The organism is Amycolatopsis thermalba (genome assembly GCF_003385215.1).
Taxonomy (GTDB): Bacteria; Actinomycetota; Actinomycetes; order Mycobacteriales; family Pseudonocardiaceae; genus Amycolatopsis_E; species Amycolatopsis_E thermalba.
Window position 1 is genome coordinate 1 of sequence record NZ_PQHW01000029.1, and the last position, 55,797, is coordinate 55,797.

The 55,797-nt window shown below is 71.8% G+C and carries 57 protein-coding genes (1 of these 57 only partly in view); 33 read left to right on the forward strand and 24 right to left on the reverse strand.

The annotated features are described in order from the left end of the window. Positions 1–218: 218 nt before the first annotated feature. Positions 219–986, reverse strand: a complete 768-nt coding sequence (locus tag D0D15_RS14250) for an SDR family NAD(P)-dependent oxidoreductase (protein WP_094004857.1) — start codon at positions 984–986, stop codon at positions 219–221. A gap of 47 nt (positions 987–1,033) precedes the next feature. Here D0D15_RS14250 and D0D15_RS14255 point away from each other — a divergent pair, with 47 nt between their 5' ends. The 3 genes from D0D15_RS14255 to D0D15_RS14265 are packed head-to-tail and all read left to right on the forward strand — an operon-like array spanning position 1,034 to position 4,514. Beyond that, the gene (locus D0D15_RS14255; RefSeq protein WP_094004858.1) at positions 1,034–2,287 is read left to right on the forward strand and encodes an acyl-CoA dehydrogenase family protein; all 1,254 of its coding nucleotides are present in this window, start codon (positions 1,034–1,036) and stop codon (positions 2,285–2,287) included. Next, a complete protein-coding gene (locus D0D15_RS14260) occupies positions 2,284–3,579 on the forward strand; it encodes a phosphotransferase family protein (RefSeq protein ID WP_115944492.1) in 1,296 nt (431 codons plus the stop codon). Before D0D15_RS14255 ends, D0D15_RS14260 begins: the two co-directional genes overlap by 4 nt. Next, positions 3,576–4,514, forward strand: a complete 939-nt coding sequence (locus tag D0D15_RS14265; protein WP_094004860.1) for an SMP-30/gluconolactonase/LRE family protein — start codon at positions 3,576–3,578, stop codon at positions 4,512–4,514. The genes D0D15_RS14260 and D0D15_RS14265 overlap by 4 nt, the downstream gene beginning before the upstream one ends. 269 nt (positions 4,515–4,783) lie before the next feature. On the opposite strand, the gene D0D15_RS14270 is transcribed toward D0D15_RS14265, so the two are convergent. From D0D15_RS14270 to D0D15_RS14275, 3 genes are all read right to left on the reverse strand, one after another. Continuing rightward, complete coding sequence (locus D0D15_RS14270; protein WP_094004861.1) at positions 4,784–5,464, reverse strand: hypothetical protein; 681 nt, start codon at positions 5,462–5,464, stop codon at positions 4,784–4,786. A 3-nt stretch (positions 5,465–5,467) separates the two neighbouring features. Then, positions 5,468–5,605: a hypothetical protein gene (locus D0D15_RS36315; RefSeq protein WP_167481506.1), complete on the reverse strand. Its 138-nt coding sequence runs from the start codon at positions 5,603–5,605 to the stop codon at positions 5,468–5,470. Positions 5,606–5,672: 67 nt separating this feature from the next. Continuing rightward, positions 5,673–6,293: an L-threonylcarbamoyladenylate synthase gene (locus tag D0D15_RS14275; protein WP_115944493.1), complete on the reverse strand. Its 621-nt coding sequence runs from the start codon at positions 6,291–6,293 to the stop codon at positions 5,673–5,675. Positions 6,294–6,613: 320 nt separating this feature from the next. Between D0D15_RS14275 and D0D15_RS14280 the strand changes: the two genes are divergently transcribed. Then, positions 6,614–7,321 carry an SDR family oxidoreductase gene (locus tag D0D15_RS14280; protein WP_094004863.1) on the forward strand — a complete coding sequence of 236 codons (708 nt, stop codon included), beginning with the start codon at positions 6,614–6,616 and terminating at the stop codon, positions 7,319–7,321. A 1-nt stretch (position 7,322) separates the two neighbouring features. On the opposite strand, the gene D0D15_RS14285 is transcribed toward D0D15_RS14280, so the two are convergent. Then, entirely contained in the window at positions 7,323–7,994 is a 672-nt protein-coding gene (locus D0D15_RS14285; protein WP_244214957.1) for an IclR family transcriptional regulator, read from the reverse strand. Between the two features lie 89 nt (positions 7,995–8,083). On the opposite strand from D0D15_RS14285, the gene D0D15_RS14290 reads away from it, so the two are divergent. From D0D15_RS14290 to D0D15_RS14340, 11 genes are all read left to right on the forward strand, one after another. After that, complete coding sequence (locus D0D15_RS14290; RefSeq protein WP_233157185.1) at positions 8,084–8,515, forward strand: nuclear transport factor 2 family protein; 432 nt, start codon at positions 8,084–8,086, stop codon at positions 8,513–8,515. Next, a complete protein-coding gene (locus D0D15_RS14295) occupies positions 8,512–9,318 on the forward strand; it encodes an SDR family NAD(P)-dependent oxidoreductase (protein WP_208646175.1) in 807 nt (268 codons plus the stop codon). Before D0D15_RS14290 ends, D0D15_RS14295 begins: the two co-directional genes overlap by 4 nt. Continuing rightward, positions 9,311–10,087, forward strand: coding sequence for an SDR family NAD(P)-dependent oxidoreductase (locus D0D15_RS14300; RefSeq protein ID WP_094004865.1), 777 nt, complete (start codon positions 9,311–9,313; stop codon positions 10,085–10,087). The genes D0D15_RS14295 and D0D15_RS14300 overlap by 8 nt, the downstream gene beginning before the upstream one ends. Further along, positions 10,084–11,490 carry an FAD-dependent oxidoreductase gene (locus D0D15_RS14305; protein ID WP_115944494.1) on the forward strand — a complete coding sequence of 469 codons (1,407 nt, stop codon included), beginning with the start codon at positions 10,084–10,086 and terminating at the stop codon, positions 11,488–11,490. Before D0D15_RS14300 ends, D0D15_RS14305 begins: the two co-directional genes overlap by 4 nt. A 28-nt stretch (positions 11,491–11,518) precedes the next feature. Then, positions 11,519–12,841: an MFS transporter gene (locus D0D15_RS14310; protein ID WP_094004867.1), complete on the forward strand. Its 1,323-nt coding sequence runs from the start codon at positions 11,519–11,521 to the stop codon at positions 12,839–12,841. A 36-nt stretch (positions 12,842–12,877) separates the two neighbouring features. Continuing rightward, a complete protein-coding gene (locus D0D15_RS14315; protein WP_094004868.1) occupies positions 12,878–13,402 on the forward strand; it encodes a MarR family winged helix-turn-helix transcriptional regulator in 525 nt (174 codons plus the stop codon). Between the two features lie 63 nt (positions 13,403–13,465). Continuing rightward, the gene (locus tag D0D15_RS14320; protein ID WP_094004869.1) at positions 13,466–14,656 is read left to right on the forward strand and encodes a homogentisate 1,2-dioxygenase; all 1,191 of its coding nucleotides are present in this window, start codon (positions 13,466–13,468) and stop codon (positions 14,654–14,656) included. Continuing rightward, positions 14,626–15,486: a hypothetical protein gene (locus D0D15_RS14325; protein ID WP_115944495.1), complete on the forward strand. Its 861-nt coding sequence runs from the start codon at positions 14,626–14,628 to the stop codon at positions 15,484–15,486. The genes D0D15_RS14320 and D0D15_RS14325 overlap by 31 nt, the downstream gene beginning before the upstream one ends. Further along, positions 15,483–16,664 carry a fumarylacetoacetase gene (fahA, locus tag D0D15_RS14330; RefSeq protein WP_094004871.1) on the forward strand — a complete coding sequence of 394 codons (1,182 nt, stop codon included), beginning with the start codon at positions 15,483–15,485 and terminating at the stop codon, positions 16,662–16,664. The genes D0D15_RS14325 and fahA overlap by 4 nt, the downstream gene beginning before the upstream one ends. A 197-nt stretch (positions 16,665–16,861) precedes the next feature. Continuing rightward, entirely contained in the window at positions 16,862–18,433 is a 1,572-nt protein-coding gene (locus D0D15_RS14335) for a molybdopterin-dependent oxidoreductase (protein ID WP_233157186.1), read from the forward strand. Between the two features lie 114 nt (positions 18,434–18,547). Continuing rightward, positions 18,548–19,216, forward strand: coding sequence for a fasciclin domain-containing protein (locus D0D15_RS14340; RefSeq protein ID WP_094004872.1), 669 nt, complete (start codon positions 18,548–18,550; stop codon positions 19,214–19,216). Positions 19,217–19,345: 129 nt separating this feature from the next. Here D0D15_RS14340 and D0D15_RS35925 read toward each other — a convergent pair whose 3' ends face one another. Further along, complete coding sequence (locus tag D0D15_RS35925) at positions 19,346–19,729, reverse strand: hypothetical protein (RefSeq protein ID WP_158224406.1); 384 nt, start codon at positions 19,727–19,729, stop codon at positions 19,346–19,348. A gap of 82 nt (positions 19,730–19,811) precedes the next feature. Between D0D15_RS35925 and D0D15_RS14345 the strand changes: the two genes are divergently transcribed. The 5 genes from D0D15_RS14345 to D0D15_RS14355 all read left to right on the forward strand — a co-directional run bounded on the left by D0D15_RS14345 (position 19,812) and on the right by D0D15_RS14355 (position 23,431). Then, positions 19,812–21,581: a caspase family protein gene (locus D0D15_RS14345; RefSeq protein WP_158224407.1), complete on the forward strand. Its 1,770-nt coding sequence runs from the start codon at positions 19,812–19,814 to the stop codon at positions 21,579–21,581. A gap of 279 nt (positions 21,582–21,860) precedes the next feature. After that, positions 21,861–22,013, forward strand: a complete 153-nt coding sequence (locus D0D15_RS35930) for a hypothetical protein (protein WP_158224408.1) — start codon at positions 21,861–21,863, stop codon at positions 22,011–22,013. A 105-nt stretch (positions 22,014–22,118) separates the two neighbouring features. Beyond that, positions 22,119–22,346: a hypothetical protein gene (locus D0D15_RS14350; RefSeq protein ID WP_094004874.1), complete on the forward strand. Its 228-nt coding sequence runs from the start codon at positions 22,119–22,121 to the stop codon at positions 22,344–22,346. Positions 22,347–22,698: 352 nt separating this feature from the next. Beyond that, the gene (locus D0D15_RS35935; protein WP_158224409.1) at positions 22,699–22,836 is read left to right on the forward strand and encodes a hypothetical protein; all 138 of its coding nucleotides are present in this window, start codon (positions 22,699–22,701) and stop codon (positions 22,834–22,836) included. A gap of 379 nt (positions 22,837–23,215) precedes the next feature. Beyond that, positions 23,216–23,431 carry a hypothetical protein gene (locus D0D15_RS14355; RefSeq protein ID WP_094004875.1) on the forward strand — a complete coding sequence of 72 codons (216 nt, stop codon included), beginning with the start codon at positions 23,216–23,218 and terminating at the stop codon, positions 23,429–23,431. Positions 23,432–23,458: 27 nt separating this feature from the next. Here the strand turns inward: D0D15_RS14355 and D0D15_RS14360 are convergent, their stop codons facing one another. From D0D15_RS14360 to D0D15_RS14370, 3 genes are all read right to left on the reverse strand, one after another. Next, complete coding sequence (locus tag D0D15_RS14360) at positions 23,459–24,175, reverse strand: anti-sigma factor (RefSeq protein WP_094004876.1); 717 nt, start codon at positions 24,173–24,175, stop codon at positions 23,459–23,461. Between the two features lie 125 nt (positions 24,176–24,300). Next, a complete protein-coding gene (locus tag D0D15_RS14365; protein WP_094004997.1) occupies positions 24,301–25,272 on the reverse strand; it encodes an SAM-dependent methyltransferase in 972 nt (323 codons plus the stop codon). Between the two features lie 112 nt (positions 25,273–25,384). Further along, complete coding sequence (locus D0D15_RS14370) at positions 25,385–26,104, reverse strand: FadR/GntR family transcriptional regulator (RefSeq protein ID WP_094004877.1); 720 nt, start codon at positions 26,102–26,104, stop codon at positions 25,385–25,387. Positions 26,105–26,250: 146 nt separating this feature from the next. Between D0D15_RS14370 and D0D15_RS14375 the strand changes: the two genes are divergently transcribed. From D0D15_RS14375 to D0D15_RS14385, 3 genes are read left to right on the forward strand one after another with little or no spacing between them, the layout of a single operon-like run. Next, entirely contained in the window at positions 26,251–27,444 is a 1,194-nt protein-coding gene (locus tag D0D15_RS14375) for a fumarylacetoacetate hydrolase family protein (RefSeq protein ID WP_115944497.1), read from the forward strand. Further along, complete coding sequence (locus tag D0D15_RS14380) at positions 27,441–28,397, forward strand: C-terminal binding protein (RefSeq protein WP_094004879.1); 957 nt, start codon at positions 27,441–27,443, stop codon at positions 28,395–28,397. Before D0D15_RS14375 ends, D0D15_RS14380 begins: the two co-directional genes overlap by 4 nt. Further along, complete coding sequence (locus D0D15_RS14385; RefSeq protein ID WP_094004880.1) at positions 28,394–29,923, forward strand: aldehyde dehydrogenase (NADP(+)); 1,530 nt, start codon at positions 28,394–28,396, stop codon at positions 29,921–29,923. The genes D0D15_RS14380 and D0D15_RS14385 overlap by 4 nt, the downstream gene beginning before the upstream one ends. Positions 29,924–29,953: 30 nt before the next feature. On the opposite strand, the gene D0D15_RS14390 is transcribed toward D0D15_RS14385, so the two are convergent. Further along, complete coding sequence (locus tag D0D15_RS14390) at positions 29,954–31,120, reverse strand: MFS transporter (RefSeq protein WP_094004881.1); 1,167 nt, start codon at positions 31,118–31,120, stop codon at positions 29,954–29,956. A 58-nt stretch (positions 31,121–31,178) separates the two neighbouring features. Then, positions 31,179–31,757, reverse strand: coding sequence for a TetR/AcrR family transcriptional regulator (locus D0D15_RS14395; protein WP_094004882.1), 579 nt, complete (start codon positions 31,755–31,757; stop codon positions 31,179–31,181). Between the two features lie 173 nt (positions 31,758–31,930). Between D0D15_RS14395 and D0D15_RS14400 the strand changes: the two genes are divergently transcribed. Together D0D15_RS14400 and D0D15_RS14405 are read left to right on the forward strand one after the other, a co-directional pair. Next, positions 31,931–32,812 carry a MerR family transcriptional regulator gene (locus D0D15_RS14400; RefSeq protein WP_094004883.1) on the forward strand — a complete coding sequence of 294 codons (882 nt, stop codon included), beginning with the start codon at positions 31,931–31,933 and terminating at the stop codon, positions 32,810–32,812. Between the two features lie 60 nt (positions 32,813–32,872). Then, positions 32,873–33,643 carry a crotonase/enoyl-CoA hydratase family protein gene (locus D0D15_RS14405; protein ID WP_094004884.1) on the forward strand — a complete coding sequence of 257 codons (771 nt, stop codon included), beginning with the start codon at positions 32,873–32,875 and terminating at the stop codon, positions 33,641–33,643. Here the strand turns inward: D0D15_RS14405 and D0D15_RS14410 are convergent. From D0D15_RS14410 to D0D15_RS14430, 5 genes are all read right to left on the reverse strand, one after another. Further along, positions 33,640–34,353 (reverse strand): GAF and ANTAR domain-containing protein, encoded by a 714-nt coding sequence (locus tag D0D15_RS14410; RefSeq protein ID WP_094004885.1) that lies wholly within the window; start codon positions 34,351–34,353, stop codon positions 33,640–33,642. The genes D0D15_RS14405 and D0D15_RS14410 overlap by 4 nt on opposite strands. 208 nt (positions 34,354–34,561) lie before the next feature. Next, on the reverse strand, positions 34,562–35,569 hold the full coding sequence (locus D0D15_RS14415) for a CobW family GTP-binding protein (protein ID WP_482746739.1): 1,008 nt from the start codon (positions 35,567–35,569) through the stop codon (positions 34,562–34,564). An 11-nt stretch (positions 35,570–35,580) separates the two neighbouring features. Then, on the reverse strand, positions 35,581–36,099 hold the full coding sequence (locus D0D15_RS14420) for a zinc-binding dehydrogenase (protein ID WP_233157187.1): 519 nt from the start codon (positions 36,097–36,099) through the stop codon (positions 35,581–35,583). A gap of 230 nt (positions 36,100–36,329) precedes the next feature. Next, on the reverse strand, positions 36,330–37,007 hold the full coding sequence (locus D0D15_RS14425) for a response regulator (RefSeq protein WP_198958183.1): 678 nt from the start codon (positions 37,005–37,007) through the stop codon (positions 36,330–36,332). Beyond that, complete coding sequence (locus D0D15_RS14430; RefSeq protein ID WP_094004887.1) at positions 37,004–38,563, reverse strand: sensor histidine kinase; 1,560 nt, start codon at positions 38,561–38,563, stop codon at positions 37,004–37,006. Before D0D15_RS14430 ends, D0D15_RS14425 begins: the two co-directional genes overlap by 4 nt. 140 nt (positions 38,564–38,703) lie before the next feature. Here D0D15_RS14430 and D0D15_RS14435 point away from each other — a divergent pair, with 140 nt between their 5' ends. From D0D15_RS14435 to D0D15_RS14460, 5 genes are all read left to right on the forward strand, one after another. Next, positions 38,704–39,690, forward strand: a complete 987-nt coding sequence (locus D0D15_RS14435; RefSeq protein WP_094004888.1) for a Bug family tripartite tricarboxylate transporter substrate binding protein — start codon at positions 38,704–38,706, stop codon at positions 39,688–39,690. After that, on the forward strand, positions 39,687–40,214 hold the full coding sequence (locus D0D15_RS14440; RefSeq protein WP_094004889.1) for a tripartite tricarboxylate transporter TctB family protein: 528 nt from the start codon (positions 39,687–39,689) through the stop codon (positions 40,212–40,214). Before D0D15_RS14435 ends, D0D15_RS14440 begins: the two co-directional genes overlap by 4 nt. Positions 40,215–40,217: 3 nt before the next feature. Then, positions 40,218–41,711 (forward strand): tripartite tricarboxylate transporter permease, encoded by a 1,494-nt coding sequence (locus tag D0D15_RS14445; RefSeq protein ID WP_094004890.1) that lies wholly within the window; start codon positions 40,218–40,220, stop codon positions 41,709–41,711. 496 nt (positions 41,712–42,207) lie between these two features. Continuing rightward, positions 42,208–42,810: a TetR/AcrR family transcriptional regulator gene (locus D0D15_RS14455; protein WP_094004892.1), complete on the forward strand. Its 603-nt coding sequence runs from the start codon at positions 42,208–42,210 to the stop codon at positions 42,808–42,810. Beyond that, positions 42,807–43,673, forward strand: a complete 867-nt coding sequence (locus tag D0D15_RS14460; RefSeq protein ID WP_094004893.1) for an SDR family oxidoreductase — start codon at positions 42,807–42,809, stop codon at positions 43,671–43,673. Before D0D15_RS14455 ends, D0D15_RS14460 begins: the two co-directional genes overlap by 4 nt. A gap of 142 nt (positions 43,674–43,815) precedes the next feature. Here the strand turns inward: D0D15_RS14460 and D0D15_RS14465 are convergent, their stop codons facing one another. Next, positions 43,816–44,730: a Vgb family protein gene (locus D0D15_RS14465; protein ID WP_198958184.1), complete on the reverse strand. Its 915-nt coding sequence runs from the start codon at positions 44,728–44,730 to the stop codon at positions 43,816–43,818. On the opposite strand from D0D15_RS14465, the gene D0D15_RS14470 reads away from it, so the two are divergent. Next, entirely contained in the window at positions 44,715–45,344 is a 630-nt protein-coding gene (locus D0D15_RS14470) for a TetR/AcrR family transcriptional regulator (protein ID WP_094004895.1), read from the forward strand. The two genes, D0D15_RS14465 and D0D15_RS14470, sit on opposite strands and share 16 nt — an antisense overlap. Here D0D15_RS14470 and D0D15_RS14475 read toward each other — a convergent pair. The 4 genes from D0D15_RS14475 to D0D15_RS14490 form a co-directional block, all read right to left on the reverse strand. After that, positions 45,320–45,751: a C40 family peptidase gene (locus D0D15_RS14475; RefSeq protein ID WP_233157188.1), complete on the reverse strand. Its 432-nt coding sequence runs from the start codon at positions 45,749–45,751 to the stop codon at positions 45,320–45,322. The two genes, D0D15_RS14470 and D0D15_RS14475, sit on opposite strands and share 25 nt — an antisense overlap. Positions 45,752–46,486: 735 nt before the next feature. Further along, a complete protein-coding gene (locus tag D0D15_RS14480; RefSeq protein WP_094004896.1) occupies positions 46,487–47,353 on the reverse strand; it encodes a 5-oxoprolinase subunit C family protein in 867 nt (288 codons plus the stop codon). Positions 47,354–47,441: 88 nt separating this feature from the next. Next, on the reverse strand, positions 47,442–47,603 hold the full coding sequence (locus tag D0D15_RS36320) for a hypothetical protein (protein WP_167481508.1): 162 nt from the start codon (positions 47,601–47,603) through the stop codon (positions 47,442–47,444). Positions 47,604–47,770: 167 nt separating this feature from the next. Continuing rightward, positions 47,771–48,691 carry a sigma-70 family RNA polymerase sigma factor gene (locus tag D0D15_RS14490; protein ID WP_094004898.1) on the reverse strand — a complete coding sequence of 307 codons (921 nt, stop codon included), beginning with the start codon at positions 48,689–48,691 and terminating at the stop codon, positions 47,771–47,773. A gap of 230 nt (positions 48,692–48,921) precedes the next feature. Between D0D15_RS14490 and D0D15_RS14495 the strand changes: the two genes are divergently transcribed. Both D0D15_RS14495 and D0D15_RS14500 read left to right on the forward strand, forming a co-directional pair. Then, positions 48,922–50,121: a type VII secretion protein EccE gene (locus tag D0D15_RS14495; RefSeq protein ID WP_233157189.1), complete on the forward strand. Its 1,200-nt coding sequence runs from the start codon at positions 48,922–48,924 to the stop codon at positions 50,119–50,121. Then, complete coding sequence (locus D0D15_RS14500; RefSeq protein ID WP_094004900.1) at positions 50,118–51,170, forward strand: hypothetical protein; 1,053 nt, start codon at positions 50,118–50,120, stop codon at positions 51,168–51,170. Before D0D15_RS14495 ends, D0D15_RS14500 begins: the two co-directional genes overlap by 4 nt. Before the next feature lie 230 nt (positions 51,171–51,400). Here the strand turns inward: D0D15_RS14500 and D0D15_RS14505 are convergent, their stop codons facing one another. The 3 genes from D0D15_RS14505 to eccCa form a co-directional block, all read right to left on the reverse strand. Further along, positions 51,401–53,542 (reverse strand): hypothetical protein, encoded by a 2,142-nt coding sequence (locus D0D15_RS14505; RefSeq protein ID WP_094004901.1) that lies wholly within the window; start codon positions 53,540–53,542, stop codon positions 51,401–51,403. Continuing rightward, positions 53,542–54,615 carry a hypothetical protein gene (locus D0D15_RS14510; protein ID WP_094004902.1) on the reverse strand — a complete coding sequence of 358 codons (1,074 nt, stop codon included), beginning with the start codon at positions 54,613–54,615 and terminating at the stop codon, positions 53,542–53,544. Before D0D15_RS14510 ends, D0D15_RS14505 begins: the two co-directional genes overlap by 1 nt. Positions 54,616–54,736: 121 nt before the next feature. After that, on the reverse strand, positions 54,737–55,797 hold the 3' portion of the coding sequence (gene eccCa, locus D0D15_RS14515; protein WP_115944498.1) for a type VII secretion protein EccCa. Its footprint extends 2,896 nt past the window's final position; 1,061 of the gene's 3,957 nt are visible here — the last part of the coding sequence; its start codon lies off the right edge, out of view; its stop codon occupies positions 54,737–54,739.

Below are 55,797 nucleotides of genomic sequence, written 5' to 3' on the forward strand. Positions count from 1 at the left end.
TCTCGGAGATGTGTATAAGGGCCAGCGATCCCGCGCGCGAGTCCCAGGCTCCCGCGCGCGAGTTCCACGTTCCCGCGCGCGAGTTCCACGCTCCCGCGCGCGAGTTCCACGTTCCCGCGCGCGAGTTCCACGTTCGCGGCGGTGTCGTGCTGCGGCCGAATGTGGAACTCGCGGCCCTGAATGTGGGACTCGCGGTCCTGAATGTGGGACTCGCGGGGTCAGAAGCTGAGGTAGCCGCCGTCGACGGTGATCGTGTCGGCGGTGTGGAAGGCGCTGGCCGGGCTGGCCAGGTACACGGCGAGCGCGCCGAAGTCGTCCGGCCTGCCCCAGCGCCCGACCGGCATCCGCGGCAGCACCCGGCGCTGGAACCCTTCCGAGTCCAGCGCCGGGGCCGCCAGCGGCGTGTGCACCCAGCCGGGCAGGATCGCGTTGGCGCGGATGCCGTGCCGGGCCAGCTCGACCGCGATCGACTTGATCATCGCGGTCAGCCCGGCCTTGCTCGCCGCGTACGCCTGCCCGCGCGGCTGGCCCTGCACCGCCGCCACGCTGGAGGTGCCGACCAGGCTGCCGCCGGTGCCCTGCGCCAGCATCACCCGCGCCGCCGCCCGCAGGGTCAGGAACGCGCCGTCCAGGTCCACCCGGGTGACGCGGCGGAACTCCGCCAGCGACGTCTCGGTGAACCGGCTGCCCGCGCCGCCCACCCCGGCGTTGACGAAGCAGGAATCCAGGCGCCCCAGCGCTTCCACGCTGCGCGCCATCGCGGACTCGACTTCGTCCTCGTCGCCCACGTCGCAGCGAACGGCGAGCACCGTCGTGCCGTGCCGGGACAGCTCGGCGACGGCCGTGTCGTTGCGTTCGGGGTTGGTGCCCCAGATGGCGACGTCGGCGCCGGCGGCGGCGAGCGCGCCGGCCATCGCGAGGCCGATCCCGGAATTGCCGCCGGTGACGACGGACGCGTGCCCGGTGAGGTCGAACGGGTTGGTCATCCGCGGATAGTGCCCCACGTTTCTCCCGCCACGCAAGGAGTTGCCTGATGGACTTCGAGTTGCCCGCGGCGCTGCGGCAGCTGCTCGCCGACCTCGACCGGTTCCTCGAGGACGAGATCTGGCCCCTGCAACGCCAGGACGACAACGAACGCTTCTTCGACCACCGCCGCGAGTACGCCCGCACCGATTTCGAAGCCGGCGGCACGCCCCGCCCGGAGTGGGAGGAGCTGCTGCGGGAGATGTTCCGGCGCGCCGACCGGGCGGGCTGGCTGCGGTACGGGCTGCCGAAGTCGGTCGGCGGCGGCGACGGCAGCAACCTCGACATGGCGGTGATCCGCGAGCACCTCGCGGCGAAGGGGCTCGGTCTGCACAACGACCTGCAGAACGAATCCTCGGTGGTGGGCAACTTCCCGCTCGTGCACATGTTCCTCGCCGCCGGCACGCCGGAGCAGCAGAGCGAGTTCGTCGAGGACATGATCACCGGCCGCAAACGGGTCGCGTTCGGACTGACCGAACCGGACCACGGCAGCGACGCGACCTGGCTGGAGACCACCGCGGTGTGCGACGGCGACGACTGGATCCTCAACGGCGCCAAGCGGTTCAACTCCGGCCTGCACTCCGCCACCCACGACGTCATCTTCGCCCGCACCTCCGGCGCGGGCGGCGATCCACGCGGCATCACCGCGTTCATCGTGCCCACCGACACGCCCGGGTTCTCCGTGGACTTCCACTGGTGGACGTTCAACATGCCGACCGACCACGCCGAGGTGACGCTGACCGACGTCCGGGTGCCGTCGACGGCGGTGTTCGGCGAGGTCGGCGGCGGGCTGGCGCTGGCGCAGCACTTCGTGCACGAGAACCGCATCCGGCAGGCCGCCTCCGGGGTCGGGGCCGCGCAGTACTGCATCGACCGCAGCGTGGACTACGCGCGGGAACGCCGCACGTTCGGCCGCCCGCTGGCCGAGCGGCAGGCGATCCAGTGGCCGCTGGTCGAGCTGCAGACCGAGGCCGAGCTGGTGCGCACGCTCGTGCGCAAGACGGCGTGGGAACTCGACCGCACCGACCACCTGCTGATCAGCGACAAGGTGTCGATGTGCAACTACCGCGCCAACCGGCTGGTGTGCGAAGCCGCCGACCGCGCCATGCAGGTGCACGGCGGGCTCGGCTACACCCGGCACACCCCGTTCGAGCACATCTACCGGCACCACCGCCGCTACCGGATCACCGAGGGCGCCGAGGAGATCCAGATGCGCAAGATCGCCGGGTACCTGTTCGGGTTCGCGGGGCCGGGCAGGCGATGACCGGGCTGGCGGAGGCGCTGGGGCGGCGGCTGGGCGCGAAGATCACCGGGCTGCGGCGGCTCAGCGGTGGCGCGAGCCGGGAGACCTGGGCGTTCACGGCCGAGCCCGGCGGGCGGCTGGTGCTGCGGCGGGACCCGCCGGGGGAGTGCCGTCCGGAGGAGATGGCGCAGGAGGCCGCGTTGTTCCGGGCCGCGCGCGAGGCCGGTGTCCCGGTGCCGCGGCTGGTGGACCACGGCGCGGACGTGCTGGGCTCGCCGTACCTGATCACCGAGCACGTCGACGGCGAGACGATTCCCCGGCGGCTGCTGCGGGAACCGGAGCTCGCGGACGTGCGGCCGAAGCTCGCCGCCGAGCTGGGCCGGGTGGCGGCGCGGATCCACGCGATGCCCGCCGTGCCCGGACTGTCCGAGGTGGATCCGCTGAACTCGCTGGTGGAGCTGTACGACTCGCTCGGCCAGCCGTTGCCGTCGCTGGAAATCGGGCTGCGGTGGCTGCGAGAACACCGGCCGGAACCGGCGGGGGACACCGTCGTGCACGGCGACTTCCGCAACGGCAACCTGATCGTCGGCCCGGACGGGCTCGCCGCCGTGCTGGACTGGGAGCTGGCGCACCGCGGCGACCCGCTGGAGGACCTGGGCTGGTTGTGCGTCAAGGCGTGGCGGTTCGGCTCGCCGCTGCCCGTGGGCGGGTTCGGCAGCCGGGAGGAGCTGCTGGACGGCTACGCCGAGGTGGCCGGGTTCCGGCCCGATCCGGCGGCGGTGCACTGGTGGGAGGTGTTCGGGACGGTCCGGTGGGCGGTGTTGTGCCTGCGGCAGGCCGACCGGCATCTGAGCGGGCGCATCCGGTCGGTCGAGCTGGCGGCGGTCGGGCGGCGGGTGTGCGAGCACGAGCACGACCTGCTCACCGCGCTCGGGGTGCCGGTGGCTCCGGTCGACGCGGTGCCGGATCCGGTGCCCGATCTGCACGGCCGGCCTAGCGCGGCCGAGCTGGTCGAAGCGGTGGGGGAGTTCCTGCGCGCCGAGGTCATGCCGGGCACCGAGGGGCGGTTGTCGTTCCAGGCCCGGGTGGCGGCGAACGTGCTGGGCATCGTCTCGCGGGAGTTGCGTTGCGGTGCCGGGCAGGAGCGGCGGCACGGGGAACGGCTGGCGGCGCTGGGGTTCTCGTCGCGCGCGGAGCTGGCGCGGGCGTTGCGGTCGGGTGCCGTGGCGGTGGCGGAGGTCGTCGCGGCGGTGCGGACCGACGTGATCGACCGGGTGCTGGTGGCGAATCCGAAGTACCTGGAGCAGGAGTGAGGGAGATCGCGAGCGGGCTGCGGTTCCCGGAGGGGCCGGTCGCGCTGGACGACGGTTCGGTGCTGGTGGTGGAGATCGAGCGCGGCACGGTGTCGCGGGTGTGGCCGGACGGGTCGGTGACCGTGGTGGCGGACTGCGGCGGCGGGCCGAACGGCGCGGCGATCGGCCCGGACGGGGCGGTCTACGTCTGCAACAACGGCGGGTTCGCCTGGCACCACCGCGGCGGGGTGACGCTGCCCGGGGACCAGCCGCCGGACTACCGGGGCGGGTGCGTCCAGCGGGTGTCGTGGGACGGCGCGGTGACGGAGCTGTACACGTCGGTGGACGGGCGGCCGTTGCGCGGGCCCAACGACCTGGTGTTCGACGCGCACGGCGGGTTCTACTTCACCGACCTGGGCAAACACCGGCCGCGGGAGAGCGATCGCGGTGGGTTGTACTACGCGCGGGCGGACGGTTCGCGGGTCGCGGAGATCGCCTACGGGTTCACCGGGCTGAACGGGGTGGGCCTGTCCCCGGACGGTTCGCGGGTGTACGCGGCGGAGACGGTGACCGGGCGGGTGTGGTTCTGGAACGTGGACGGGCCGGGCCGGATTTCGCGCCCGCCGGGTGGGGTGCACGGCCCCGCGGGGGCGGCGTTGCTGCACGGTTTCGGCGGCTACCAGATGCTCGACTCGCTCGCGGTGGATTCGGCGGGCAACGTCTGCGTGGCGACGCTCATGACGGGCGGGATCAGCGTGCTCAGCCCGGCGGGGGAGCTGCTGGAGGTGGTGCGGCCGCCGGAGCCGGACCGGTTCGTGACGAACATCTGCTTCGGCGGCCCCGGCCTGCGGACGGCGTACATCACGTCGTCGGGTGCCGGCAAGCTCTACGCGACGGAGTGGCCGCGCCCCGGCCTGCGGCTGAACTACGCGGATGCCGCGCCGACAGGCAGCTGACGGGCGGAAATTCACCCGGACGGGGCCCGCGGGCTCAGGTGCCCTTCGTCCGCTTGTCCAGCCGCGCGTGCAGCGGTGCCACCTCTGCGAGGGTGCGTGAGCCACTCGCCCGGTCGTGCCGGGCCACCCGCTCGGGTTGCGGCTCAACTATGCGGGGGCACGGGCCGCGGTGACGGCCCGGGACGGTGCGCAAGTCACCTTCCGGGGTGGTCGTTTCCGGGCACCGGCGCGAGGCGGCCGTTCCGGAGCCAACCGCCCGGCCCGCGGGCTCAGCTGCCCTTCGTCAGCTTGTCCAGCTGCGTTTGCAGCTCGTCCAGCCGCGCGTGCAGCAGCGCCACCTCCGCCGACAGCAGCGGCACCAGCTCCGGCCCGCCGGTCGTGGCGCCCGTGGTGAACGCCACCGCCCGGTCGTCCCGGTGCACGGGCACCCCGGCCAGGCGGCTGAAGTGCTCCAGCGTCAGCGGTGGCCGGTTGCCCGCGCACGTCGAGCACACCGGCAGCAGCTTGCGCCATCCCACGACCCCGGTGCCGGTCGCCACGAACACCTGCGCCGGCCACCCGCACGCGCACAACCCGGCGTGCACGGCCGTCACCGTCTGCTTCGAGTACCGCACGCCCCGCTCGTACAGGAAGTACCGCCCCGCGGCGTCCACCTCCAGCAGCACGCTCTGCTGGTACTGCGGATCGCACGCCAGGGCGCGGGCGTCGGCGAGTTCGTGGAAGCAGTAGAACCCGCAGTCGCACAGGCGGGACGGGCTCTGGTGGCGGCTGCTCTGCGCGCACTTCGCCTCGGCGGTCACCCGGTAGGCGTGCGTGCGGCCGAGCGACACCCCGGTGAACCCGGCTTCGGTGCCGTCGGCGGAGAGCATCGGGTACGCGAGCTTGTAACCGCGCAGCGGGACGTCGCGCCGTTCCTGGGGCGTGCGGCGCAACGACAGCCAGCCCGCCATGGCTCAGCGGTCGGCGGTGACGGGGGCGGGGCGCTCCGGTTGGGGGGTTTCGGCGGTCTCGCGTGGTTCCTCGACCGGGGTGACCTCTTCGGCCGTGGATTCCTCGACGACGCCGACGGCAAGTTTCCGGCCCAGTCTCATCGCAGCCTCCTCGCGGATCACGGATGCGTTTTTCCAGCGTGACCGGTCGGCGCGGCGATGTCCAGAGCTATTCGAAACGCGCGGTGTCCCCGGCACCCGTTCGGACGATCTCCGGCTCCCCGCCGGAGAAGTCGATCACCGTCGTGGGCTCGGTGCCGCAGTCGCCGGAGTCGACCACCGCGTCGACCACGTGGTCCAGCTCGTCCTTGATCTCCCAGCCCTGGGTGAGCGGCTCCTCGTGGCTGGGCAGCAGCAGCGTGCTCGACACCAGCGGCTCGCCCAGCTCGGCGAGCCGCGCCTGCGCGACGACGTGGTCCGGGATCCGCACGCCGACCGTCTTCTTCTTCGGGTGCAGCAGCCGCCGCGGCACCTCCTTGGTGGCCGGCAGGATGAACGTGTAGCTGCCCGGGGTGGCGGCCTTGATCGCGCGGAAGATGGTGTTGTCGACGTGCACGAACTGGCCGAGCTGGGCGAAGTCGCGGCAGACCAGGGTGAAGTGGTGCCGGTCGTCGAGGTGCCGGATGGCGCGGATGCGGTCCAGGCCGTCCCGGTTGCCGAGCTGGCAGCCCAGGGCGTAGGCGGAGTCGGTCGGGTAGACGATCAGGCCGTCGCGCCGCAGCAGGTCGACGATCTGACCGATCGACCGGCGCTGGGGGTTGTCCGGGTGCACGTCGAAGTACTTCGCCATTCCCCGAGCTTAGGGTCCGGCCGGCCGGCCCCGCCCACGGCCCGTCAGTTGCCGGTGAACGACCAGAGGGTGTCGTACGACTCGAGGCCCGGGTCCCGTTGACCGCTGCGGCACAGCGTACGGATCAGCCGACGGACGCTCGGCACTCGGGACCGTCGAGGAGATCCGCCGCAATCCGCACGGAGCGGAACCTGGGCCAAGTGCACGCGGAACTGGGCTTGCGCAGCCAGGACCCCGCGCTGTGCGGAACGGTGGGTGCACCACACCCTGGTTGCGGCGCGCGGTTCCGCGGAGAGTGGCCGGTGAGGAAAGGAGAACCCATGTCGGGCAAGATCGTTGTCATCACCGGCGCGAGCAGCGGGATCGGCCGGGCGACCGCGGAAGTGCTGGCCGAGGCCGGTCACCGGGTCGTGCTGGGCGCGCGCCGGGTCGAGCGGCTGGCGGAGCTGTCGGCGAAGATCGGTGGTGCGTCGTACCGCCGGCTGGACGTCACGGATTCCGCGGATGTTCAGTCCTTTGTGGACTGGGTGGTGGCCGGGCACGGCCGCGTCGACGTGATCGTGAACAACGCCGGCGTCATGCCGTTGTCCGCGCTGGAGCGGCTGAAGCTCGGCGAGTGGAACCGGATGATCGACGTGAACCTCCGCGGCGTGCTGCACGGGATCGCGGCGGGCCTGCCGGTGATGCAGCGCCAGGGTGGCGGGCACTTCGTGAACGTGGCGTCGATCGGGGCGCACGAGGTGGTCCCGACGGCCGCGGTCTACTGCGCGACGAAGTACGCGGTGTGGGCGCTGTCGGAGGGGTTGCGCCAGGAGACCGGCCCGGACATCCGGGTCACCACCATTTCGCCGGGCGTGACGGAATCGGAGCTGGCGGACACCATCACCGACGCGGACGCGGCGGAAGGCATGCGCACCTACCGCGCGAACACGATCCCGGCCACGGCGATCGCCCGCGCCATCGCGTACGCGATCGAGCAGCCGGCGCAGGTGGACGTGAACGAGATCATCGTCCGGCCCGCCGCGTAGTTCACCGCAGCAGGGAACCGAGTCGCTGGGCCGCCTCCACCACCGTGCGGCCCAGCGATTCCTCGTCGGGGGCCGAAAAGAGCGACAGGCCGATGCTGACCTCCCGCCCGGGCACCATCGCCGAAATCCCGATCACCGACGGCGCGATTTCCCCGTAGGACACCGCGAAACCCCGCTCGCGGGCCAGCGACACCTCCTCCCGCTCGCCCGCCACCGGCGGCGCCGCGGCCAGCAGCGCCAGGCCCGCCGAGCCGCGGTCGATCGGGTCCACCTGGCCGGGCCGGAAGCTCACGTGCATCCGCGCCTGCCGCGGCTCCACGATCATCAGCATCCGCACCTCGTCGGCGTTCTCGCGCACCACCAGGTGCGCCGTGGCCTGCGTGAGGTCGGTCAGCTCCTCCAGCACGGGCCGCGCGAGCGTGCGCAGGTCCTGTTCCACCGGCTCGGCCAGCCGCACCAGGCCCGCGCCGAGCGAGATCCGCTTGAACCGGTCCCGCCGGCACAACCGGTGCGCCTCCAGCGTCCGCACGAGACGGTGCGCCACCGTCCGGTGCACGCCGACCCCCTCCGCGATCTCCGTCAGCGTCATCCCCTGCGGGTGCGCGACGAGCAGTTCCAGGATCTGCAGCCCGTTGTGCAGCGTTTTCGACATCCCCGAGTCGACTTCGGACACGCGGGCACCCCCTTGACGACGAACCGGACCGCGACCTACTGTTTCCGTAGTTCGCACGCTGCGTGCGATAATAGCACGCAGATCGCAGCGTGCAAGCCCCGGAGGAGGTCAACGTGGACGCGGACACGCTCGCGCTCGTGCACCAGCTGTACGGCGCGCAGAGCCACCACATCGACGAGGGCCGTGCCCACGAGTGGGCGGAGACCTTCACCCCGGACGGCGAGTTCTGCTCACCGAGCTACCCGGCGCCCGTCACCGGGACGGCGGCGCTGACGAAGTTCGCCGAGGACTTCGCCGGGCAGGACGGCGTCACGCGGCACGTCCTCACCAACCTGCACGTCACGCCCGCGGACGACGGCCTTGTCGTGCGCGCCTACCTGCAGATCGTGCGCACCCTGCCGGACAGCCCGCCCGAACTCCTGCGCCAGACCACGATCACCGACCACCTGGTCCGCCACGCGGGCACCTGGCGCATCCGCCACCGCACGGTGCGCCGCGACGACCTGAAGGAGAACCGATGAGCGACACACGCGCCCAGCACGAGCCGATGACGGCCGTCTACCCGGAATTCGCGGGCAAGGTCGCGGTCGACACCGGCGCCGCCCGCGGCATGGGCGCGCGCTTCACCGCCGCACTCGCCGCGCGCGGGGTGCACGTCGTCGGCGCCGACATCAACGAAGAGCAGATGCTGGCGACCGCGAACGAACTCACCGCGGAACTCGCGAACAGCGACAAGCCGGGCCAGATCGTCGGCGCCCGCCTCGACGTGACCAAGCCCGCGGACCACGAAACCGTGGCACAGCTGGCGCTGGAGCGGTTCGGGCGCCTCGACTTCTGGGTCAACAACGCCGGCATCTTCCCGTTCGCGCCGGCCGAAGACATCACGCCGGAACAGATCACCGCGACCCTGTCGGTCAACGTCGAGGGCGTCCTCTACGGCGCGCAGACCGCCGCGCGGCACCTGGAACCGGGCGGCGCGATCGTGAACATGTCGTCGGTGTCGGCCGTCCGCGTCCGTCGCGGCCGCGCCGCCTACTGCACCTCGAAGGCCGCCGTCGCGCACCTCACCGAGTCGCTCGCCGTCGAGTTCGGCGACCGCGGCATCCGGGTCAACGCGATCGCCCCCGGGTACATCGACACCGAGATGACCCGCTGGGTCAAGGAGGACCCGGAGGCGCTGCGGCACGCGCTGGACGTCGTGCCGCTGCACCGGCTCGGCTCGCCGGAGGAGGTCGTCGGCCCGCTGCTGTTCCTGCTCTCCGACAGCGCCCGGTACGTCACCGGGCACAGCATCGCCGTCGACGGCGGGTCCCGGCATGTCTGAGTACCCGGACACGGTGCTGATCACCGGCGCCGCCGCCGGTATGGGCGCCGGCCACGCCCGCGCGCTCGCCGAACACGGCACGCACGTGTGCCTCGCCGACATCGCCGACGCGACCCCGGTGGCCGAGGAGATCGCCGAGGACGGCGGCTCGGTCTCGGTGCACGAACTGGACGTCACCGACCCCGCCGCGTGGGCGCGCGTGGTCGAGGAGATTCGCGCCCAGCGCGGCCGCCTCACCGGCCTGGTCAACAACGCCGGCATCTCGCGTCGCCTGGAGTTCCTCGACACCACCGACGAGATCTGGGACCGGGTGCTGCGCGTCAACCTGTCCGGCCCGTTCTACGGCATGAAGGCCGTCGCCGGGCTGATGCGTGACTCCGGCGGCGGGTCGATCGTCAACATCTCCTCGATCTCCGGCCAGATCGGCTACTTCTCGCCCGCGTACAGCTCCAGCAAGTGGGGGCTGACCGGACTGTCCAAATCGGCCGCCGGAAACTTCGCGAAGTGGGGGATCCGGGTCAACTCCGTCCACCCCGGACTCGTCGAGACCGCGTTGCTGGCCGGGTCCGGCAGCTTCGTCGCCTCGGCCGTGGCGAGCATCCCGGCCGGGCGCATGGCGACACCCGCGGAGATCACCGAGGCGGTGCTGTTCCTGCTGTCGAGCAGGTCCAGCTACATGACCGGCAGCGAGGTCACCGTGGACGGTGGCCTGGTGTCCAACGGCCTCTACCACCGCATCATCGCCGAGACCGGAGGGGATTTCGCGTGACCGACGAATGGGACGTCGTGGTCGTCGGCGAAGCCGTCGTCGGGCTCGCCGCGGCCGTCTCCGCCGCCGAGCGGGGCGCTTCGGTGCTGCTGTTCGAATCCGAAACCGACCTCGGCGGCTCGACCCAGCTCTCCGCCGGCATGTTCACCGCCGCCGGCACGAGCGTGCAGGCCGCGCTGGGCGTCGAGGACTCCGCCGAGCGGTTCTTCCAGCACTACATGGACCTCAACGCCTGGCAGCTCAACCCCGGGCTGATCGAGGCGTTCTGCCGCCACTCGGGCCCGACGCTGGAGTGGCTGATCGGCCTGGGCGTGGAGATCCCGGCGAAGGTGTCCGGCGACGCGCACACCCCGGGCCTGTGCCGGGCCGGGGTCGAGGACGTGTGGCGCGGGCACGTGCCCAAGGACCAGGGCTACGGCGTGGTGCAGGTGCTCGCCAAGGCCGCGCGCGCCCGGGGCGTCGAGGTCGTCTTCAACACCCGCGTCGAGCGGCTGATCGAGACAGGCGGCCGGGTCCGCGGCGTCGTCGCCGACGGCATCGAGGTGCGGGCGGGCGCGGTGGTGGTCGCGAGCGGCGGGTTCGCCCGGGACCCCGGCCTGCTGGCCCGTTACTACCCGGCGGCGCTGCGGGCGGGCGAGGACCTGTTCGTCGTCGCCGCCGACGGCAGCCGCGGCGACCACCTGCGCTTCGGCGAGCAGGTCGGTGCCGGGGTCACCGGCGCGGGCTGGGGCCTGATGCTGCCCACCGCGTACTTCCAGCGGCTGCACCACTGGCAGTCCGGGTTCCCGCCCAAGTCGCGGATCCACGTCGACGCGGCCGGCCGCCGGTTCATGGACGAAGACGCCTCCTACGCGGTGTCCAGCGACATCATCGAGGCCCACGGCGGCACCGCTTGGGTGATCTTCGACGAACGCGCCCGCCGCGGCCTGCCGCCCGGGTACGCGCACTGGGACGCCGGCCACGTGCTGGCCGAGGCCGAGGCCGGGCGCACGCTGCGCGCGGGCAGCCTCGAGGAGCTGGCCGGCAAGGCCGGGATCCCCGCGGACGCCCTGGTCGCCACCGTGCGCCGGTGGAACGAGCAGCTGCCGTCCGGTCACGACCCGGAGTTCCTGCGGCACCGCACGCTCGCCGCCAAGGGCGCGACCGGCCACCCGGACCCCATCGGCGAACCCCCGTTCTACGCGGCGCGCCTGCTGCCCGCGGAGCTGGTGTGCACGCACGCCGGGCTGGAGATCGACGCCCGCGCGGCGGTGCGCGACGAACGCGGCGAGGTCATCGCGGGCCTGTTCGCCGCGGGCGAGGCCGGGGCCGGCGTGCTCGGGCCGCGCTACGTCGGTGGCGGCAACGCGGTCGCCAACGCCCTGACCATGGGCCGCCTGGCCGGCGTCAACGCCGCGGCCTGACTTCGCGCGGCACTCAACGAGGAGAGACATGAGCGAAACCACCACCGCCGGGGATCCCGGCAGCCGCACGATCCGCAAGGTGAGCAAGAGAGTGCTGCCGCTGGTCGCGCTGCTCTACGTGTTCAACTACATGGACCGGTCCAACATCAGCTACGCCCAGCTGGGCATGCAGCACGAGCTGCTGATCACCACGGCCGTGTTCGGCACCGCGTCGGCGATCTTCTTCCTCGCCTACGTCGTGTTCGAGATCCCCAGCAACATGATCATGAAGAAGATCGGCGCGCGGATCTGGCTCGCCCGCATCGCGATCAGCTGGGGCATCGTCACCGCCGTCACCGGGTTCGTGCAGAACATCCCGCAGCTCTACCTCGCGCGGATCGTCCTCGGCATCGCCGAGGCCGGCCTCTACCCGGGCCTGCTGCTCTACCTGACGCTGTGGTTCCGGCCGAAGGAACGCGGCCGCGCCATCGCGACCCTGGCGATCGCGCAGCCGATCGCGATGATCCTCGGCAGCCTCACCGGCGGCCTGATCCTCGACCACGTCCACTGGTTCGGCATGTCCGGCTGGCGCTGGGTGTTCATCCTGCAGGGCCTGCCCGCGGTGCTGGTCGGCCTGATCGTGCTCGCGTACCTGCCGAACAAGCCCAGCCAGGCGCGGTTCCTCTCCCGCGCGGAGAGCGAATGGCTGGAAGCCGAGATCAACAAGGACTACGCGCCGGAACAGCAGGAGACCTTCCTCGGCCAGCTGCGGGTGATGAAGGACCGCAAGGTGCTGTACCTGGCGTTCGCGAACCTGTTCGCCGCGTGCGGCCTGTACGGGTTCACCTTCTTCCTGCCGCAGATCGTCAAGCAGATGGACCCGTCGTACTCGGCGACCAACATCGGGTTCCTCGGCGTGATCCCGTGGATCGTCGGCGCCATCGGGATGCTGCTGGTGGCGCGCAACTCCGACCGCACCGGCGAACGGCGCGGGCACGTGGTGGCGATGATGCTGCTGGCCGCGATCGGCCTGTTCGGCACGATCCAGTTCCGGCACACCCCGGTGGCGGCGCTGATCTGCCTGTCGCTGGTCGCGATCGGCGTGCTCGGCTACCTCGCGCCGTACTGGGCGCTGGCCTCGCGCGTGCTGTCGAAGGAGCACACCGCGGTCGGGCTGGCCGCGATCAACTCGATCGCCGCGCTGGGCGGGTTCTTCGGGCCGTACGTGATCGGCAAGAACGCCACGGCCGACGACGTGTCGGTGGGCCTGTACTTCCCGATCGGCTGCCTGGTCCTCTGCGCGGTGATGCTGTCCTTCCTCAAGGTGACCAGGGAACGACGTGTCGCAGCTGCCGCCCATGAGGTAGTTTAGATATTAACTACTTCTTCCGGCGATAGGGTTGCGGTCATGGCTGAGGGCGAGCTCGACTTCTGGTCCTTCGTCGAGCTCGCCAACCGCCGGCTCGCCGGGGAGTTCGGCTTCCGGCACCAGCTCGCCACCGAGGTGCTGCTGACCCTGAACCGGGCCTCCAACATCGTCACCTACGACCTGGAGGCCAGCGTCCACCGGCCGCGCGGCCATTCCTGGTCGGCGTTCCGGCTGCTGTTCGTCACGTGGCTGGCCGGCCCCCTGGAGGCCAAGAAGGCCGCCGAGCTGACCGGCATGAGCCGCGCGGCGGTGTCCAACCTGGCGAAGACCCTGGTCGCGGACGGGCTGCTGGAGCGCGCGCCCGGCGAGCACGACGGCCGCTCGGTGCTGCTGTCGCTGTCCGAGCGCGGCCGGGCCGAGATGGTCGAGGTGTTCCGCGAGCACAACGAGCGCGAGCACGAGTGGACCAGCGTGCTCACCGAGGCCGAGCAGCGCATTCTCGTGATGCTGCTGGACAAGCTGATCACCAACCGCGACCAGTTCGACGTGCGCGGCCGCAACTGACCCTTGCGCGCCGGAGAAGTAGTACATACATTTACTACATCGGACCGGCAAGGAGGCGAGGTCATGGCGTACTACCGGCAGGTCGGTGCGGTTCCCCCCAAGCGGCACACGCAGCACCGCACGCCCGAGGGCGGCCTGTACTACGAGGAGCTGATGGGGGAGGAGGGCTTCTCCAGCGACTCCTCGCTGCTCTACCACCGCAACATCCCGTCGGCGATCGTCGATTCGACCGTCTGGGAGCTCCCGGACCTGACCACCGAGGCCAACCACCCGCTCCGGCCGCGGCACCTCAAGCTGCACGAGCTGTTCCCGGGCGAGGAGTGGAAGTCGCACGACGTCGTGACCGGGCGGCGGCTCGTGCTCGGCAACGGCGACGTGCGGATCTCCTACGTCGTCGCCGGGGAGGCGTCGCCGCTGTACCGCAACTCGATCGGCGACGAGTGTGTCTACATCGAGTCCGGTGAGGGTGTCGTCGAGACGGTGTTCGGCGTGCTGCCGTTCCGCCAGGGCGACTACGTGATCCTGCCGCGCGCCACGACGCACCGCTGGGTGCCGGACGGCCCGGTGCGCGCGTACGCGATCGAGGCGAACTCGCACATCACGCCGCCGAAGCGGTACCTGTCGAAGTACGGCCAGCTGCTGGAGCACTCGCCGTACTGCGAGCGCGACCTGCACGGGCCCACCGAGCCGCTGCTGGTCGAGGGCACCGACGTCGAGGTGCTGATCAAGCACCGCGGCAGCACCGGGATTGTCGGCACCCGGTTCGTCTACCCGCAGCACCCGTTCGACGTCGTCGGCTGGGACGGCTGCCTGTACCCGTACACCTTCAACGTCAGCGACTTCGAGCCGATCACCGGCCGCGTGCACCAGCCGCCGCCGGTGCACCAGGTGTTCGAGGGCCACAACTTCGTCGTCTGCAACTTCGTGCCGCGCAAGGTGGACTACCACCCGCTGTCCATCCCGGTGCCGTACTACCACTCCAATGTGGACTCCGACGAGGTCATGTTCTACTGCGGCGGCGACTACGAGGCGCGCAAGGGTTCGGGCATCGGGCAGGGCTCGATCTCGCTGCACCCGGGCGGCCACTCGCACGGCCCGCAGCCGGGCGCCTACGAGCGCAGCATCGGCGTCGAGTACTTCGACGAGCTGGCGGTCATGGTCGACACGTTCCGGCCGCTGGAGCTGGGCGAGGGCGGCCGCGCGGCCGAAGACCCGGCGTACGCGTGGACCTGGGCCGGTCGGGGGCCCCGGTGAACACCGTGAGCCTGTTCCGCGGATTCCTCGACGACGCGGCGGTGTTCCCGCCCGGGCTGAAACCCCTGGCGCGGGCGGTGCCGGACCACGCCACGCACCTGCGTGCGGGCTACGGCGAGCTGGTCGGCCCGCTGGTCCTGGCGGCGCCCGCGCTCGCCGAGCGCGTCGCCGCCGTCTCCGAGCCGCTGGACCTGGCGGTGACCGCGCCGGGTGGCCCGGCCCAGCTGCCGGACGCTCTGGGCCGGGCCGCCGACCTGCCGGTGCTGCTGGCCGGGTTCGAGGTCGCGATGCCCGCCGAGTCGTCGGTGCCGGAGTTCTTCCGCGCGCTGGAGGTCGCCGGTGACGTGCCGGTGTTCGTCGAGGTGCCGCGGGACTCCCGCCGCGCCGAGGTGATCGCGACCTGCGCGAAGACCGGGCATTCGGCGAAGTTCCGCACCGGCGGGGTGCAGGCTTCGCTGTATCCGGACGAGGCGGAGCTGGCCGCGGCGGTGCTCGCCGTGGTCCGCGCGGGTGTGCCGTTCAAGGCGACGGCCGGGCTGCACCGCGCGCTGCGCAACACCGACCCGTCGACCGGGTTCGAGCAGCACGGTTTCCTGAACCTGTTGCTGGCGACGGCGGCGGCCCGGTCCGGCTCGTCCGAGGACGAGCTGGTCGCGTTGCTGGCGGAGCGGGACGGATCCCGGGTGGCCGAGCGGGTGTCCGAAGTGGACCCGGGTGCGCGGGAGTCGTTCCGCTCGTTCGGGACCTGCAGCATCGACGAACCGGTGGCCGAGCTGGTGGACCTCGGACTGGCCCCGGCTTCGGCGCTGGATGGAGGAGTGACGGCGTGACCACGATCGACATCCCCGAGGGGTCGCTGTTCGGGCTGGACAACCTGCCCTACGGCGTGTTCTCCACGCGCGGGAGTGCACCGCGGGTCGGCGTGCGGGTCGGCGATTCGGTGGTCGACCTGGCGGTGGCCCTGGGCGACGAGGTGTTCGCGCGGCCGTCGCTGAACGCGTTCATGGCGCAGGGGTACGACCGGTGGGTCGAGGTGCGGTCGCGGATTTCTGCGCTGGTCGCCGGGGACGTGCCCGCGGAGGCGGTGTTCGGAGTGTCCGAAGTGGAGCTGCACCTGCCCGTCGAGGTCGCGGACTACGTGGACTTCTACGCGTCCGAGCACCACGCGTCCAACCTGGGGCGGCTGTTCCGGCCGGACGCCGAGCCGCTGATGCCGAACTGGAAGCACCTGCCGGTGGGCTACCACGGGCGGGCCGGGACGGTCGTGGTGTCGGGGACGGACATCGTGCGGCCGTGCGGGCAGCGGAAGGCGCCGGACGAGCCGTCGCCGACGTTCGGGGAGTGCCGCCGGCTGGACATCGAGGCCGAGCTGGGGTTCATCGTCGGCGTGCCGTCCGAGCTGGGGACCGCGGTGCCGACGGAGGACTTCGCGAAGCACGTGTTCGGCGCGGTGCTGGTGAACGACTGGTCGGCGCGGGACATCCAGGCCTGGGAGTACGTCCCGCTGGGCCCGTTCCTGGGCAAGAGCTTCGCCACGTCGATCTCGCCGTGGGTGGTGCCGCTGCTGGCGCTGGAGGCCGCGCGCGTGCCGACGCCGGAGCAGTCGCCGGTGCCGTTGCCGTACCTGCGGGAAAGCGAGCCGTGGGGGCTGGACGTCGCGTTGTCGGTGTCGTGGAACGGGCAGGAGGTCAGCCGCCCGCCGTACCGGGAGATGTACTGGTCACCGGCGCAGATGCTGGCGCACCTGACGGTCAACGGCGCGTCGTCGCGCACGGGCGACCTGTACGCCTCGGGCACGATCTCCGGCCCGGCGAAGGACCAGCGGGGCGCGTTCATCGAGCTGACCTGGGGCGGCAAGGAGCCGGTCACGGTCAACGGCGAGGAGCGGACGTTCCTCCTGGACGGCGACGAGGTGGTCATCTCGGCCACCGCCCCGGGCCAGGCGGGCCGCATCGGCTTCGGCGAGGTGCGGGGCCGGATCCGGCCGGCCACGGAGGCCAAGCGCTGAGGCGAGGGCACCCCGGCTCGCGCTGGGGTGCCTCCCGGCGGTGACCGCTCGATTCACCCGGATCAACGGAAACGGTTGAGCTCCCAGGCGTCCGGCAGCGGCCGGCCGGTGCTCGTGACGGCGGTCACAGTCACCACCGATCCGGGCGAATTCGGCGCGGCACCAATACTCGCGGGCCTCCGTGGCGAATGCCGAGTATGGCTGAGACCGGAACACCGCCGCAGGCACCGTCCGCTCCACCCGAACGGGTGCGGCTGAGAGCGTGGGTGGCCGCGCTGTGCGGCGTGCTGGCGCTGGTCGCGGCGCTGGCGGCCGGGCACCTCGTCGCCGGGTTGATCGCGGTGAACGCCTCGCCGTACCTGGCGGTGGGCAACGGCGCGATCGATCTGACGCCGGTGGAGCTGAAGGACTTCGCCGTGCGCACGTTCGGCACCTACGACAAGCTGGTGCTCCTGGCCGGCATGGCGCTGGTGCTGGTCGTGGTGTCCGCGCTGGCGGGGCTGGCCTCGCGCCGTTCGGTGTGGCCGGGCGCGGTGGTGATCACCTTGTTCGGTGTCGTCGGCATCGTCGCGGTCGCCGCCCGGCCCGACCTCGGCGCGGCGGCTCTGCTGGCACCGCTGGTGAGCCTGATAGCCGGCGCCGCGGTGTTCGTGGCGCTGCACCGCGCCGCCCGTCCCCGGGCGGTTTCCGCCGCTACGGGCACGTCGCGGCGGGCGTTCCTGACCACCGGGGCCGGCGTGGTGGTGGGCTCGGCTCTGGCCGGGGTGGGCGGTCAGGCACTGGCCGGCTCGAAGAACGCGGCGGCGTCGCGGGCGGCGGTCGGCCCGCTCGTCCCCGCGCGGACGGCACCGGCCATCCCGGCCGGCGCCGATTTCGCCGGGCTCGGCACCCCGTCGTTCCTGACGCCGAACCCCGAGTTCTACCGGGTGGACACGGCGCTGACCGTGCCGCAGGTGCGCGCCGAGGACTGGTCGCTGCGGGTGCACGGCATGGTCGGGCGCGAGCGGCGGTACAGCTACCAGGACATCCGCGACCGCCCCCTGGTCGAACGCACGATCACGATGACGTGCGTGTCCAATGAGGTCGGTGGTCCCTACGTGTCGACCGCGAACTTCATCGGCATCGACCTGGCCGATCTGCTCGAGGAGGCCGGTGTCCAGCCGGGCGCGGAGCAGTTGTTCGCCACCAGTGTGGACGGCTGGACCTCCGGTACACCCGTGCCGGCGGCCCTGGACCGCGAGCGCGGCGGGATGCTCGCGCTGGGCATGAACGGCGAGCCGCTGCCCCTGGAGCACGGGTTTCCGGCGCGCCTGGTCATTCCCGGCTTGTACGGGTACGTGTCGGCCACCAAGTGGGTCGTCGATCTGGAGGTCACCACCTGGCGGGCGCGGCGGGCGTACTGGCTCAACCGCGGCTGGGGCGAGCAGGCGCCGATCAAGACCCAGTCGCGCATCGACTTCCCCAAGGGTTTCGCCACCCTTCCGGCCGGAACGGTGCGCATCTCCGGGGTGGCGTGGGCGCAGCACACCGGCGTCGCCCGCGTCGAGGTGCGCGTGAACAACGGACCCTGGCAGGACGCGACGCTGTCCCGTGAGGTCAATGTGGACACCTGGCGGATGTGGTACGCCGAGATCACGGTTCCCGCGGGCACCCATCAGGTGAGCTGCCGGGCAACCGACCGATCGGGCTACACGCAGACGCAGGAGCGCGCCGGCACCGTTCCCGACGGCGCGACCGGCTGGCACACGATCTCCTTCACCGCCAAATAAAAAAAAGATCGAACCCGGTCCAATCCGGAACCCGGGCACCGCCGAATACCCGATGACAGCAGGGCGCGCATCCACTCGCGTGGCCCCGCCAATCCCGAAATGGAGTGATTCCTCGTGAAGACTGCCCGCTACGCCGGAGCCGGCCTCGCCGCCGCCGCGATGTTCTCCCTCGCCGCCTGCGGCAGCAGCGGTGACGACTCCGCCTCCAGCCCGAGCAGCCCCACCACGGCGCCCTCGGGCTCGATGTCCGCGCCGATGACCAGCGGCGCGGCCACCGGTGTGACCACCAACGCCGACGTGTTCGGTCCGGCCTGTGGCCAGCTGCCGCAGGGCAACGCGCCGGGCTCGCTGGACTCGATGGGCCCGCAGCCGGTGGCCAGCGCGGCCTCCACCAACCCGCTGCTGACCAAACTGGTCGCCGCGGTCAAGGCGACCAACCTGGTCGACACCCTCAACAGCCAGGAAGCCATCACGGTGTTCGCCCCGGCGGACAGCGCCTTCCAGGCCCTGGGTGACGCGAAGTTCAACGAGCTGGCCCAGAACCCGTCCCAGCTCGCCCCGATCCTGCAGTACCACGTGCTGCCGCAGCGCTACGACGCCAAGGGCCTGCAGGACGCCGCCACGGCCCAGACGCTCAACACCGACGGCGGCTCCGTCAAGATCGCCGGCAGCGGCGAGAACATGACCGTCAACGGCGCCAAGGTGCTGTGCGGCAACATCCCCACCAAGAACGCGACGGTCTTCGTCATCGACACCGTCCTCACCCCGGGCACGAACAAGTAAGAACCGGCAGTACCACTCCGAGCCCGGACCGCCCTCACGGCGGTCCGGGCTTCGGTCATGTCCGGGACCAGCGTCTGGCACCGCTTCCCGGCGAACCGCCGATGCCCCTCCGAGCGCGGCCGTTGCTGATCAGTTCTGGCGGTCCTGCCGAACTGCGGTCATGAACGCGTCCACCAGTTGCTGTTGCTGCGCGGGTTCGGCGTCGGACAGTTCCAGGACGTGGTCATCGATGGTGATGCTCACCCGGCGGCCCCGCCCCCGAGTGATCCACCCTCTCACGATCTGGGTGAGCCCCGTCAGCGCGGCGCTCAGCACCGCCGAGTCGGCGAGGGCGACCACCAGGCCGCCGACGCTGTCCACGCTTCCTTTGGCGCCAGCGGGGGCATGTCCGTCGCGCGCATATTCGACGTCGTCGACGTCGGCAGCCAGGAGTTCGCTGCGGAGCAATCGGGTCAAACGTTCTCGTTCTTCGAGATCGCCGTCCTCGGCCTCGACCTGCACCACCGCACGCACCAGCACGTCCTTTCATCCGGAACGACCCCAGGATGCCACAACCGGCAACGAGCTGATCACGGAACTTGTACGATCGTCGGCGTTGACTGCTCGGAAGCGGAGGTTCGGCGCGGTGGGGGAGCGGAGGATCGGGCTGGTCATCACGACCGACACCTACGCCGACGAAACGTTCCGCCAGCTCGACGCGCCGAAGGCAGACGCTGAAGCGCTCCAGGCCGTCCTGGCGGACCCGCGCATCGGGAGGTACGACGTCACTCTGCTGCACAACGCAGCCGAGCATGAGGTCCGTATCGCGATCGACGACCTGTTCTCCGAAGCCCGGCCCGACGATCTGGTGCTGCTCTACGTCTCGGGGCACGGCGTGAAGGGCGATGACGGCCGGCTGTATTTCGTCATGCGGAACTCGAACTCGCGGCGGCTTCAGTCTACCGCCATCGACGGGGACTGGGTGCGCGAGCAGATGGAGCGCAGCCGTTCCCGCCGCATCGTGGTGCTGCTGGACTGCTGCTACGCGGGTGCGTTCCTCGTGAATTCACGGCACAGGACGGGCGAGCGTGTCGACGTGGTGCCCCAGTTGCGCGGACGGGGCCGGGCGGTGATCACCTCGTCGTCCGCAGTGCAGTATTCGTATGAGGTCACCGCCGGTGCGACCCCGACCGTGACCGGGTCCGCGACACCGTCGATCTTCACCGGGGTGTTGGTCGAGGGCCTGCGCACCGGTGATGCCGACAAGGACAACGACGGCCTCGTTGATGTTGAGGAGTTGTACGACTACGTCTACGACCACGTTCGACAGTCCGGTTCCCCCCAGCGACCGCAGGCCGAGTTCGGCATCGAGGGCACCCTGTACATCGCAGCTTCCCCGGTGCCGGGGACCAGCGGTTCTCATCCGGCCGACGTCGTCGACCTGGTCGCCGGCAATTCGAACCTGAAGCTGGCGCTGCTGGAGGGAATCGAGCTGCGTGGAGGGGCGGGCGAAGGTGACGAGGAGGTGCTCGCGCGCCTGGCCGGTGACCCCGAGCCGGCAGTGGCCGCGCGTGCTCGAGCATTGCTGACCGGGCCCTTGTGGGCGGGTGCCGATCCGCTGCCGGGAACCGAGGGCCACCCGATGCCGGGGCAATCAGGGCTGGTCGAGTGGGCGAGGACGACGGCTACGTCCTTGACGACGGGCGGTGCATCCGCGACGGCCGGCAGCAGAACGGCGGGAGATGAACTGGGTGCTGCGGCGGCATGCGCTGTCTTCGCCATCGGTGTGGTGGTCTGGTTCTTCAGCGTGCTCGCCCCGTTCGTGCTGGGAAGCGCGTTCGGTCGGATAACCGACCTCACGGGGCTCGGAATCGGCAACATCGCCGCGCTGGTCGTGAGCGTGTTCGTGGTCGGCCTTTCCTTGTCCGGTGTCGCGTCGTTCTGGTGGACCCAGGGGGACTTGGACATCTACCCCTCGCAACGACTACTTCCCGGCCTCCTCGTCGCTGGTTCCGCCTCGGCGGGTGTGATGGGCACCGGTTGGCTCGGCGCCGGTACAGTCACTCTGCTCGGGCTCGCGCTGGCGGGAGCGGTGTTCGCCGATTCCGAGGACGTCTTGGCGCCGGTTCCCGCGATTGCCCTGGCGCTCTTCACCGGGTTGTGTCTCGCCGTGTTCCCGTTGCCGGTTCCCCTGTGGGCGATCGTGCTGGGCATCGCGGCTGTCGCGGGTACCACCGCTGCCACGGTCGAGTTCGCTAGAATGTACTGGACGCTCTGCTTCATCATCTGCGGACTGATGGCGTACCTGCATGTGCAGCAACCGCACTGGCGGTGGCTGGATGAGCTGGGCCGAACCGTGATGAACTGGTTGGTCTGGCGATTCTGATGTCGTGCACCTTGGTGTTGGTCCACTGTCTCATCTCCGGACCTCGCTACGGAGGCGACGCTGGCCCTGATGCCGGATCTGGCGAAATACGCTTGGTCAGCTCTGCCGCGGAACGAAGACGTCCACTTCGAACAGGTGCACCTGCTCGCCCGAGCGGTCCGCTACCTGGCCATGTCGGTGCGGTGACTGGATGCCACGAGTGACGACGAAGCCGACCAGCCTGCGCGGATCCGCTGCGCCCCGTCGCTCGAATCTGCATTCGACAGCGCCGCGCAGAGCATGCTCGACGCCGCATCCCGTCTCGAACGCGCCCGGGATCTGCTGCTGGGACAGGAGCCACCGGTCGACGGCGAGGACGAGCAGACCGAGCCAGTGGACTCGCTCGGTGCCGGCAACGAGGAGTCGGCCGCAACCAAGCGGACCTGGCGGTGACCGACGCTTCCGCTGCGTTCACCACCCTCGGCGTGGCGCTGATGCCCAGTGGAGCCCTCGTGCAGGTGATGAAGGCGATGCAGCCGCAACCCGACCATCGCCGAGGTGTTCAACGGCCGAGCGGAGGAGGCGATCCCCTTGGCCTGGGTGCACGAGCACTGGGCGAAGACCTGCCCCATGGCTGCCCGCCTGCCGACGACCGAATTCGCCGAGCTGTTGAGGCTGCACGGCGTACTTCCCGAATGGACAAGGAGCGGTCGGAACATGTCCGCGGCTGCCTCAGCCCCGGACACCGCCCCGCTCTACCTGGGTTACGGCAACGCCTGCCTGTGATTACGCCCGGAATAGGGGCTTCTACGGCTGGTACGCACGTGGGCGCTCAGGTGGCTTGTGAAGTAGCGCGAAGCGGCGGAACTTGGCCGGAGGTCGCGGATCCAGGCAGCAGTGCTCCGGAAACGGTGTGCGTACGAAGAGCTGAGGCATGCTGCAGCAGGAGTCCGGTCGCACGTCCCCGTCGATTTGCCCAGAAGCGCTTGGGCCGCCGGGCATTTGGCAGGCGCGGGGACCTCGGCGGCGGTTCTGACCATGGCAACTACGTGCAGCGACGTGACCAACTCATCGAAGCGCATCGGCAGCGGGTGCTCGAGCTGTCGGTGCCGTTACTCGCCGCCGTGGACCGCATACGTTGGTCATCGACGCGATCGGTGCCGGCGAAGTCGACGCTGAGGTCTCGCGGCATTGGGCGTCCGGCGGGGCTCATGGCGTCGTCAGCTACGCCACCGTGGCGACCGAGCTCGGCGCCGTTCTGGGCATGGCGTTCTGAAGAACTGCAGTTGCCCAGGACGTGGCGTCTCGACCAGCTGGCGAGGTCCCGTCGGGCCTGCTGTCGCTGGCGTCGGCAGGCGTGGCCGTCAAGAGTTGATCGCACGCGGTTCCGATCGGCCTGTCGACACCGGCGGCTGGCCGCTTTGGCTTCCCGGACGTACTAGGGATCGACCCTGTTGTGCGTCGTCGCATGCGGTCACGCCGACCAACCGTCCCCGAGTTGTTCCGGGCCACTCACCGGACCAGCCCGGGGCAAGCCGGCGGGGGGTGGGTGGCGAATCACCTGTAGGCCGCTACGAACCGGGTGTCCACCGTTCGGCACCGCGGTAGCGACTCCAGCCCCTCAGCGGAACCGCCATGTCCATCGTCATCCAGCCGTGTCCCCCGTCCGCTCGGTACTACTCCGAGGTACTGGCCTGCCGGTCCTCGCCGATCCCCTGACCGGCGAGGTCAACCACCAGCTCGTCCGCTCGATGCTCGTCGCGCCCATCGTCGCCCTGCCCGGGCAGTGGCTGGTCCCGCCGCCGGCCGGGCGGTGCCTGCCGCCGTGGGCCGCCGTCGTCGGGGCCGTGCGCCGGACCGGGTCCTGGTGACACACCGGACGATCGCCGGCCAACCGCTCAGCCGAGGAACACCATCGCGGCCGCGGGATTGGTGGGCTGCACGGAGCCCGGCGCGGGTTCGGCGGTGATGGCGACGCGGTTGGTGTCCGGGGGCAGCGCGACGAGCAGCGGCTGCCACTGGTGGGGGGTCTCGGCGGTGAGCACACCGGCCGACCGCGCGCCGGACGGCCCCAGGAGCCAGACCTGGTAGGTGCGAGCCGGATCGAGGGGCGGCAAGCCCGCCAGCACCACCGCCTTGCCGTGGAGGCGGGACGCCACGACCCGGGCCCGGTCCGTGTGGCCGGAGTCGTACCGCGTGGCCGCGTCCGGGGCGCCGAGCACCGTGTTGACCTCGCTCAGGTGCTGCTGCGCGGCGGCGAACTCGTCGCGTTGCTGGCCGGCCGTCTGGATGCCGAGCCCCACGGCCACCATCGCCGCCGCGGCGGTGGCCAGGACCGCGGCGCGGGCCATCCGGCGAGCCGTGCGCCGGGACGGCCACGACCGCGGCGCGGACTGGCGCACCCGGGCGACGCTGCGGAGAACCAGCCCCTTCATGCCAGGGGGTGGGGTTCGGGCGGCCGCGGCGGCCAGCCGGGCGGCGGTCGTGCGGAACCCGGCGACCTCGGCCTGGCACGCGGGGCAGCCGACGAGGTGTTCCTCGAAGCGCGCGAGCTCTTCGGGAGGGAGCGCATCCAGGGCGTAGGCGCCGGAAAGCGCGTGCAGGTGGCCGGTCACGTCGGTCCTTTCGCGTCGGTCTGCCACGGCAGCAGGGAGACCACCACCGGTTTTCGCGATTCGGTGCCGCGGCCGCCCCGGATTGCCGGTGTTCCCCGCTCGCCCTCCCCGGTGTCGCGCGCGGTTCAGGGCTTGCCGAGGCCGAACTGGACGACGTCGAGGTACCGGCCGCGGAACCCGGCTTCGGAGTAGGCGAGGTAGAACTCCCACATCCGGCGGAAGGTGTCGTCGAAGCCGAGTTCGGTGATGCGGGGCCAGGCGTCGAGGAACCGCTGCCGCCACAGGCGGAGCGTGCGCGCGTAGGAATCGCCGAGGCTGCGCCGGGTGCCGATGCGCAGCCCGGTGTGGTGGCCGACGGCGTCGGTGATCGCTTCCCGGGACAGCAGCTGCCCGCCGGGGAAGATGTACTTGTGGATCCACGTGTAGGAGTGGCGGGTGGCGAGCATGCGGTCGTGCGGCATGGTGATGGCCTGCAGCCCGATCCGGCCACCGGGAGCCAGGAGCCGGTCGAGCGTGGCGAAGTAGGCGGGCCAGTGCTCTTCGCCGACCGCTTCGATCATCTCGACGCTGGCCATGGCGTCGTAGCTGCCGTGGGCCTCGCGGTAGTCGGACAGGACGACCTCCACCCGGTCCGCGACGCCGGCCTCGGCGAGGCGTTTGCGCGCCAGCGTCTGCTGCTCGGCCGAGATGGTGAGGGTGGTGACCTGCGCGCCGCGCTGCGCGGCGCGCAGGGCCAGTTCGCCCCAGCCGGTGCCGATCTCCAGCAGCCGGGTGCCGTCGCGGACTCCGGCCAGGTCCGGAATGCCGTCGATCTTGCGCCGCTGCGCGGTCGCGAGGTCGTCGGTGTCGCCGGCGAACCAGGCTGAGGAATAGGTCATGGTCTCGTCGAGGAACTCGGCGAACAGCTCGTTGGACAGGTCGTAGTGCCGCGAGATGTTGGCCTGCGCCCCCGAGATGGTGTTGCGTTCGCCGGCCGGTTTGCGGGCGTCGGCGAACCGGCGCAGCGCCTGGAGGGGTTCGGGCACCAGGGTCGCCATGCGCGCGGCGAACGGGGTGCGGACGTCGGCCAGGTCGTCGCCGGGCAGCGGCAGGCGCATCCCGTACCGGCCGTGCACGGGCAGGAACGGCGAGACGGAGAACTTCTTGTCGATTTTTGTATGATAATCGGACCTTAGGGTGGGAGTCGCGTGTCGCGCAAGAGGGCGGGGGTCAGGTGCGGGCCGGGACCGCCTGGTTCTCCGCCAGCAGGCGGTCCCGGTGCCGCATGACGCGGCGCAGGTGGTTCTCGGTGGCGAAGCGGGCGCGTGACGGGTCGCCGGCGGCGATGGCCTCGGCGATCTGGACGTGCTCTTCCAGGGTGTTGGCCGCTTCGGACGGGTATCCGGGCCCGGTGCGGTAGGTGTCGCGCAGGAACCCGTTGAGCGGGCGGATCACCAGGGAGAAGAACGGGTTGCCGCTCGCCTGCGCCACGATTTCGTGGAACCGCAGGTCGGCGTCCAGGAATTCGTCGCGGGCCTCGGGCCGGCCGAGCGCGTCGGCCAGCCGGCGGTTGGCGTCTTCGAGGTCGGCGAGGTGCTGCTCGGTCCGCCGCGCCGCGGCCAGTTGCGCCATCTCGACCTCGAGCACCAGGCGCAGTTCGAGGAGCTGGGCGAACGAGCCCTCGCTGCGGCGCATCAGCAGGCCGTACTGCTCGGCGATGAGCCGTCCGTCCAGCTCCGCGACGGCCATGCCGCGACCGGGCTTCACGGTGACCAGCCCGCGCTGGATCAGCAGCCGGGCCGTTTCCCGCACCACGGTGCGCGACACGTCGAAGCGGCGGGCGAGTTCGGCTTCCGTCGGGAGCCGCTCGCCGGGTGCCAGCCGCACGATCTCGTCCTGCAGCTTGTCCGCGAGGGTTTCCGACAGGCGCTTGTGGAGTGCTTCGGCCATTCGGCGATCGTACGACAAACCGCGCTGCGTGGTTCCTCCCGTGCGCCTCGGTGGCGGAGAATCGGCCGGATTGACGGCATCTTTGTACGATGATAGGACGTTAGCGGCGCCCGGATGTGGCGCGTGACGAGGAGGGCTGCCGATCCATGAACCTGCACGCCTACGCCGGGGCCGTGCTCCCCGCCGACGCCGCGCGGGCCACCCTGGTGGCCCGCGTGTTCGATCCCGCGGTCGGCGGGCCGTGCGTGGCGGCGGTCCGGGGCGACCGCGCCGTCGACCTGACCCACGTCGCCCCGACGGTCTCCGAACTGCTGCGCAGGCCCGACGCGGTCTCGCTCGTCCGCGGGCACGAGGGCGGCGGGCACTGGGAGCTGTCCGCGCTGATCGAGGCCACGCTGCGGCGCGACCGGAGCGTTCCCCACCTGCTCGCCCCGGTCGACCTGCAGGTCCTCAAGGCGGCGGGGGTGACGTTCGTCCGCAGCATGCTCGAGCGCGTGATCGAAGAGCGCGCGAAGGGGGATCCGGGCCGGGCCGAGGAGATCAGGTCCCGGATCGCCGAGGTCGTCCGCGGCCGGATCGCCCAGCTGCGCCCCGGGTCGCCGGAGGCGGCCCGCGTCAAGGACGTGCTGGTCGAGGAGGGCTTGTGGTCCCAGTACCTCGAGGTCGGCATCGGGCCCGATCCGGAGATCTTCACCAAGGCGCCCGTCCTGTCCGCCGTGGGCACCGGTGCCGAGATCGGCGTGCTGGCCCGCTCGACCTGGAACAACCCGGAGCCCGAGCTGGTGCTCGCGGTCAGTTCGTCCGGCACGCCGGTCGCCGCCACCCTGGGCAACGACGTGAACCTCCGTGACTTCGAGGGACGCAGCGCGCTCCTGCTCACCGAGGCGAAGGACAACAACGCCTCCTGCGCGATCGGCCCGTTCCTGCGGCTGTTCGACGACGGCTTCACGCTGGACGACGCGCGAGCCACCGAGGTCGCGCTGGACATCACCGGCAGCGACGGGTTCACGCTGCACGGCGTCAACCCGGTGAGCGAGATCAGCCGGGACCTCACCGACCTGATCCGGCACGCGCACGGAGCCCACCACAGCTACCCCGACGGGTTCGTCCTGTTCACCGGCACGATGTTCGCGCCGACCGAGGACCGCGGCGAACCGGGGCAGGGCTTCACCCACCGGCGGGGCGATGTCGTCGCGATCAGCTCGCCCGCCCTCGGCACCCTGGTCAACGTCGTCACCACCGCGGAAGCGGCCGCGGACTGGACCTTCGGCATCCGGGCGCTGATGGCGAACCTCGCCGGGCGCGGCCTGTTGCGCGGCGCGGTGGAGGTGGGCTCGTGACCCGGGTGGTCGTCACCGATCACGCCTTCGGCGGGGTGGCGGACGAGGCCGCGGTCGCCGAGCGCTTCGGCGCGGAGTTCTCGGTGCACGCCTGCCGCAGCGAGGACGAGACGATCCGGGCCGTGGACGGCGCCGACGTGGCGTTCGTGAACTTCGCCCCGGTGACGGACGCGGTGCTCGCGGCGATGGCGCCCGGCGCGACGGTGATCCGCTACGGCATCGGCTACGACAACGTGGACGTCGCCGCGGCACGGGCGCGCGGGATCTCGGTGGCCACGGTGCCGGACTACGGCAGCGACACCGTCGCCGACCACACCGTCGCCCTGCTGCTGACGCTGCTGCGCAGGATCCCCGCATACGACCGCCGCATCCGCGAGACCGGCTGGTGCGCCCCGCGCGATCTCGGCTCGATCCCCGGCTTCGCCGACACCACGGTCGGACTGGTCGGCCTGGGCCGGATCGGGCTCGCGGTGCACCGCAGGCTCGCCGCGTTCGGTTTCCGCGTGATCGCGCACGATCCCTACGCCGAGCCCGCCGACGGGATCACCCTCACCTACTTGGACACGCTGCTGCGCGAGTCGCACGCGGTCTCGCTGCACGCACCGCTGACCCAGCGGACGCGGCATCTGCTCGGTGCCACGGCGTTCTCCCGGATACGCGAAGGGGCGGTCCTGGTCAACACCTCGCGTGGCGGGCTGGTCGACCACGACGCGCTCGCCGGGGCGGTGCGGACGGGCCGGGTGGCCGCGGCCGCGCTGGACGTCTTCGACCCCGAGCCGCTCGCCGCGGACTCGCCGCTGCGCGATCTGCCGCAGATCCTGTTCACCCCGCACGCGGCGTGCTATTCGGACAGTTCGCTGGCCGCGCTGCAACGGCTGGCCGCCGAAGAGGCCGAACGCGCGCTGGCCGGGAAACCGTTGCGCTGCCCCGTGACCGGAGGAGGTGGCCGATGAGCCGCGCGATCGATCCCCGCACCGGAGCCGCGATCGGCCCGGAGATCGCCGACACCACACCGGATCGGATCCGCGACGTGTGTTCGCGCGCGGCGCGCGCCGCGCCGTGGCTGGGCGGGCTCGCCTTCCCGGAGCGCGCCGCGCTGCTCGCGGCTCTCGGCCAGGCGCTGCGCGACCACTCCGACGAGCTCGTGGCACTGGCCGATGCCGAGACCGCGCTCGGCCGGCCGCGCCTCACCGGCGAGCTCGCCCGCACCGCCGCGCAGTTCGACCTGTTCGCGGAGGTCCTCCGGGACGGCGCGTTCTGCGAGGCCACGCTGGACGGTCCCGACCCGGAGGCGGTGCCCCCGCACACCGATCTGCGCCGCATGCTCGTCCCGCTGGGCCCGGTGGCGGTCTTCGCCGCGTCCAACTTCCCGTTCGCCTTCTCGGTGGCCGGTGGCGACACCGCGAGCGCCCTCGCCGCCGGCTGCCCGGTCGTCGTCAAGGCGCACCCCGGGCATCCGGGGTTTTCGGTGCGCACCGCGGAGATCCTGACCGCCGTCCTGACCGACGCCGGTGCCGCCGAGGGTGTGCTGACCCTGGTGCACGGCGAGGCGGCGGGCCGGGCCCTGGTGGCGGATCCGGCGGTCACCGCCGTCGCGTTCACCGGCTTGCCCGGCGGTGGCCGCGCCCTGTTCGACATCGCCGTGGCGCGGCCCGATCCGATCCCGTTCTACGGCGAGCTGGGCAGCATCAACCCGGTCGTCGTCACGGCCGCCGCGGGAGCGGCCCGGCCGGACGAGATCGCGGACGGCCTGGCGGGCAGCGCGATGCTCGGCAGCGGGCAGTTCTGCACCAAACCCGGGCTGGTGTTCGTGCCCGAGGCGGCCGGCCTGCCCGGCCGGGTCGCGGAGCGGGTCGCCGCGGCGGAGGTCGCCCCGCTGCTCACCGCGCGGATCGAAGCCGGATTCCGCGAGGGCCTGCGACGACTGCTGAACGTCCCGGGAGTGCGCGCCCTGCTGGACGGGCGGGAGCCGGCCGGCGGCGGGCACCGGGTGGCCCCGCAGGTGGTGACCGCCGATGCCCGGACGTTCCTGGCCAACGCCGCCGTCCTGACGGAGGAGTGCTTCGGCCCGGTGACGGTTCTCGTCACCTACTCCACCGAGGAGGAACTCGCGGCCGCGCTCGCCCGCGTCCCGGGGTCGCTGACGGGCACGGTGCACGCCGAGCCGGACGACCCCGGCGCCGCCTCCGCCGTGGCGGCGCTCGGCGCCAGGGTCGGGCGTCTCGTCCACAACGGCTGGCCCACGGGCGTGGCGGTGACCTGGTCGCAACACCACGGCGGCCCGTGGCCCGCGACGACGGCCGTCCTGCACACGTCGGTGGGCGCCACGGCGATCCGGCGGTTCCTGCGTCCCATCACCTACCAGGACGTGCCCCAGCCGCTGCTGCCCGCCGCGCTCCGCGACGGCAACCCGCTCGGCATCCCGCGCCGGGTCGACGGCGTGCTGACCACGGGCGGGAATGCCGGGCGGACAGGCTGATCCGGCCGCGAACCGCTGCTGCCCGTCCGGTCAGGCGCACGGCTGCAGGGCCGGCGCGGGTGCCGGGCGGCGCAGCAGTTCGGGCAGCACGGTCAGCAGGCCGAGGGCCGCGAGCCCGGCGCCCAGCCACAGCGGCGCACGCAACCCGGAGGTCTCGATCACCAGCCCGCCGAGCGAGGACCCGAGGATGACGCCGAGCGTGATGAACGACGAGTGCACCGTGTTGACCAGCGGGCGGGCGTTGCCGGCGCGCTGCACGCGGGTCACCATCGCCGGGTTCATCGTGACGCCGACCAGCCCGATGCCGAGCATCGCCACCACCGCCGGCGCGGGCAGGTCCGCGAGCAGGGCGAACGCGGCGAGGAAGACGAGGTTCAGCGCGAGCCCGGTCACCAGGACGGGCACCGTGTGCCGGTCGGCGAGCCGCCCGACGACCAGGTTGCCGACCACGGTGGCCGCGCCGTAGGCGACCAGCAGCAGCGGCACGGTGCTGCCGGCGAACCCGGTGACCTCGGTGAGGATCGGCGTGAAGTAGCTGAACGCGGAGAACGTGGCGCCGATGACGAGCGTGCTGGTGGACAGCGCCAGCCACAGCCGCGGGGTGCGGAACACGCCCAGCTCCTCGCGGAAGGTGCCACCGTCGGCGGACGGCGCGAGCGCGGGCACCCCGGCGAGCGTGGCCAGCGCGGCGGCCGCGGCGAGTGCGCCGATCGCCCAGAACGCGGCGCGCCAGCCGAAGTGCTCGCCGACGACGGTCGCCAGCGGCAGGCCGAGCAGGGTACCGAGCATCAGGCCGTTCATCACCACGGCGATCGCGCGGCCGCGCACCTCGGGGCGGGTGAGCTGCGCGGTCAACGAGACGGCGATGCCGAAGAACGCCTGCGCGGCGACGCCGGTGACGATGCGGGCGGCCAGCATCGTGCCGTAGTCGCTCGCGGTGGCGGCCAGGACGTTGCCGGCCAGGAAGATCGCGAACAACACCATCAGCGCGGTCTTCGGGTTCTGCCGCATCAGGGCGACGGTGAGGACCGGGCCGCCCGCGGCCATCGCGACCGCGAAGGCGGTGATGAGGTAGCCGATCTGCGGAACCGTGACGCCCAGCCCGCCGGCGAGCTGGGGCATCAGGCCGGCCACGACGAATTCGCTGGTGACCATCGCGAACACGCCGAGGCTCAGCAGGTAGATCGCGCGCGGCATGCGCACTCCTTCCATAGACAACTGTTCGTTCCAAAAAGCGGCCCAGCCACAAGGGCTGTCAGGAGAGCAGGGACAACGCCTGGTCCACGGCTTCGTCGAGGCGGCGGGCGTCGTCGGTCTTGCCCACGACGCGGATGCCCTGGACGAACGTGACCAGGAAGCGGGCCAGCGCGCGCGGATCCTTGTCCGCGGCGAGGCCGCCCTCGTGCTGGGCGCGGGTGAGGGTGCCGGCCAGCGCCGCCTCCAGTTCCCCGAAGGCGATGTCCACGCGGCGCGCCGCCTTCGCGTCGCGGGGCAGCAGTTCGGTCGCGGTGTTGGTGACCAGGCAGCCCTTGCGGTCGGTGTCTTCGTGGCACTCGGCGGCGTAGCCGCGGACGAAGTCGCGGACCGCGTCCAGCGCCGGGCCGGGCCGGTTGAGCGCGGTCATCGTCTGGACGCCGCGCATCTCGCAGTACCGGTCCAGGGCGCGCAGGTAGAGGTCGTGCTTGCTGTCGTAGGTGGCGTACAGGCTGGCGCGGTTGACGCCCAGGTGGCCGACCAGGTCCTGCATCGAGGTGGCCTCGTAGCCCTGGCGCCAGAACAGCTCCAGCGCGGCGTGCAACGCGGCGTCGGGGTCGAACTCCTTGGTCCTCGCCATGACCGGGAGCCTAGCGTATTGCCAACCGATCGTTCCAGTAACCCTCGTCCGGACGAGTCACGCCGGCCGGTGATCGAGTTGATCGGCAACCGCGCGCGGCCGTGATGTTGCACAATCGAATGATGGATCCGCCGGTGCGGCGGTGACCGGAAGTCATCGGGAGGCGTGAACTGATGAGCCGCACGGGGCAGGCCGCGCGCGAAGCGGTACCGCCCGAAGCGGTGCTGACCCCCGCCGCGGTGGCGAGCCGGCTCGGTGTCGCGGTGGCGACCCTGCGGAGCTGGGACCGCAGGCACGGGCTGGGGCCGAGCTCCCGCGAACCGGGTCGGCACCGCCGGTACACGGTCGGCGACCTGCGGCGCCTGGAGCGCGTGGTGCACCTGGTGCGTCAGGGCGTGCCGGTGGCGAGCGCGGCCGCGACGGTGAGCGCGGGCGCCACCCTGCCGATCGCCTCGCCCGCCCAGGTCCCCGATCGGGTGGCGAGCCGGCGGCGGCGGTCACTGCGCGGAGCCGCCGAGAAGCTCGACCCGGACGCGTTCCGCCGCATCGTGGTCGGCTTCCTCGACCGGCACGGCACCGTGGACACGTGGCAGAAGCTGCTCGTGCCGTTCCTGCAGGAGCTGGGTGAGCGGTGCGCGGAGCCCGGGGGACCGGTCGAGGTCGAGCACCTCGCGACCGACGGGATCATCGCCGCACTGCACGCCGTCCCGCCGGGACAGACCGGATCGGCGTCGGTGCTGCTCGCGTGCGCGCCCGACGAGCAGCACTCGCTGCCGCTGGAGGTGCTGCGGCACGCCCTCGCCGAACGCGGCCGCGGCACGATCTCACTGGGCGCGCGGGTGCCGCCCCGGTCGCTGCTGACGACGGTCACGATCCGCAAACCCCCGGCGACGGTGGTGTGGGCGCACTCGGCGGAGCTGGCGCGCCAGGTACCCACCGGAGAGCTGACCGGCACGCGCCTGTTCGTGGCGGGCCCCGGCTGGGACGCGGTGCCGCTACCGGACGGGACGCGGCAGTTGCGCACCCTGGCCGAAGCGGTGGAGGCGCTGGCCTGACCGGTGCCCGGCGACGCCGGGCTGAGTGACAAGGCGGCGACCGTGTGACAGCGTGACCGCATGATCGAACCTGCCGTCCGGGTCGAGCGCGCCGGCCCGGTGCACACCGTGATCCTGTCGCGTCCGCACGCGCGCAACGCCGTCGACGGGCCGACCGCCCAGGCCCTGCTGGAGGCGTTCGAGGCGATCGACGCCGACCCGTCCGCCGCGGTCGCCGTGCTGTGGGGCGAAGGGGGCACGTTCTGCGCCGGCGCCGACCTCAAGGCGGTGGGCACCGAGCGCGGCAACCGCCTGGGCGAGGACGGTCCCGGGCCGATGGGGCCGACGCGGCTGCGGATGGGCAAACCGGTGATCGCCGCGGTCGCCGGGCACGCCGTGGCCGGCGGGCTGGAGCTGGCGCTGTGGTGCGACCTGCGGGTGGCCGCCGAGGACGCGGTGTTCGGGGTGTTCTGCCGCCGCTGGGGCGTGCCGCTGATCGACGGCGGCACGGTGCGCCTGCCCCGGCTGATCGGCGCGAGCCAGGCGATGGACCTGGTGCTGACCGGCCGCCCGGTGCCCGCGGACGAGGCGCTGCGGATGGGGCTGGCGAACCGGGTTGTGCCCGCGGGCACCGAGCGGGCCGCGGCGGAGGAACTGGCGGCGGCGATCGCGAAGTTCCCGCAGACGTGCCTGCGCGAGGACCGGTTGTCGCTGCTGGAGCAGGACGGGCTGGACGAACGGGCCGCGATGGCGAACGAATGGCGGCACGGCATGGTCTCCCTGGCCGCCGACGCGACGAGCGGAGCGCAACGCTTCGCGGCGGGCGAGGGCCGGGGCGGATCGTTCGGCTAGTTGCCGTCGTTGATCGCGTTGTTGGTGCCGGTCACCAGCCAGCGGGCGACCTCGTGCAGTTTGCGGTTGGTGTTCTGCGAGGCGCGGACCAGCAGGTCGAAGGCCTGGTCGTCGGTCACCCGGTGGCGTTCCATCAGGATGCCCTTGGCCATCGAGATGACGTCGCGGGATTCCAGGGCGTTGCGCAGCTGCGCCTGGGCACGCGACCCGGCCAGCGCGACGGCGGCGTGCGCGGCGAACAGGCCGCAGACGTGCTCGGCGGACTCGTCGAACGCCTCCCGCGCCGAGGAGAACAGGTTGAGCGCGCCGAGCAGGGTCTTCCCGGTGAACAGGCGGACGGCGAGCATCGAGTTGACGCCCAGCGCGGCGGCGGCGTCGCCGAACTTCGGCCAGCGCACGTCCGCCGCGATGTCGCCGGTGCGGTAGGTGATGTCGGCGAACACCGCGTCCACGCACGGCCCCTCGCCGAGCTCGTGCTGAAGCTCGTCGAGGCGGGCCACCCGGTCACTCGACGGGGCGACGGTCGTCAGGTTCCCCGCTTCGAGCAGGGAGATGCCCGCGTCCTCGGTGCCCGGCACGGTCGTCGCCACCGCGTTGACGATGGTCGCGACCGTCCGCTCGACGTCCGGCTCCGGTTCGAGCGTGCGCACGACGGCGCTGAGCGCGTCCGCGAGCTCGAGGTCGGCGGGCTTGATGAGTTCGTCGGTCACCTGGACAGTCTTATGCATGCGCGCGGGCGGCGACAGAGGCTGCCCCGTCTTTCATCCCAGGGCCCCGCCACGACCCCGGCGAAGGTGGTGAGCCGCCTTGATCCACGCCGCCTCGCGACCGCGTCCTCGTCGTACGCTGACGCCCGTCCGCCGGGCCAGCTCGCCGATCCTCATTCCACCTACGACGAACCGGACAGCCCGGGCATTCCTACTCGCAGTACTTCAGCAGCGGCAGGATCGCCCGCTCGGTCAGCGCCGCGGGGTCCGGCTCCGCGCACGCCGCCAGCCGCGCCAGCAGGTCGTCCTCGTCGAGGCCGGTCCCGATCAGCACCAGCCGCGTCGCCGGCGCCTCCGCACCCCACGGCGACCGGTGGAACCGCAGGTACGGGCCGACGGTCTGGAGCAGGAACCGGTCCTGGTGACCGGGCACGCCGAAGTGCACCGGCCCCTTCATGCGGTACAGCCCGGCCGGCCGCTCGGTCAGAAAAGCCAGCAGCCGCCGCGGGTGGATCGGCGTGTCACTCGAAAACTCCACACTGCGGTAGGCGTCGTGCAGGTGCACGTGATCGTCGCCGTCGGAGTGCCGCAGGTCGTCGAACGACAACTGCCGCGCCACCGGCTCCCGCACCCGCGCGTCGAACAACAGGCCCGGGTCGATCGCGCCGAAGGAGGCACGCACCACCGGCCGCCCGTCGCTGACCTTGCGGACCAGCTCCAGGACCCCGGGATCGTCGCACCGGTCGATCTTGTTCAGCACCACCAGATCGGCGAACCGCAGGTGCTCGTCCAGCTCGGGGTGGCGCACCCGGTTGGCCGCGAACTCGGCCGCGTCCACGACCTCGACCAGTCCGCCGTAGGCGATCCGCGGGTTCTCGCTGGCCAGCAGCATCCGGACCAGGTCGCGCGGCTCGGCGAGACCGCTGGCCTCGATGACGATCGCGTCGATGCCCAGCTCCGGCTCGGCCAGCCGCGCCAGCATCCGGTCCAGGCCCGCGGTGTCGACCGCGCAGCACAGGCAGCCGTTGCCCATCGGCAGCATCGCGTCGACCTGCCCGGCCACCGCCAGCGCGTCCACGTTGATGCGGCCGAAGTCGTTGACGATCACGCCGATGCGGTGGTCGCGGGCGTGCGTCAGCAGGTGGTTGACCAGTGTCGTCTTGCCCGAGCCCAGGTAACCGGCGACCAGGACCACGGGAATCGCCTCGGAAGTGCTCACCGCGCAACACCCTAGGGCACCACGACGAGCTTCCCGGTGGCCCGGTCGTCCTCCATGCAGCGGTGCGCGGCGACGACGTCGTCCAGCCCGAACACGCGATGCAGGTTCGGCCGGCAGCGGCCCGCCTCGACCTCGTCCACGATCCGCTGCAACACCGCCGCGCTGCCCTGCACGGTGCGGCTGTGGAAGGCCGTGAGCCGGGTTCCGGTCGGGATCATCGCGATCGGTTCCAGCTCCGGGATCACCCGCCCGCTGAGCGAGCCCGCCACGCACACCGTCCCGCCGCGTCGCGCCACCTGCAGCGAATCCACCGCCGTGCCCGCCCCGACCAGGTCCAGCACGTGGTCCGGGCCGCAGGGCCAGATCGCGTGCACGGCCTCGGCCGGCGACCCACCGGAGTCGAAGTGCAACCGCTCGCCTGGCACCACCCCACGCGCGCCCCGCGCGGTCAGGTACGTCCCGGGCAGCGCGGCCAGGACGTCCCAGGCAGCGTCGTCCTGATCGGCGGCCAGCACCCGCGGGAACACCACGCCCGGGGAATGCCCCTGCCGGGTCCGCAGCTCCGACCGGTGCAGCCCCGCACCCGCACCCGCACCCGCACCCGCACCCGCGCCCGCACCCGCACCCGCACCAGGCTCCAGCCCTCCCGCACCGCGGGCACCGGCAGTTCCCGGATCTCCAGCACCTCCGGGCCACCCGTCCGGCAACAGACCGCACGCATCGTCCTCCTCGCCGACGAGCACGACACGCTCTCCGACGCTCAGCCGCGCCAGTGGTACTGCCGCTCCGGGCGGCCCGTCCCGCCGTAGCGCAGCCGCACCTCGGCCCGTCCGGCGGCGACGAAGTGCTCCAGGTACCGCCGGGCGCTGGGCCGCGACAGGTCCGTCAGGCCCGCGCACTCGCTGGCCGACAGCCCGTCCGGGTGCGCTTGCAACGCCTGCCGCACCAGCTCGGCCGTCTGCTCGGTCAGCCCCTTCGGCAGCGCTTTCGGCGTGCGGGCGCCGAAGACGGCGTCCACGTCCTCCTGCCCGGCGGTGCTGCGCTGCGCCAGCCGGTGCAGTTTCCGCCGCAGCGTGGCGAACTCCGCCAGCTGCGCCTGCAACGCCGACGACGAGAACGGCTTGATCAGGTAGTGCAGCGCGCCGCCGCGCAGCGCGCCCCGCACGGTCTCCACGTCCCGCGCGGCCGTGATGATCAGGACGTCGATGTCCTGCGTCGCCGGGTCGGCCCGCAGCTGCCGCAGCACCGACAGCCCGTCCACATCGGGCAGGTAGATGTCCAGCAGCACCAGGTCCGGGTGCAGCTCGCGGGCCGCGCGCAACGCCTCGGCGCCGGTGTGCGCGACCCCGGCCACGGTGAACCCGGGCGTGCGCGCCACGTATCCACTGTGGACCTTCGCGACCATGAAGTCGTCGTCCACCACCAGGACCCGCATCACCGCGGCACCTCCGCCCGCGTCGGCAGGACCGCGGTGAACACCGCGCCGTCGGCGTTGTGCACCGCCACCGAACCGCCGCGCCGCAGGCAGGTCTGCCGGGTCAGCGCCAGCCCGAGCCCGCGCTGGCCGCCGTGCTCGGCGGCCTTCGTGGTGAACCCGTGCGTGAACACCTCGGTCGCGATCTCCGGCGCCACCCCGGGCCCGGAGTCCCGCACCACCACCGACACCGCCCCGGCGTCCTGCCGGATCTCCACCTCGATCCAGTCGCCGTCCCGCCCGGCCAGCGCGTCCAGCGCGTTGTCGACGAGGTTGCCGACCACCGTCACCAGGTCCGCCGACAGCTGGTCGTCCACATCGTCCAGCCGCGTGCCCGGCGCCAGCCGCAGGCCCACGCCCCGCTCGGCGGCCAGGCTGGCCTTCGCGATGAGCAGCGCCGCGACCGCCGAGTCGGCGATGTGCGCGGTGACCTCCTCGTGCCACTTCGTCTGGGCTTCGCTGACCAGGTCGACGTAGTGCCGCACCTCGTCGTACTCGCCCAGCTCGATGAGCCCGGCGATGGTGTGCAGGCGGTTGCTGAACTCGTGCGCCTGCGCGCGCAGCGTGTCCGTGGCCCGCGAGGTCGCCTCCAGCTCCTCGCGCAGCGCGGCCAGCTCGGTGCGGTCCCGCAGCGTCACCACGGCGCCGCGCGCGATCGGCATCCGGTTGAGCGCCAGCACCCGCCCCGCCCGCAGCCCGATCTGGTCGACGCCGTGCGCCCGGCCGGTGAGCACGTCGGTGAGCCGCTCGTTGAGCCCCAGCTCCTCGACCGGCCGTCCCACGCAGTCCGCGGGCAGCGCCAGCAGGTCGCGGGCCTGGTCGTTGACGAGCGTGACGCGGTGCTGGTCGTCCAGGCCGAGCACGCCCTCCTTGATGCCGTGCAGCAGCGCTTCCCGGTGCTCGGCCAGCGCGGTGATCTCCCGCGGCTCCATGCCCAGCGTCTGCCGTTTCACCCGCCAGGTGAGCAGCAGCGACCCGGCGACCCCGACGACCGTGGCGATGCCCAGCATCGTCAGCGCGGCGCTGGGCGAGTTCGCCACACCCTCGAAGAAGCCGGGCGTCTCGGTGCCGGCCGCGACGATCCCGACGATCTGCCCGGCGTCCCCGATCACCGGCACGTGCGCCACGAGCTGCCCGGAGATCTCGCCGACCCACGCGCGGCCCTGCAGCACCGTGCTCGCGCCCAGCGGCAGCCGGGTGCGCAGCTGGTTCGGGTCGGGGGAGGTGAGGACGATCCGGTCGGGCGCGGCGATGATCACCGAATCCGCGCCGGACAGGGTGCGTGCGCTCTCGGCGAAGGCCGGCAGCGCGTCCCGCCGGATCGGATCGGCCAGGCTGGCCCGCACCCCGGCGGTCGCGGCGACCTGTTCGGCGACCGCGAGCAGCTTGCGGCCCTGCGTGTCGGTGAACGTGCGGTCGGACTGCACGGCCGAGTAGCCGAACACGCACGCGAGCAGGGCGAACACGATGATCAGCTGCCAGCCCAGCAGCTGGCGGGCCAGCGATCCTTGCGCACCCACGCCCCTCACTATCGCATCCGCGCCGCCCGATCGTGCCGTGACCACAATGACCACAACGATCGATAGGTGCCTAACGGGTGACAGCGGCCCGGCCCCGGTGCACGATGCCGGGCAACCAAGCTCCACAACGAGGTGCGCTGATGAAGAATCGCAAGGCCTGGCTCGCCGTTCTCGGCGCGGCCGTGGCGCTCCTCCTCGTCCCCCCGCTGGTGTCGGCGGGCGGCGAGGAGACCGGGCCCCAGATCCGGGGCCTGCGGATGATGGTCCCCAACTCACCCGGCGGCGGCTACGACATCACGGCCCGCACGGCCGTGAAGGCGATCGAGGACGCCGGCCTCAACGGCAACGTCGAGGTGTTCAACCTGCCCGGCGCGGGCGGCACGGTCGGCCTCGGCCGCCTGGTGAACGAGCGCGGCAACGGCAAGCTCGCCATGTCCATGGGGCTCGGCGTGGTCGGCTCGGTCTACACGAACAAGTCGCCGTCGTCGCTGCAGGACACCACCGCGATCGCGAAGCTGACCGAAGAGGCCGACATCGTCGTGGTGAGCAAGGACTCGCCGTACCAGACGATCCAGCAGCTGGTCGAGGCGTGGCGGGCCGATCCGGGCAGCGTGCCGGTCGGCGGCGGCTCGGCCCCCGGCGGGCCGGATCACCTGGCGCCGATGCTGATGGCGCAGGCCGCCGGGATCCCGCCGTCGCGGGTCAACTACATCCCGTTCGACGGCGGCGGCGAGCTGATGGCGTCCGTGCTCGGCGGCAAGGTCGGCTTCGGTGTTTCCGGCATCGGCGAGACCCGCGACCAGATCGCCTCCGGTGCGCTGCGGGCGCTCGCGGTGACCAGCCCGCAACGGGTGCCGGGCATCGACGCGCCCACGCTGAAGGAGTCCGGTGTGGACGTCTCGTTCACCAACTGGCGCGGCATCGTCGCACCGCCGGGACTGTCCGACAGCGACAAGGATCGTCTCATCGGGTTGTTCACGCGCCTGCAGGACACCCCGCAGTGGCGGGACGCCTTGCAGCGCAACGGGTGGACGCCCGCGTTCCAGCCCGGTGACGACTTCGCCGCGTTCCTGAAGGCCGAGAACGACCGGGTGGCCGCGGTGCTGAAGGAGCTGGGGCTGGCATGAGCGTGATCGAGAAGGAGACGCCCGCCACGCCGAAGTCCTGGTGGCGCGCGCACTCCGAGCTGGGTGTCTGCGTGTTCCTGTTCGCCGTCGGGGTGCTGGTGCTCGTCGACGCGCTCAGCATCCCGACCGATTTCACGCAGCGCGGGCCGGTCGGCCCGAAGGCGGTGCCGATCCTCGTCGGCTCGCTGCTGCTGCTCGTGTCGCTGCTGCTGGCGCGGGACGTGCTGCGCGGCGGCCGCGGCGAGGCCGAGGCGGGGGAGGACGTCGACCTCGACGCCCCCGCCGACTGGCGCACGGTGCTGCTGCTGTCGGGAGCGTTCCTGGCCAACGCGGCGCTGATCGACACGCTCGGGTTCCCGCTGTCGTCGGCGATCATGTTCTGGGGCGCGGCCTACGCCCTGGGCAGCCGCCACCTGGTGCGGGATCCGCTGATCGCGGCCGGCGTCTCGCTGGTCACCTGGTTCGTGTTCACGGTGCTGCTGGGCGTTCCGCTGCCCGGCGGCCCGCTGATGGGGGTGCTGTAGCTGATGGACCTGTCCAACCTGTGGGCGGGCTTCGGCACCGCGCTGACCCCGTCGCACCTGATGTTCGCCGCGATCGGTGTCCTGCTGGGCACCGCGATCGGCGTGCTGCCGGGCATCGGACCGGCGATGGCGGTGGCCCTGCTGCTGCCGGTGACCTACGGCCTCGACCCGACCGCGGCGTTCATCATGTTCGCCGGCATCTACTACGGCGGCATGTTCGGCGGCTCGACCACGTCGATCCTGCTGAACACGCCGGGGGAGAGCGCGGCGGTGGTCACCGCGATCGAGGGCAATCCCATGGCGCGCAAGGGCCGCGGCCCGCAGGCGCTGGCCGCGGCGGCGATCGGGCACTTCACCGGCGGCATCCTCGGCACGATCGCGCTGGTGCTGCTCGCACCGCTGATCGCCGGCCTGGCCGTGGACATCGGCGCGCCGGACTACTTCGCGATCATGGTGTTGTCGTTCGTCGCGGTCACCTCGGTGCTGGGCAAGTCCCGGGTCCGCGGGTACGCGTCGCTGCTCATCGGGTTGACGATCGGCCTGGTCGGGCTCGACGAGATGACCGGGCAGTCGCGGCTGACGTTCGGTGCGCTGCACCTGGCGGACGGCATCGACGTGGTGATCGTCGCGGTCGGACTGTTCGCCGTCGGCGAGTCGCTGTGGGTCGCGGCGCACCTGCGCCACAACCAGTCCGAGGCGATCCCGGTCGGGCGGCCCTGGCTGTCCCGGTCGGACCTGCGGCGGACGTGGAAGCCGTGGCTGCGCGGGCCGGTGATCGGGTTCCCGTTCGGCGCGATCCCGGCCGGTGGCGCGGAAATCCCGACGTTCCTGTCGTACGTGACCGAGAAGCGCCTGTCGCGCCGGCCGGAGGAGTTCGGCAAGGGTGCGATCGAGGGCGTCGCCGGCCCGGAGTCGACGGCGAGCGCGTCGGCGGCGGGCACGCTGGTGTCGATGCTGACGCTGGGCCTGCCGACCACGGCGGTCGCCGCGGTGATGCTGGCGGCGTTCCAGCAGTACGGCATCCAGCCCGGGCCGCTGCTGTTCCAGCGCGAGTCCGCGCTGGTGTGGGCGCTGATCGCGAGCCTGTTCATCGGGCTGGTGCTGTTGCTGCTGATCAACCTGCCGATGGCGCCGGTGTGGGCGAAGCTGCTGCGGATCCCGCGGCCGTACCTGTACGCCGGGATCCTGTTCTTCGCCAGCGTCGGGGCCTACGCGGTCAGCGGGTCGGTGATCGACCTGATCCTGCTGTACGTGATCGGCGTGATCGGGTTCGCCATGCGGCGCTTCGGGTTGCCGGTGCTGCCCGCGATCATCGGGGTCATCCTCGGCCCGGCGGCGGAGCAGCAGATGCGGCGGGCGCTGCAGATCAGCGACGGCGACCTGACCGGGCTGGTGAACTCGCCGCTGGCGATCGCGGTGTACGTGCTGGTGGCGGTGCTGCTGGCGTGGCCGCTGGCGCGCAAGCTGGTGCGGCGCAAGGAACCGGCGAAGGTGTGAGTGCGAAGAGGGCGGCCGCGGGTGGATGCGGCCGCCCTCTTCCTTTGTCAGCTGTGGTTCTGCCCCGGCGGTGCACCGGGGATCGGCTTGACGATGAGCGCGTCGTCGGGGACGCGCTCGCCGGACGGGTTCGGCGTGAAGACGGCTTCGGCCACTTCCGCGCGACCCGCTCGGCGGCGGTGAAGCAGGGTGCGTCCCGCCACGACGCCACGGCGGTGATGGTGGTGTCCGGGAGTGCCCCGGTGCGGATGGCTGCTGCACGTGGCGCCGATCGCACCCACCTCGGGGACGAAGCGGGCGGGCCGGGCAGGAGCGAGCGGAGTGCGGTCGTGGTCATCGGTTCCCTTCCCGAGGGTTGTGAAAAGTCGACGACGTGGCGGGCCGAGATGTGAGGTGCCAGACTTTGTGGCCACCGCCAGGTCATTCTGGGGCACTCATGACCCATAACGGCTAACATGTCATCTGTTTTGGTGCGTCAGACTGCTATACTGAGTCGGTGACGAGCGTAACTGGAGTCCGTGGCCGTACGCGGCGTGCGATCCTCGCCGCCGCCGCGTCCGTGCTGTCGCGTCGGCGTGATGCCTCCCTCGCGGACATCGCAGCGGCGGCGGACGTCGGTCGCAGTACCGTTCAGCGGTACTTCCCGGACCGCGACACGCTGGTGTCCGAGGTCATCGCGGACTGCCTGCGGCTGCTCGATGAAGCGCTGAAGGACGCGCGGATCGAGCAAGGGCCGGCTCGGGATGCGTTGCGCCGGCTGGTGACCGCCATGCTCGACGTCGGGGATCAGGTGTTGTTCCTGTACGGCGACGCGCGGATCCGCGAGGTGATCGCGGTCCAGGACGAACCGGATCCGGCGGCCGAGGAAGTCGATCGCCTGATCAGGCGTGGCCAGGCCGAGGGCATTTTGGACGCCGAGGTGAGCTGTGACTGGATCGAACACGTGCTGTGGGCTCATGTGGCTGCGGGGTGCACGGCGATCAGCGAGGGGAAGCTGCCGCGCCACGGCGCTTCCGAGTGGGTTATCCGCACGCTGGAGAACGGCATCGGGGCTCGACACGCGGCCCCGGCCGATGTTTCGAAGGGTGATGATTCATGACCATTCTGGTGACCGGAGCGACCGGCAACGTCGGGCGGAACGTCGTCCGGCAGCTCGCCGACCGGGGGCACGATGTGCGAGCCCTGACCCGCAGCCCGCGGCCGGGGATGTTCCCCGCGGGGATCCAGGTCTGCGAAGGCGATCTCACCCGCCCGGAGACCATGCGGGAGGCGCTGACGGACGTCACGGCGCTCTTTCTCTTTCCCGTGGCGGCGACCGCCGAGGAGGTGGTCGGCATGGCGAAGACGGCGGGAGTGCAGCGCATCGTGGTGCTGTCGTCGGGTGCGGTCACGACGGGCTTCGACACCGACTTCCACCTGCCGGTGGAGCGGGCTGCCGAAGCCTCCGGGCTGGAGTGGACGCATGTGCGGCCAGGTGAGTTCGCGATGAACAAGCTGGCTCTGTGGGGCCCGTCCATCCGCGCGGAGCGGGTGGTGCGCGACCCGCTCCCGGACGCCGCGTGGTTCCCGGTACATGAGCAGGACATCGCGGACGTGGCTGTCCTCGCGCTGACCGAGGACGGCCATGCCGGCCAGGCGTACACGCTCAACGGCCCCGAGCTGCTCACCCGCCGGCGCCAGGTGGAACTCATCGCCCAGGCGTTGGGGGAGGAGATCCGCTTCGAAGTGGTGACTCCACAGCAGGCCCGCGAGCTCTACCTCGCGCAAGGCGGTTTCGCGGCGGAGAACGCCGACTTCCTGCTCGGTTTCGAGGACTACGGAGGCGACGAGTCGGACCCCGCGGAGATCGAGGCGTTCGATCCCTCGTCCCTCGGCCCCATGCCCACGGCCGAGGCCGTCACGGGAAGACCTGCCCGCACGTTCGCGCAGTGGGCCGGCGACCACGCCGCCGATTTCCGCTGACGTTGCCAACGGCAAGGTCGAACGTTTCCCCCTGCTCGACCGGGCGTGCACCTCGGAAAGCAACGACCCCAGCAGTTCCGTGCGATACCGCGTACCGCGGCCTCGTCGACCCGGCCACCCAGCCCATCTGGCTTTGAGCGCGCTAGGGGCGTAGCCGGGCGACCTTGCCGATTTCGAGCGCGACGTGCACCTCGCCGTCGGGTGTGCGGGTCAGGCCGTGGGGTTCGGAGCCCGGGGTGGGCAGCGGGTGGTGCTCGAACTCGCCGTCGGCGGTCACGTGGCCGATCCGGCCCGCGCCCCATTCGGTGAACCAGCAACCGCTTTCCCCGTCCGGGACGATCGCGTGCGGGCGGGCTTCGCGATCCGGCAGCGGGAATTCGGTGATCTCGCCGTCCGGGGTGAGGCGGCCGATCTGGCCGGCGCCGATCTCGACGAACCACACCGCGTGATCGTCGGCGGTGATGCCGACCGGCGCGGCCTTCTCGGTGGGCAGGGCGAAGTGAGTGACCCCGCCGTCGGTGGTGAGACGCGTGATGGTGTCGGCCTGGTTGAGGGTCACCCACAGGGCGCCGTCGGGGCCGGTGACGATCGCGGACGGGTAGGAACCGCTCGTGCCCAGGGGGAATTCGGTGAGTTCGCCGTCGTCGAGGCGGCCGATGCGGTCGGTGTTCATCTCGGTGAACCACAGCGCGCCGTCCGGGCCGGCGGTGATCCCGTACGGCCCGCAGTCCGCGGGGAGCTCGACGGAGGTCGCGGTGCCGTCGGTGGTGATCCGGCCGATGCGGTGGTCGCGCAAGCGGCTGAACCACAGCGCGCCGTCCGGGCCGGGGGTGATGACGGCCGGGCCGCATCCGGGGTCGAGGTCGAAAAGCGTGGTGTCGTCGGCGATCCGCGCGATGTGACCACTGTGGACCAGCGTGACCCACAGGGCGCCGTCCGGGCCGGCGGTGATCTCGTAGGGGCCCTTGCCCGGGACGCGGTGTTCCTCGATCTGCACGCGTTGCCTCCTTAACGCGACGGTTGTCGCGCTAAGATGCTGGCATGACCGACTCGGCATCCGCAAGTGGTTTGCGCCGGCCCGGTGGCCGCACCGCCCGCACTCGTGCGCGGGTGCTCGACGCCGTGACGTCCCTGCTGGTCGAGGCGGGGTTCGACGGGCTGAGCATCGACGCGGTGGCGGAGCGGTCGGGGGTGCACCGGGCCACGGTGTACCGGCGGTGGCGGGACGTGGGCGGGCTGCTGGCGGACGTGTTCGACGCGGCCGCGGGGGACGACTGGGCGCCGGCCGACACGGGTTCGCTGGTCGGTGACCTGGTGGCGCTGAACCGGGAGGTCTTCGCGTCGTTGCGGGAGTCGTCGTCGGTGACGCGGGCGTTGATCGCGGCGTCGTTCCGGTCCGCGCCGGCCGCGGCGGCGTTGCAGGCGTTCTGGCGGGACCGGTACCGGCGGTGCGAAGTGGTGGTCTCGCGCGCGCGGGCGCGTGGCGAGATCGCGGGCCCGGTGGACGCCCAGCGGCTGCTGGTGGCCGCGACGGCGCCGCTTTACCACCGGCTCGTCCTGATGGGTGAATCGCCGCGGGAGGAATTGGCCGAACAGGCCGCGCGGGACGCGGCCTGCTCGGTCTCACCGTTTTTGACGGCCTCCGGTCACCAGGCTCGTCCGACGGTGTAGGAGCTGGTCCAGATGTTCTGCAGGCGGACCACGTCGCCGGATTCGGGGGCGGCCCAGATCTTGTTGTTCCCGGCGTAGATCCCCACGTGGTAGACCTTGCCGCGGCTGGCGAAGAACACCAGGTCACCGGGTCGCATGTCCGATTTGGACACGCTGCGCACGGCGGCCCGCTGGGCGCGGGAGGTGCGGGGCAGATCGATTCCGACCTGCTTGTGGGCGTACTGCGTCAGTCCCGAGCAGTCGAACCCGCCCGGAGCCTCGCCGCCCGTCCGATAAGGACTCCCGGCCTGCCGCGCGGCAGCCTGCACGATGCGATCACCGGTGGAGAGCTGGGCCGCGCCGGCGGGCGCGGTGAGCCCCAGCAGGGCCGCGGTCGCGACGGCGCAGGTGATCGGGAAAGTGATCATCCTGCGTATTCGAGTGGGCACGGTATGAACCCCTCCTTCAGTCCTTGAAGGCATTTCGGTTCTGCTCTGGAACTGACTCACCGGCCGGGGCCAGAACCAGCAGCCGATTTCCCAGGGGCCCGATCACGAAACGATATACGCCCGAAGTGGTGAATTAAAACACCATCCACTTGCGGGGTGGCTTGGTTCTGTTTCTCGGATTTGGGTTCGGTTGCTTTCCGTGGCGGGCTTGTCACGGTCGGCTTGGGGTGGGCGGCTGATGGAGCACTCACAGCCGCGCGAGTGGACAGTTGGTGGCCGCGTGAGTGGCCCGGTGGTGGCTGTGCGAGTGGCCCGTTGGTGCTCCGCGCGAGTGGTCCGCTGGCGGCTGTGCGAGTGGACCGGTGGTGGCCGCGCGAGTGGGCCGGTGGTGGCCGTGTGGATGGGCGGGTCGTGATCGTGTGAGTGGGCCGGTCGTGGCCATGTGAAACGGCCACCCGTGGCCCCCACGAGCGGACCGTTCGTGCCGAAACGTGAAGGCGAGTGCGCACCTCGTGGCCCCCGAGGGGATCGTTCGTCCCCCACGAGTGGACGCCTCGTGAGGTGATCAGTGGCCCTCTCGTCGGCAAAACGCGACGACTGGACCAGTGGTGACAGCACGACTGGACCATCCATGCACCGATCGCCAGGCGGTCACCACCAGGCGCAGGCCCATCGCCACGAACAGCCCGCCTCCCCGGACAGCAACCAAACCCCTCAAACCCGCGCCGGTTCGAAGCGCACCAGTAGTCCGGGTCGTGCCTGGGCCGCTTTGTCGACATCCTCCGTCACCACCACCGCGATCACCGGGTAGCCGCCCGTCACCGGGTGGTCGGCGAGGAACAGCGTCGGCTTGCCGGACGGCGGTACCTGCACCGCCCCGGTGACCATCCCCTCGCTCACCAGCTCGCCGTGTCGCGCGCGCGGCAGCACCGGGCCCTCCAACCGAATGCCGATCCGGTTGCTCTCCGACGTCACCGCGTACGGCTGTGCCAGCAGCGTCCGCAACGCCGACTCCGTGAACCAATCGTCCCGCGGGCCGGGCAGGATTCGCAGCGCCAGTTCGTCCGACGGGGGCGCCGCCACGGGCGTGAAGCGCGGCGGCGCCGGCGACGCGACAGCCGCACCCAGTGGCAGCACCATCCCCCGCCGCAAGGGATCCGGGCCCAGGCCGGACAACAGATCAGTCGCCCGGGAGCCGAGTACCGGCTCCACCGCGATGCCGCCCCGCACCGCCACGTAACTGCGCATCCCGGTCGCCGGCCAGCCCAGCCGGAACTCGGCCCCGGCGGGCACCCGCAGCGCCGCGTTCATCGGCGCGCCCATCCGGTCGATCGTGATCGGGCACGGCGCGCCGGTCACCGCGATCGTCACCTCGGCGGTGGCCCGCGCCGCGAACCCGCCGAAGGTCACCTCGATCGCGGCCGCACCCTCACCGTTGCCCGCCAAGCGGTTCGCCAACCGCAGCGAGGCCCGGTCGGCGGCGCCGGACTCCGTCACGCCGATGTCGGCGTACCCGGGCCGGCCCAGGTCCTGCACGGTCGACAACGGACCGCTGTCGACGACCTCGAGCACGGCGGCCATGACAACTCCGATTCGTTTCGGGTGCCGTGACCGTACTGATTGTTGAACGATCCTGCAAGAGGAATCTGTGACAGAACAGCCCGAAATGTCAAAAACCGAACGGGTCGTCCTGTCTCCGCGAAGCCGGACGGCACCGCGGGCACGGCGCCTCCCGCGAGGTGATCAGCCCGGTCGCCGGATCGACGTCGGTCTCCAGGATCCAGCCGCCCGAGTCCCCGCACGTCCGGCAGAGGGTGCTCGTCTCAGCCATGTCAGCCTGCCCGTCTTCCCCCTCGATGGTCGTTGCCCCACCCGAGTGTGCGCCGTCGCACTGGCGGATCGGCGGCACCAGTCTGACCGTCCCGCGAGATCGAATCCGCAGGTCAGCGGGCCCGGTACGGCGGCACCACTGCGGTGCTGCGGAAGTCCACAACGGACTCAGGAGACGTAGGCCTGCAGCCGCGCGGTGCGGGACTCCTCGCGCAGCTTGCCCAGCGTGCGCCGCTCGATCTGGCGGATCCGCTCCCGCGTGACGCCCAGCTCGCGGCCGACCTCCTCGAGCGTGCGCTGGCGGCCGTCGTCCAGACCGCAGCGCAGCCGGATCACCTGCTGCTCCCGCGGTTTCAGCGTGGACAGCAGCTCGTCGATCTCCCGCCGCAACACGTGGTACGACGCGGGCACCCCGGGCCGCCCCGGGTGGCACAGCAGATCCGCGAGCACGCTGCTGCCGTCCGTGCCGACGGTCTGGTCCAGGCTGATCGGCTCCTCGTTGTAGGAGAGCAGCTCGATCACCTGGAACGGCGTCAGGCTCAGCTCCGCGGCGATGTCCGCGTGCCCCGGCTCCCGGCCCAGCCGCGTGGCCAGCTCACGCCGCGCGGCCAGGACCCGGTTGACCTGCTCGGCCAGGTGCACCGGGATGCGGATGGTGCGGGACTGGTCGGCCAGCGCGCGGCTGATCGCCTGCCGGATCCACCACGTGGCGTAGGTGGAGAACTTGAACCCGGGCGTGTAGTCGTACTTCTCCACGGCCCGGATCAGCCCGAGGTTGCCCTCCTGGATCAGGTCCAGCAGCGACATGCCGCGGCCGGTGTAGCGCTTGGCGATGCTCACCACCAGCCGCAGGTTCGCCTCCAGCAGGCGGTTCTTGGCCTCCCGGCCCTCCTCGGCGATCGTGCGCAGGTCGGCGTGCCGTTGCGGGTCGAGCACCCGCGTGGTCGCGAGCACGTGCTGGGCGTAGAGCCCGGCCTCGATCCGCTTGGCGAGCGTGACCTCCTCCTCGAGGGTCAGGAGGTCGGTCCGGCTGATGCCGTTGAGGTACGCCCGGACCGGATCGGCCGGCTCGAAGAGCGGTGGGGTCACCTGCCGTTGCCTCCGACGAGCCAGGGGAGTCTGGTACGCCTAACAGAGTGGCCGACCGCCCTGGCACGGAACCGACAGCCCGGCGAGGTGCGTCGAAGGGAAAAAGGCCAGGTCATGGGAAACCCGGCCGCGCGCGAGTGCGGTACGGTGCGGGTCGGCTACGGGTCCGCCGTGAGCGCCGCGGATTTTCGTGCGGTGATCATGGCCGGGTCCGGCGATATCGTTGGCTGGTGGAAGGGGCTCCGCAGGTGATCACGACTGGCCAGCAGCCGCAGGCCGCCGCGCAGTTCGACGCGCGCGGCGGCGGCTCCGCCGAGCTGCGCGCCCAGGCCAGGGGCCAGGCGTGGTTCCGGCCTGTGCGTGGCCGCGGGCGGCTCGGCGTGGTGAGCCTGGCCCGGCTGCTGGCGTTCGAGATCGTGCTCGTGGTCGTCGCCGCGGTCGGCGTGCAGGAACTGTGGGCGCTGATCGCCGCGGGCGTCATCGGGCTCGCGGTGATCGTCGGCATGTTCGGCCGCTCGAAGGGCCGCTGGTGGACCGAGAGCCTGATGCTGTGGATGGGTTTCCGGTCGCGCCGCGGCACCTCGGGCGAGATGCGGGACGACCCGCGGCTGACCGCGCTGTGCGAGCTGGCGCCGGACCTGGTCGTCGAGGACATCGACGGGCCGGGCGAGGGCAAGCTGGGCATGGGCAGCGACGAGGCGGGCTGGTTCGCCGTGCTGGAGGTGACCGGGGGCGCGGACGTGGCGACCCCGCCGGTGCCGCTGGCCGCGCTGGCCCGCACCGCCGCCGAGGCCGAGCAGGCCGGCGTGGTGATGCAGGTCGTGACGCACTCGGTGCCCGGACGCGAGCCGGGCACCCGGGACCGCGCCCTGTGGGTCGCGGTGCGGCTGGACGCCCGGGCCGTGGCCGAGTCGATGATCGACTCGCCGGGCGGGCGCCTGGACGTGCCCGCCGTGCTGGCCGAGATCACCCGCCGCGCCGAGCGGGTGCTGCGGCGGCGCGGGCTGCGGGCGCGGATGCTGACCGCGGACGAGGTCGTCGACGCGCTCGCCCGCTCCTGCGACCTGCTCCCCGGCGGCGGTCCGGCGCGCGTGCACGAGGCCTGGGAGTCGTGGCACTCCGCGCGCCTGACGCACGGGTGCTTCTGGATCCAGTCGTGGCCCGAGCCCGACCGCGGCACCAACCTGCTCGCCGCGCTGGCCGAGCTGCCCGCGGACCTGGTCAGCATCGCGCTGCTGCTGGAGCCCTCCTTCGACGGGACCACCCTGCGCTGCCTGGTCCGGGTGGCGGCCACGGCGCAGCGGTATCCGCAGGTGTGCGACCTGGTGCAGACGCTGGCCGGGCGCAACGGCGCGCGGGTGTCCCGTTTGGACGGTCAGCACGGCCCGGCCGTGTATGCTTCGGCACCGAGCGGGGGAGGTGCACGATGAACGCCGGACAGTACCCGCCGTCGCGGCCTCAGCCGCCCGCGCAGGCGATGCCGCGGCCCATGATGCCGCCGGCGCAGGCCCAGCCCGGACCGCCGCCGGTGCAGCAGCAGCACGCGCCGATGCCGCCCGGACAGGCCGTGCTCGGCGCGCCGGCCGTGCCGCAGGCGCCCGCCGTGGTCAACGTGCCCGCCCCGGCGCAGACGCAGCAGCAGGGTTCCGCCGAAGCCGCGGCCGCCGCGACGACGGTCGAGGTCGCGCGGCCCGCGCTGGCGGTCGGCGTGCCCACGCCGATGCCGCCCCAGCCGCCCGGCCCCGGCCCCGCCGGTCCCGCGGCCGGCGCCGCGCGCGAGCACCGCGACTGGCGCACGCGACGGCACCGCTCGATCCCGCGGCTGCGGATCGGCGCGCACCACGCCTCCGACGCGGCGCTGGAGTTGCTGCAGGTGTCCGCGTCGTCGGTCGGGCTGCCGCTGGGGCGGGACCAGAACGGGTTCCCGGTGGCGCTGACGTTGTTCCGGCCGGAGCCGGTGTCGGTGAGCCTGATCGGCGGCGCCTGGGCGGCGCGGCTGATGGCGTTCCGCGCGCTGCGGGCCGGGGCGCGGCTGCTGGTGTTCTCGCAGCACCCGGCGGACTGGGTCCAGCTGGGACAGTCGGCGACCGGGCGGACCGACCGGGTCGCGGTGCTGGCGCCGGGTTCGCCGCCCGCGGTCACCGCCAGTGCCGACGCGCCCGTGCTGTGCCTGCACGACGCACCCCAGTCGCAGAGCGAGCCGGAGGCGTGGCAGACGAGGGTGCTGCTGCACCGGCGGCTCACGCCCGAGCGGGTGGGCGCCGTGCCGGGCTCGGACCTGGTGCTGATGCAGCGGCTCACGCCCAACGAGGCCTCACTGCTCGCCCCGGCGCTCCGGCTGACCCAGCGGACGTCGCAGCAGTTGCAGATGCTGCGGGACGACATGCTGGCCGTGCTCGCGGGGGAGACCAACCACTACGTGTGGGTGGACCCGGCGCCGGCCGAGCGGGCACGCCTGGGACGGCCCGGGCGGTTCTGACTCCGGGCGCGGGAAGGCCGAACCGCCTGCCGGTCTTCCCGCACCCGGTCCGCCCGCCGCGTGCGTTCGCGGCCGGATGTTCCGGTTCTCGGGCAGTGCAGTGCGGCCGCACTCCACCCCCAGGAGAGTGCGACCGCGCAGCTCCCCGGAAGGGTGATCGCCGCCTGAAGGGGCGCAACTCGTCGTCCGGTGCGCCGGTCCGCAATGGATCCGGCGCACCGGACAGCGGTTCAGTTCCGTCCGTCCAGAGCGGACGGTTCCGCGGGCCGGTACCGCCTCTCCCGCTCCCCGGTCGCGACGACGGGGCCACCCGGCGTCGCGACCTCGAAGACGGCCTCGTCGGTGACCGGCGCCTTCTCGTCCTTCCGGACGACACGCTGGGCGCGATCGGCGTGCACGACCGGCCTGGCGTGCCGGTCCGGAGCCGTGACCACCGGCACCGGCGCCTGCAGGAAGTCCGGGATCTCCCCGGCGGAACCGGCGACGTACTCCTGCGCCGAGTACCGCCCGTCGAACACCGGCGTCGTGCTCACCGGCAGGTTCGCGACGAACTCCGACTGCTTGCGGTCGCCCTGCGTCTTCCGGCGCTTGCGTTCGGCCTGCCACTCGCTGAACGTCTTGGCCGGCGCCTTGCGGTGCGGGTTGGACAGCACCGGCGGCGCGCCCACGCCCGGCGGCAAGCCTTCGCGGGTCCCGCTGGGTGCTTCCTTCGCGCTGCCACCGCGCTTGCTGTCGTTGTTGAGCACCGGCGCGGTCGACGGTGGCGGCTGGAAGGCCGGCGGCCGCTCGGACAGGTCGCTCATCAGCGGTGCGCCGGGCCGCCGACCCGCCTGGACGTCGCGGCCGTTCGGTGCCTGGCCGCCCGGCGGAAGCGGCGGGGCCGAGCCCGCGTTCGGGCCCATCGCCGACTCCGCGCCCGGCGGTACGGGCGGCGCCGACTGCACGGCCTGCCGGAACTCCGAGCTGGCTGCCAGGCTCAGGTGCTCGTCGAAGGGCAGCGCGGTGTCGAACGTGGGCGCGCCGGGCTGGTTGCCGCCCGGCTCCTTGCTCTGCGGTTGCTGCGGCACCTGACCGCCCGGCGGCGGGGTGATCGTGCCCGGCGGGTACGGGCTGCTGTTCTGGCCGAACGACGGCGGGGCGCCCGGAGCGGTCCCCGGGGTGGGGGTCGACGTGGTGTTCAGGCCGAGCGTCGACGGGACGTTGTTCGGGGCCTTGCCGGAGAACAGGTTGGGAGTGGCGCCGTTGTTGCCGAACGAGGGCGCGGCCGGCGCCTTGCCGCCGCCGAACCCGTTCGTGAACATCGGGGCCGCGCCGGCGAGGCCGAGCAGAGCCGGATTGATGCCGGGCGCGTTCCCGGGCGGCGGCGTGCTCGTGAACCCGTCCGGCGGTGTCGGCGCGGTCGGCGCCGGACCGGGCGGCGTCGGCGCGACCGGTGCCGGGCCGGGGGGCGCTGTCGGCGCCTGGTTGCCGTTGAAAGCCGGGTTGTCCGTGGGCGCGTTGTTCCCGTTGAAGGCGGGCGAGTCGCCCGGGGCCTTCGGCGCGTCACCGGGTGCGTTGGGCGCGTTCCCGGGCACATCGGGGGCACCGCCCGGAGGGGCGCTCGGCGCGCCACCCGGCGGTGTGCCGGGCGCGCCGGGCGCGCCGATCGTCGGCGGACGCGGCGCGCCGGTCGCCTCCGGGTGCAGGATCGCGTTGAGGAGCTCGATTTTCGGCGCGTGCGCGGACTGCAGCTTGTAGATGTAGGGCGCGTACTGGCCCGCGATCGTCTCGGCGAGTTCGCGCGCGTCCTTGTCGTACTTCTCGGTGACCTTGTTGCCCGCTTCGAGCTTGTCCTGCGCGTTGCCGGGCTTGGTGCCGACCTTCGCCTCGTAGAACGCGCCCATGTCGTGGGTCGCGTTCTCCATCGCGTCCTTCTTCTCGGCCTTGTAGTCGTCGTACAGGGCCTGCATCTTGGCCTGTGCCTCGTACATCGTGTTCGACAGGCCGTACAACGCGGTGCTGTTCCGCAGCGCGGCGTCCTGCCACTCGCGCAGGTGCGCCAGCACCATGCCGACCTTGGCGAGGAAGACCTGTTTGGCGGCGGGGGACTTCCAGTGGTCGGCCAGCGTCTGGGTCTGCTCGCGCAGGTTGTCGGCGACGGTTTGGAGCGCCAGCTGGACGTTGCCCCACTGCCGGGCGCGGTCGGCGGTGGTGCCCGGCTGCTCGCCCTTGACGATGGCGAGGTAGAGCGACTCGATGCCCTCCGTGGAGAAGTCGTAGTTCTTGCAGACCGCGGGAGGCGAATCCTTACCGATGTCGTAGTAGCCCCCACCGACACCGGTGCCGATCTTGCTCAGGTCGTAACCGAAGTACTCGTCGCCCATGCTCGTCACTACCCCCCTGGTATCGAGCGTCGTGCCTGGTCGAGTTCGGGATGGCCCTGCCGCACATCGGCGCCGGTGGGCAGGTCGTGCTGGGCGCCGACCGTCCGCTGGTCGGTTTTCGTGGGGACCTTCTCGTCCCTGTTGCCGTCCCGGTCGACGTCGTTGACGTCCTTCTGCATCGACTCGCTGTAGTACTGGCGGGAGTGCGTGCCGTCCTGGTGGTTGTACGTGACCACGTGCTGGCTCTTGGCGGGGGCGTCGGACTTGACGGGCTTGCCGTCCTTGTCGTAGCTCTGCGACGTCGTGACCTGGTGGACGACGTTGGGGTCCGAGTCCGTGTCGTGCTTCGTCGTGCGGCGTGTCTCCCCGGCCGGCGCACCGTTGTAATAGGCGGTGGTGACCGTCGTGGTCTCGTGGTCGCCCTTGGTCGAGGTGATCATGTACTGACGGTTGCCGTTCTTGTCGTCCAGGTACTCGGTGGTCACGTTGCCGTTGGTCTGGACGGTGCGGATGCCGCCATCGGGAGTCCGGAACGTGGTGATCGTCATGTTGCCGACGACGATCTGGTTGAGCTGCTCGTCCTTCCCGGTCTGTGTCACCCCGGTGCCGGCCGGTGGCGTCAGGTACTCCGCGACGGTCTTCTTCTCGTCCAGCCAGGACGGGACGCCTTCCGGCTTCTTGGCGCCGTCCATCCGGAAGGCCCACTGGAGGACTTCGAGCATCGCGGAGTTGCCGCCGTCCATGTTCTCGAAGAAGTCGCCGAAGATGTAGCCGACGGACTCGAGGACCTTGACGTCCTGGTGCGCGTCGGGCATGAACATCCCGAGTTCCTGCGCGTTGCGGTCGGCGAAGGCCTGCATGTCCTGGCCCGGCTCGAACATCGTGGACATCAGCATGTCCTTGCCGCCGGGGCCCTGCAGCGCCGACTGGGCCGACATCATGTCGCTGTTCAGGTCGGCGGCGATCAGGCCGAGGTTCTTGGCGTAGTTGCGGAAGTTCGTCGGATCCAGCTCGAGCTCGGCACCTTTGGCAGCCCACTCGGCGGATGGGACGGTGCCCGGTTCGTCCGGTATCGGTGCCACGATGTCCCTCCCAAACGTCGTGAAGCCCAGCTCGGGTGGCGGGGGCCCGCCGGGGGTAGGGGTCGGCGGCCCCCCGCTTCCCTAGCTAACCACCTCGAGTCAACTCCGGTGGATCACTGTCTCAGGCCTGTGGAGGCAGCTCGGCGAGCTGCACCAGCCGCGCACCCCCGCTGCGGGTGATCAGCCAGCCACGTCCCGGCGGCAGCTTCTGCGGCCGGATGTTGCCCAGCAGCGGACCCTCCTCGCGGTTGCCCGACATCAGGATCCCCGGCGAGGCCAGGTCCCGGATCCGGGCGATGACCGGGTCGAACATCGCCCGCGCGGCGCCACCGCTGCGACGGGTGACCACCAGGTGGAGGCCGATGTCGCGGCCCTGCGTCATGTACTCCAGCAGCGGTGCGAGCGGGTTGTCGTGCGGGTTCGGGGCGACCAGGTCGTAGTCGTCGACCAGGATGAACAGTTCCGGGCCGCTCCACCAGCTGCGGGAACGGAGCTGTTCCGGCGTGATGTCACCTCCCGGCAGTCGCTTCTGCATCGCGTCGATGGTCAGACGCACCATTTCCTGAACGGTTCCGCTCGCGGTCGCATAACCGATCAAGTACTCGTCCGGGATCAGGCCGAGCAGGCTCCGCCGGAAGTCGATGAGGGCGATCTGGGCCTGGTCGGGCGTGTACCGGGCCATGATGCTCGTGGCCAGCGCCCGCAGGAACGTGCTCTTGCCGGATTCGACGTCGCCGAACAGCACCAGGTGCGGTTCGGCGGTGAAGTCCAGGCCCACCGGCTGCAGGTCGGCCTCGGAGATCCCGATCGGGATGCCGTTCTCGTCCGGCGCGGGCAGCGCCGAGTAGGGCAGCATCGGCGGGAGCAGCCGGACCCGCGGCGCGGGGGCGCCGGGCCAGGCGGCGTTCACCGACGCGACGAAGTGCTGGACGCCGTCGGCGAGGTCCTCCGCGGTCTCCTTGCCGTCCACCCGCGGGACGGCCGACAGGAAGTGCGCGCCGTCCGGCGACAGACCACGCCCGGGCGCCTGTTCCGGGACACCCGCGGCCTGCCGCCGCCCGATCACCGAGTCCACCGGGTCGCCCAGGCGCAGCTCGAGCCTGCTGCCGAACATGTCGCGCAGGTTCATCCGCAGGTCCATCCAGCGGTTGGCGGTCGCGATCACGTGCACGCCGAACGCGA

Excerpts from the sequence above, each read along its gene's own strand:
- D0D15_RS14260 (WP_115944492.1), top strand. The coding sequence starts at position 2,284 with ATGACCGGGCTGGCGGAGGCGCTGGGGCGGCGGCTGGGCGCGAAGATC.
- D0D15_RS14335 (WP_233157186.1), top strand. The coding sequence starts at position 16,862 with ATGGCTGAGACCGGAACACCGCCGCAGGCACCGTCCGCTCCACCCGAA.
- D0D15_RS14395 (WP_094004882.1), bottom strand. The coding sequence starts at position 31,757 with ATGGCGAGGACCAAGGAGTTCGACCCCGACGCCGCGTTGCACGCCGCG.
- D0D15_RS14475 (WP_233157188.1), bottom strand. The coding sequence starts at position 45,751 with ATGATCACTTTCCCGATCACCTGCGCCGTCGCGACCGCGGCCCTGCTG.
- D0D15_RS14400 (WP_094004883.1), top strand. The coding sequence starts at position 31,931 with ATGAGCCGCACGGGGCAGGCCGCGCGCGAAGCGGTACCGCCCGAAGCG.
- D0D15_RS14320 (WP_094004869.1), top strand. The coding sequence starts at position 13,466 with ATGGCGTACTACCGGCAGGTCGGTGCGGTTCCCCCCAAGCGGCACACG.
- D0D15_RS14310 (WP_094004867.1), top strand. The coding sequence starts at position 11,519 with ATGAGCGAAACCACCACCGCCGGGGATCCCGGCAGCCGCACGATCCGC.
- D0D15_RS14465 (WP_198958184.1), bottom strand. The coding sequence starts at position 44,730 with ATGCCGAGTCGGTCATGCCAGCATCTTAGCGCGACAACCGTCGCGTTA.
- D0D15_RS14405 (WP_094004884.1), top strand. The coding sequence starts at position 32,873 with ATGATCGAACCTGCCGTCCGGGTCGAGCGCGCCGGCCCGGTGCACACC.
- D0D15_RS36320 (WP_167481508.1), bottom strand. The coding sequence starts at position 47,603 with ATGGCTGAGACGAGCACCCTCTGCCGGACGTGCGGGGACTCGGGCGGC.
- D0D15_RS14460 (WP_094004893.1), top strand. The coding sequence starts at position 42,807 with ATGACCATTCTGGTGACCGGAGCGACCGGCAACGTCGGGCGGAACGTC.
- D0D15_RS14435 (WP_094004888.1), top strand. The coding sequence starts at position 38,704 with ATGAAGAATCGCAAGGCCTGGCTCGCCGTTCTCGGCGCGGCCGTGGCG.
- D0D15_RS14255 (WP_094004858.1), top strand. The coding sequence starts at position 1,034 with ATGGACTTCGAGTTGCCCGCGGCGCTGCGGCAGCTGCTCGCCGACCTC.
- D0D15_RS14365 (WP_094004997.1), bottom strand. The coding sequence starts at position 25,272 with ATGCGCCTGCCGCTGCCCGGCGACGACCTGGCCGACGTCCGCACCCCG.
- D0D15_RS14270 (WP_094004861.1), bottom strand. The coding sequence starts at position 5,464 with ATGGCGGGCTGGCTGTCGTTGCGCCGCACGCCCCAGGAACGGCGCGAC.
- D0D15_RS14370 (WP_094004877.1), bottom strand. The coding sequence starts at position 26,104 with ATGGCCGAAGCACTCCACAAGCGCCTGTCGGAAACCCTCGCGGACAAG.
- D0D15_RS35930 (WP_158224408.1), top strand. The coding sequence starts at position 21,861 with ATGCTCGACGCCGCATCCCGTCTCGAACGCGCCCGGGATCTGCTGCTG.
- D0D15_RS14375 (WP_115944497.1), top strand. The coding sequence starts at position 26,251 with ATGAACCTGCACGCCTACGCCGGGGCCGTGCTCCCCGCCGACGCCGCG.
- D0D15_RS14300 (WP_094004865.1), top strand. The coding sequence starts at position 9,311 with ATGTCTGAGTACCCGGACACGGTGCTGATCACCGGCGCCGCCGCCGGT.
- D0D15_RS14500 (WP_094004900.1), top strand. The coding sequence starts at position 50,118 with ATGAACGCCGGACAGTACCCGCCGTCGCGGCCTCAGCCGCCCGCGCAG.
- D0D15_RS14445 (WP_094004890.1), top strand. The coding sequence starts at position 40,218 with ATGGACCTGTCCAACCTGTGGGCGGGCTTCGGCACCGCGCTGACCCCG.
- D0D15_RS14280 (WP_094004863.1), top strand. The coding sequence starts at position 6,614 with ATGTCGGGCAAGATCGTTGTCATCACCGGCGCGAGCAGCGGGATCGGC.
- D0D15_RS14295 (WP_208646175.1), top strand. The coding sequence starts at position 8,512 with ATGAGCGACACACGCGCCCAGCACGAGCCGATGACGGCCGTCTACCCG.
- D0D15_RS14315 (WP_094004868.1), top strand. The coding sequence starts at position 12,878 with ATGGCTGAGGGCGAGCTCGACTTCTGGTCCTTCGTCGAGCTCGCCAAC.
- D0D15_RS36315 (WP_167481506.1), bottom strand. The coding sequence starts at position 5,605 with ATGAGACTGGGCCGGAAACTTGCCGTCGGCGTCGTCGAGGAATCCACG.
- D0D15_RS14275 (WP_115944493.1), bottom strand. The coding sequence starts at position 6,293 with ATGGCGAAGTACTTCGACGTGCACCCGGACAACCCCCAGCGCCGGTCG.
- D0D15_RS14250 (WP_094004857.1), bottom strand. The coding sequence starts at position 986 with ATGACCAACCCGTTCGACCTCACCGGGCACGCGTCCGTCGTCACCGGC.
- D0D15_RS14480 (WP_094004896.1), bottom strand. The coding sequence starts at position 47,353 with ATGGCCGCCGTGCTCGAGGTCGTCGACAGCGGTCCGTTGTCGACCGTG.
- D0D15_RS14470 (WP_094004895.1), top strand. The coding sequence starts at position 44,715 with ATGACCGACTCGGCATCCGCAAGTGGTTTGCGCCGGCCCGGTGGCCGC.
- D0D15_RS14440 (WP_094004889.1), top strand. The coding sequence starts at position 39,687 with ATGAGCGTGATCGAGAAGGAGACGCCCGCCACGCCGAAGTCCTGGTGG.
- D0D15_RS14385 (WP_094004880.1), top strand. The coding sequence starts at position 28,394 with ATGAGCCGCGCGATCGATCCCCGCACCGGAGCCGCGATCGGCCCGGAG.
- D0D15_RS14390 (WP_094004881.1), bottom strand. The coding sequence starts at position 31,120 with ATGCCGCGCGCGATCTACCTGCTGAGCCTCGGCGTGTTCGCGATGGTC.